The organism is Atribacterota bacterium, assembly GCA_028703475.1.
Lineage (GTDB): Bacteria > Atribacterota > Phoenicimicrobiia > Phoenicimicrobiales > Stramentimicrobiaceae > JAQVMU01.
On sequence record JAQVMU010000007.1, the window covers coordinates 1 to 40,834 of the forward strand.

Sequence of the window (40,834 nt, forward strand, 5' to 3'; positions counted from 1 at the left end):
AAGGTACTTAAAATTTTTTTAATTATTTTACAGATTCAATACCTCTTTTGTTGAAAAAAGTCCCTTCTTTTTATTTAAAATAAAATTAATCGCCTTAACTGCTCCTTCGGCGAATGCATCCCTGCTGTATGCTTTATGAGTCAGTTCCAGTCTTTCACCCAGGGAATTGAAAATGATTGTATGCTCTCCACTTATATTTCCAGCTCTTATGGCATGAATACCGATTTCCCCTTTATTTCTAGCGCCAATATTTCCACAACGTCCATAAATTGCTGATTTATCCAGCTTTACACCTCTTTCATTAGCAATTATTTCAGCAATTTTCATGGCAGTACCACTTGGTGCATCCTTTTTATAGCGATGATGTGTTTCAATAATTTCAATATCATATTCGGCATCCAATACAGCTGCTACTTTTTTTGCTAAATCAAATAATAAATTAACTCCTAATGCCATATTTGGTGAAAACACTATGGGAATATTTTCTGAGGATTCCCTGATATTTTTTACCTGGTTCTCAGATAATCCGGTTGTACCAATCACACAAGCTTTCTTATGTTTTGAACATATTATCAGATTATTCATTGTTGCCTCAGGATTTGTAAAATCTACAACTACATCACATTTTTCAATAATTTTGTCAAGGTTATCTTCAATAATTATTTCAGTTTTACCAATTCCATTTACAATCCCCCAATCCTGACCGATGGCAGGGTGTTTACTTGACTCTATAACCCCAACTAACTCTAGTGTATCATCCTGATAGATGAGTTTAGCTATAAGTGATGCCATTTTACCGCATCCTCCACAAACAATAACATTATTCATCTTTAATCCTCCAATAAATTGAATGATCTTAAATCTTGCTTTAGTTGTTCAAAATTACTGTTTTCCATATCAACCATGGGTAAACGTAAATTTCCTGCCGGCAAACCCATTAACCGGGCAGCTGTTTTAACAGGAATTGGGTTAGTCTCATAGAACATGGCTCGGCTCAAAGGATATATTGTTTTAAAGAACATTTCCCGTGCTTCCTCATAACTGCCTTCCTCAAATTTTCTGACCATTAAAGATACTTCTTTGGGAATAATATTTGCTACAACCGATATTACTCCTTTACCCCCTATGGATAATACCGGGAGCAATATTTTATCATCTCCGGATAATAAAGTGAGTTTGTCACCACACAAATATATAATTTCGGCCATTTGTTCAAGATTACCGCTTGCTTCTTTTACTGCTGTAATATTTTTCAATTCAGCTAAACTGGCCAGGGTAGAAGGCAATAAATTGACACCGGATCGTGATGGTACATTATACACAATTGCCGGAATATCAACCTTTTCAACAATGGTTTTAAAATGCATATAGAGACCTTTTTGTGTAGGTTTATTGTAATAAGGCATAACCAATAAGGCACCGTCGGCTCCCATTTCCCTGGCTGCTGAGGTAAGTTCAATAGCCTCTTCAGTGGAATTAGATCCGGTACCCGCAATTACCGGAACCCTTTGATTAACTGCATTAATGGTTAATTCTATGACTTTTTTATGTTCTTCATGGCTGAGAGTCGGAGATTCTCCGGTAGTTCCGCAGGGAACAATAGCATCAGTCCCGTTTTTTATATGGAACTCAACCAAATCCTTAATTCCCTGTTCATCAATTCTATTATTTTTATCAAATGGTGTTATTAAAGCAACAATTGATCCTCTAAACATTTTAAATATCCTCCTTTTTTATTTGCCTGTTTTGGCATATATTATTTTCTTAATTATTTTTGAGTATTAATTCCAATTTCACCAAGAGTCTGACGAATCAGCTGGTAAACTTTATCCTTATTATTCCAGGAAACAAATATTAATATATCAGTCTTTATTGTAACCATTTCCAAAATATTTATATTATTTTCCGCCAATGGACGTGTTATTTTTTCAATAATACCAGGGGTATCTATAAAATCTCTGCTACTCACTACAATGAGGGCAATATCTTCTTTTGATGTAACAGATTTTAACTTTTCACTCTTTAATACAGAAAGATGTATCAAATCATATGCTTTTTTACTATACTTTTCAGATACATAAATACCGATATATTGAATTCCTATTGCAATACTCTGTATACTAATATTATTTTTCGATAATGGTGTAATTATATCCCTCAATATTCCTGGAGTTTCTAAAATACTATCTCCAACTATGGTCAACAAACAAAGCTTGTCCTGAAAAATATCAACCTTGCTGGAAAAACTGCCTTCAATTTCCGTTCCAGGAGAGTCTAAATCTCCATTTTGAAAATGAATTATCTTTGATCTCATATTTTTATTTTTATATTTTAAAGCCCTGGGGTGTAATACTTTTGCACCGCTTTCAGCCAAAATACCCATCTCTTCTACACTTATTTTTGGCAACATTTCTACTTTTTTGACTAATCTGGGATCTGCCGAAGCAACACCTGATGCATCGGTAACTATAATAACCTCATCTGCTTTAATAAAATCACCTAAGGCAAAAGCTGTAATATCACTTCCGCCCCTGCCTAAACATGTAATAATATTATCTTTCTCACTCCTCCCAAGGAAACCGCAAACCACCGGAACAATTCCTTTTTGTAACAATGGTTCAAGATAAGTCTGACATTGTTCTTTGCTTTGCTTTGATAAAATATCTGCTTCCAGTAAATTCTTGTTATTAGTAATAATAGGAAAATCATCTCCGGAAGGATCAAAAGGGCGTGATTGTATTTCTTGAGCCCTTAATGAAGCAGCTACCAACTGGGCACTCATCCTCTCTCCAAATGATACAAATTGAGCATAATCGTTCATGTCATAACCGGATTTGGTTACTCCTTCCAATAATGATATTAAATTATCAGTAGTGTCTCCCATAGCTGAAACTACTACTAAAACTTCATGACCTTCCTTTACTTTTTTAGCAATTGAATTGGTTGCCTTTTCAATCCGATCTATATCCCTTATACTTGTTCCACCAAACTTAACTACAATTCTAATGATAATCACCTCATTTACTATTTAATAATTTTACAAAATATCATACTGTAATATCAGAAAATAATGCCTTTTTATATCTTTAAATGTTTATGCTGTATAAATGATATTGGCCTTTTCCAATCTACCTATTGCCTCTTTCATCCTGGGCACATCTACGGTTAACGCAATTCTAAAGTATCCTTCTCCGTACTGACCATATCCTACGCCAGGTGTTACGATTATCCCTGTTTTCTCCAAAACCTTATTGGCAAAATCAATAGAACTCATTCCAGCCGGTGTTGGAGCCCAGACATAAAATGTTCCTTTTGGAGCCTCCAGAGACCATCCAAGTTTGTTCAAACCTTCTACAATCACATTTCTTCTTTCAGTATACATGTCTATCATCTGTGGAATATGATCTTGTGGACCTGTTAAGGCAGTTACTCCCGCTTCCTGAATAGCCTTAAAAATACCTGAATCCACATTTGTCTTAATTATTGAAAGGGCAGATATTGCTTCTTGTCCACCTACTGCAAAGCCGATCCTCCACCCGGTCATATTATAAGTTTTTGATAAAGAATGAAATTCCAGAGAAATATCCTTCGCTCCCTCTATTTCCAGGATACTTGGTGATTTGTAACCATCATATGCCAGTTCTGAATATGCAAAATCATGACATATCAGCAGATTATATTTTTTAGCGAAATCAACAACCTCTTTAAAGTAATCCAGACTTGCAACTGCACCGGTTGGATTGTTGGGATAGTTTAGAAATATCAGTTTTGCTTTTTTCGCTATACCTTCATCTATCTTATCTAAATCCGGCAGAAAACCATTCTCTGCCAATAATGGCATATAATATGGCTTGCCATTGGCAAATAATGTTCCTGTCTTGTAAACAGGATATGCCGGATCCGGTATCAAACTTATATCTCCGGGATCAATAAAAGCTAAAAACACATGGGCTATTCCTTCTTTTGACCCGATAAGAGAAATTATTTCCTTATATGGGTCAAGCTTTACCCCAAATCTTTTCAGATACCACTCTGCAGCTGCTGACCTGAATTCTTTAGTTCCTTCATAAGGCGGATAATCATGAGTTTTGGGATCCCGGGCACTTTTTTCCAGCTGGTCAATAATATATGAAGGTGTGGGTTTATCAGGATCTCCGATCCCTAAATTAATTATATCCACACCCCTGGCGATTGCTGCTTCCTTTTTCTTGTCAATTTCTGCAAATAAATATGGTGGCACATTTTTAATTCTTTCTGCAATCTTCATAATATACTTCTCCTTTTTTCAATAATTCCATTTTGTTTTAAACAAATAAATTCTAATTTAATCAATACTGACAGAGCCTTCGAAAACGCTTTCAGCAGGACCTGTCATATAAACATGTCCATCATCTGCCCAGTTGATTTTTAAATCCCCGCCATTCAGGTGAACAATGGCTTTACTATTGACCTTTTTGTTCAAAACTCCTGCTACAACAGCAGCACAGGCACCAGTACCACACGCCATTGTTTCACCTACTCCACGTTCCCAAACTCTAAAATTAATTTCATGGTCATTTAGAATTTCAATAAATTCTACATTGGTTTTCTCGGGAAAGAAGGGATTTATTTCTATTAAAGGCCCAATCTCTCTTACTGGAAACCTTTCAACATCTTCAATAAAAATAACGCAATGAGGATTACCCATTGAAACACAAGTTATCATAAATTTATTATTTTCAACTAATAACTCTTGATTAATTACCTTTTTATCAGGATTTCCTGTTACCGGTATCTCTTTACCAGTCAATCGGGGTTCACCCATATCCACTTTTACACCTTCAATAAAACCGGTTTTCTCATTAAAAATGATTTCAGGGATTATTTCTCCCGCCAGCGTTTCTACTGAGAATATTTTCTTTTCAATTAATTTATTTTCATAAGCGTATTTGGCAAAACACCTGATTCCATTACCACACATCTGGGGTTCACTTCCATCAAAATTAAATATTCTCATCCTTAAATCATATTTTTTTGAAGGAAGTATTAAAATCAGGCCATCTGCTCCAATGCCAAAATGTCTTTGGCAGAGTCTTTTTGCAAGATTATTATAATTAATTCCATCAGGTTCTTTTTCTGAATAGAAATCCATTATTATAAAATCATTTCCAATACCGTGCATTTTAACAAACTCTTTTTTCATAAATATCTCCCTTGACTGTATTCTGTTTCTATTCATATGTAATTAGCATAAACAAATCACATTAACCAATCTGGTATTACATGATTATTAATAACATCCTGATAGGTTTCTCTGTTTACCATTAATCCGTGTTTCCCCTCATTAACCAGAACAACGGGCGGTCTGGGAATACCGTTATAATTATTAGCCATAGAATAATGATAAGCACCTGTAGTAAAGAGAATAATCAAATCCCCGCTTTCAGCCCTGGGTAATTCAATATTTTTTATAAGAATATCACCTGATTCACAAAATTTTCCGGCAATTGTGACAAGTTCAGTTTTGTTTGATTCAAGCCTATCAACTATCAATGCTTCATATTTTGCATCATAAAGACTTGGCCTGGGATTGTCAGCCATACCTCCATCCACTATAAGGTATTTTTTTAAACCGGTTATTTCTTTTATTGCCCCTATCCGGTAAAGAGTAATACCTGCTTCAGCAACTATCGACCTGCCTGGTTCAATCAATATTTTTGGCAATGAAACTTTATACTCATCACATACATCTTTTACCTTATTAATAATACTATTAACAAAAATATTAATAGGAACGGGATTATCATCTCTTGTATACCTGACTCCGAGTCCTCCTCCTAAATTCAGGTTATTTGTTTTTATTTCATACTTGTCTTCAATCTTCTTAATAACATGAATCATTTCAACTATTGCCTGAAGATGATATTTAACATCTAAAAGCTGGGACCCAATATGGCAATGTAACCCTCTGTATACCAGATTATCTCTTTCCATTACCGCTGGAAATATATTTTCTAACTCTGAAATTGGAAAACCAAATTTTGAGTCTACCTGTCCTGTTCTTATTTTTTCATGAGTATGTGTATCAACACCTGGAATAACTCTTATCATAATATGTACTTTTTTATTTAACTCTTTAGCTATATTATTGACTAAACCTAATTCATAGAGATTATCAATCATTATTGTTCCGATATTGTTTTCTAATGCAAACCTTATTTCTTTTTCAGACTTGTTATTCCCATGAAAATATATTCTTTCTGCAGGAAAGTTTGCTGCTAAGGCTGTATAAATTTCACCTCCTGAAGATGCGTCAATACCCATTCCTTCTTCATCTAAAATATTACACAGTGCTTTAACTAAAAATGCTTTACCAGCATATAGTATTTCAAAATCAACATTATTATTTTTAAATGATAAAATATACTCCTGGCAATTCTTTCTAATAATGTTTTCTGAATAAATATAACATGGTGTATCATATTTTTGCGCAATTTCATTTATTCTAACTTTTTCAAACATTAATTCCCTATTCTGATCCAGATCAAATCCTCTTTGCTCTAACTCATTTTTCACAAAAGTATCGGTCATTAAATTCCTCCTTAAAAATAATCAAAAAATAAAAAAAGCAATCAATAAGCGCCAGGCTCATCGATTGCTCTAAAATAATAACAAGCTTTCTTTTTACCCCCCTTTTATCTCTCCTCGATGAGATAGCGCACCATCAGAAACCGGGAGTAGTTTCTGATGACAGTACTATGATTGTTCACCATAGCCCCAGCCTGAAACTTAGAGCATCAGTATTCAGACTTCGGCGAAGACCCCTTTCCTGATAAATCATTGCTGCTCAGCTTATTATCAGTACTGTTGATTCTTCGCGCCTCTACCCCACTTCAGATAAAAAGTGAGGCAATTCAGTATTTGATTGTTATAAACATTTTAACAATATTTTTTGAAATGTCAAATATTCCTGGGTTAGATATCTTTTTTTGTAATAAATATTAAAATTATCTTTTATAAGCATCTTTAAAGCAGAATGATAATATTAATCATATTATCTTGCTTCTTGTTAATTTAATGAGTGTTACTAATTTATGAAATTAACCATTCTAACCCCAATTCAGCCAGTTTCCCTGTAGAAGGGATACCATTCTGGCTATCCCAACCCATCATCTGATAGCGCAGCTTTATTGCTTCTTTAAATTTTTCTTTATCAATGGCTCCTGTTCCATCAAGTATTCCTCCTTTAAAATTCCGAAAAAATACCTCAGGTAAGCTATCTTCTTTCGCAGTTAATCCTTCTCTTATATTAAAAGTCCTGGCCATATTGATTGATCTTTCGCTTAATTTCATTAATTCATACCAGGTAACCTTCCATCCTGTAATAGCTCTGATTAATTCTAATAGTTCCTCAAGAGTACCTACACTTCTTGGCACATAACCAAAATCGCATACACCTAAAATATCAAATAAAGACCATAATAGATCTAATTTTTTAAATAAACCTACTTTCTTAGGGCCAATATCAGTAACTTCAACGGCTTCAAGAATACCCAAACCAGCCGTTTCTTGTAAACCCCAACTTTCTTCATCAGTAAAAAAGGTGTCATGGGCTGCCTTCATATGATCAGCACCATAGTCAGATAAGGCATATTGAAGTCCAACACCTGTTTTAACTCGCGGATCATGCATGGGCACTTCCTGTCCTTTTACCTGATGTACAAATTTTTTTGATTGCTTGCCAATATTTTCAGAAGTTCTTAGACTTCCCCGGGAAAGAAGTTTTCCTATCCCTTCCTGATAAACAATTTTCTCAATCAACTCTAAAACTGCTTTTTTATTTCCGAATTTAAGATTAATTCCACCTGTGTCACTTTTTGTTAATAATCCTTCTTCATAACATTGCATGGCAAAGGCTATAGTCATTCCCATGGAAATTGTATCCACAGCATATTGATTACATAGCTGATTTGCTTTTGCAATGTAATCTAAGTCACTTACTCCACAAAGAGGACCCAAAGAAACCAGACTTTCATACTCAGGGCCACCCAGTTCAGGGTTAATTTTTAAAGAAACATCATTAGAACGGGCTAGTCTTTTACAGGCAATAGGACATGCATAACAAGTACCATTTTTTTCAAATATTTTTTTATGGTATTCTTCTGCAGATATCTTTTCGGATTCCTCAAAATGATTGTCAGACCAATTCCTGGTTGGCAGCCAACCTGCTTTCCTAGCCCCATCTATTACAGCGACTGTGCCTTGTTCTCTAAGGTCTCTGCTTAAGGGATTTTTCATTACTCTTGCAGTAATCTTTTTGGTTATTTCCCTTACTTTTTCGGGAAAATGCTCTTGAATATTGCTGCTTCCTCTCACTACAATTGCTTTTAATTTTTTTGATCCCATAACTGCTCCCAGTCCATTTCTACCATTAAAATGATGCAGTTCATTAACAATATTAGCAAAATATACCAAATTTTCTCCTGCAGGACCAATCTGGGCTATTCTTATTTTACTATCATCACATTCTTCCCTTAATAAATTTTGGGTTTCCAAGGTACCTTTCCCCCATAAATGTTGAGCATTCCTTATTTCTACCTGGCCATCTTTGATAAATAAATATACTGGTTTTTCTGCTATTCCCTTTATTACAACAGCATCAAACCCTGCTTTTTTAAGTTCCGGTCCCCAATAACCACCGGCTTCCGCCTCACCCTGGGCATTTGTTAATGGGGACTTTGCACATACTGTATAACGGTTAATCATTGGCGCCTTTGAACCTACTACTACACTGGTGGCAAAAATCAATATATTCTCAGGAGAAAATACTTCCGTTTTTGGTTTCATTTCTTTTAACATATAATATAGGCCAATACTTCTCCCACCCCAGTATTTTCTATAAAACTTTTCACCAGGATTTTCTATCCAATATTTTTGTTCGCTTAGATTAACATGCAAAATATTGCCACAGTAACCATAAGGCATAAAAAATATCCTTTCTAATTATCCAAAATTTATATTTTATTTTTTATTGTTTTTAGAATCTGTTGTGCTATTTTCTCTGCATCAAAGCCTAATTCCCTGGCAACCTGTTCCCCGGCACCGCTCTCTCCAAAACGACGAATAAAGATCCCCAATGACAAATTCGAAATAACTTCATACCACCCCTGTCCTGTAGTAGCTTCAATAACTACTTTCAATTTATCAGAATTCCCTAAAATATCAGCTTGGTATTCACGACCACTAATGGCAAAGGCTTCTCTGTCAGGTACAGAAATAACACGGCAGAAAATATTCTCCTGTTTTAAAATATTCTTAACCTGCAACGCAGTCTGAACCTCACTTCCGCTTGCTGCAATTGAAATTTCATATTTGTCCTTATTTTCCTTGATTACATAGGCTCCTTTTTTAAATTCATCCATATTAACCGGTACTCCAAGTTTTGGCAAATTCTGCCGGGAAAGAATTAAAGCAGTAGGACCATCTTTTCTTTCTAATATAACTTGCCATGCGGCTTTTACCTCTTCACTATCTGCAGGCCTGATGACTTTAAGGTTGGGAATAATTCTAAGAGATTCTACATGCTCAATTGGCTGGTGAGTAGGGCCATCTTCACCAACATAAACTGAATCGTGAGTAAATATGTATATTACCGGCAAACCCATCATTGCAGCTAACCTGATAGATGGTCTCATGTAATCAGAAAAAACCAAAAAAGTAGAGCAATAAGGTCGAATACCTTTGTGTAAAGACAGACCATTACAAATAGCCCCCATAGCATGTTCTCTAACTCCAAAACGAATATTTCTGGCATTAAAATTACCTTTTTGCAACTCAGGGAGGCCATCCAGATAGGTTTTAGTAGAAGGTGAAAGGTCAGCAGAACCTCCAATCATATAAGGTATTTCTTCCGCTATCTTATTTAGTATTTTTCCTGAAGCACTCCTGGTGGCAATTTTTTCTTCAAAAATAATCTCCGGAAATTTTATATTTTCCGGAACATCAAGATTGATTCCCTTATCCCATTCCTTTCGTTTTTCGGGGAACTGTTGGGACCAGCTTTCAAAAATACCATTCCACTTTTTTCTTTCTTCTGTACATTTCTGTAAGTTTTTATCGAAATATTCTTTTACTTCTCCGCTTACATAAAATGTCTTATCAACTGGTAAGCCAATCTTTCTTTTCAGTCCCTCAATTTCTTCTTTTCCCAATGGTTCCCCATGGGCAATATGGCTATCCTGTTTTGTGGGAGCTCCAAAACCTATATGCGTTTTTGCAATAATCAGTACAGGTTTTTCCTCATTTTCTTTGGCTTTCATTAAAGCCATTCTAAGTTCATCAATATTATGTCCATCAATATCTTCAATAACCTGCCAGTTATAAGCACGATATCGTTCAGCAACTGATTCGGTAAAAGTCACATCGGTTCCACATGCTAATGAAATACAATTTTTATCATAGATTACAATTAATTTTCCAAGTCCAAGGTGTCCAGCCAAAGAAGCAGCTTCAGAGGTAATACCCTCCATCATACATCCATCGCCAGCCAGAACATATGTATAGTGATCAACAATTTTAAATTCTTCTGTATTGAACCTGCTGGACAATATCTTTTCAGCAATTGCCATTCCAACTCCGTTAGCCAATCCCTGCCCAAGTGGCCCGGAAGTAGTTTCAACCCCGGGTGTAATTCCATATTCCGGATGGCCTGGAGTTTTAGAATTAAGCTGTCTGAATTTTTTTATATCCTCTAAGGTTACCTCGTAACCGGATAAATATAATAATGAGTACAATAAAGCCGATCCATGGCCAGCTGACAGAATAAAACGGTCTCTGTCAGTCCAATTCGGTTCTTTTGGATCATATTTAAGAACTTCACCAAATAAAACTGCACCAATTTCAGCACATCCTAATGGCAACCCAGGATGTCCAGAGTTGGCTTTCTCGATCATATCCACTGACAAACCTCGTACAATATTTGCAACATCTTTTAGCATTATTAATGCCTCCCACGTTTTATATTTATTCTATTCAATTTTTAATCTTTTATAATTCTGTCTATCCTATTAAGTATATAATTATTAACTATATTATTCAACAAGTCCCTGCTCGGTACGACTTATTATTTCATCCTGGAGATCTTTGTTAAGGTTGTTAAAGAAATCACTATACCCGGCTACTCTCACAATAAGATTTTGGTAATTCTCCGGGTTAAGCTGAGCAGCCTTTAAGATTTCAGTATCTATCACATTAAACTGTATGTGGTGACCGCCAAGCTTAAAATAAACCTTGATAAGTTGTGCCAGGCTATTCAGTCCTTTTTCTCCTTCAATTATTGAAGGAGAAAACTTTTGATTCAAAAGAGTCCCACCGGTTCTAACATGATCCATTCTGGCAGCCGATATAATAACAGCAGTCGGGCCTTTCTTATCTGCACCTTGGGCAGGGGAAATCCCTTCTGATAATGGTTTATTTGCTTTCCTTCCATCAGGAGTTGCCCCAACAACAGAACCAAAGTAGATATGGCAGGTAGTTGGCAACATATTAATATGATAATAGCCTCCTTTGGTATTTTTACGCCCATCTACTTCCCTAAAAAAGGTATCAAATACATCTTGCATAATACTATCAGCATATTCATCATCATTGCCGTATTTGGGAGAATGATTCTTTAATATATTCCAAATTTCTTTTTCTCCTCTAAAGTTTTGTTTTAAAATTTCCACTAAAGTTCTCATTGTAACACTACTATTATCATAAACATGATGCTTAATTGCAGATAGGCAATCAGTTATAGTCCCAATCCCTACTCCCTGTATATAACTGGTATTATAACGTGCTCCACCGTTATTATAATCCCTGCCTCTTTTAATACAATCATCTATAATTATAGAAAGAAAAGGAGATGGCATAATAGAGGCATATAATTGTTCAATTATATGGTTTCCTTTCACTTTTATATCTACAAAATAATGAAGCTGTTCCTTGAATGCTGAAAACAATTGCTTGAAATTAACAAAGTTTTCAGGGCTTCCCGTATTGATTCCTATTATTTTACCTGTTTGAGGGTCTTTACCATTGTTCAGAGTAATTTCCAGTATCTTGACCAGGTTAAGATAACCAGTTAAAATATATGCTTCTTTTCCAAAAGCCCCGGTTTCTACACAACCACTGGTTCCACCTTCCCTTGCATCAGCAATATCCTTACCTTGTCTGAGCATTTCAGATATCACTACATCTGCATTAAAGACCGAGGGCTGTCCCCAGCCTTTTCTGATTATTTCACAAGCACGTTTTAAAAAGTAGTCTGGATTTTTTTGACTAAACTGGATATTAGTACTTGGCTGCAATAATCTCATCTCATCAATGACATCCAGGATAATGTAGGTAACTTCATTCACAGCATCTTCTCCGGTTGGGGTTAATCCACCATTATTGATATTAGCAAAATCAGTATATGTACCACTTTCTGCCAGGGTAACACCGACTTTTGGGGGAGCCGGCTGATTATTAAATTTAATCCAGAGACACTCTAATAACTCTTTTGCTTTTTCTCTATTCAGGTCACCTGCTTTTAAGTCATTATGGTAAAAAGGATACAAATGCTGGTCTAAATGACCTGGGCTAAAAGAATCCCAGGTATTTAGTTCGCTGATAACTCCAATATGTACAAACCAGTACATCTGTAGTGCCTCATGGAAATTTCTGGGTGCATGCGCCGGAACCTGCCTGCATATATCTGCAATTTTTAACAGTTCCTTTTTTCGAATCTCAGCATGTTCAGTTTTGGCTTTTTCCTCCGCTTTCCTGGCATAACGCTCACCTAATGTTATTATGGCATCACAACAGATAGCCATAGCTTTAAGCTGATTCAATTTTTGAAAAACATGCTCATCATTTTGATAATCAAGATTATTTATCTGTTCTATAATTTCCTGTTTAAAACCCAGAAATCCCTTCTTGTATATCTTACCATCTGCCACAGTATGTCCTGGTGCCCTTTGCTCCATAAATTCAGTAAAAATTCCTGCCTCATAACAATCTTTCCATTCTTTATCCATCATTTCAAAAAGTTGATATCGGATAGATCTTTTTCTCCAAAATGGAATTATTAATTCTTCCTGTATCTTTTTAACATCATCATTTACCGCAAATGAAATCCTTTCTCTGTTGGCAATCATATCTAAATCCTCAATTGTATGACAGCATAATTCAGGATATGTTGGCGTTCCGCAGGCAGAACTCCCCCTTTCACCTACAATTAATTCTCCTTCTTCAATGTTAATGGTCTTCTTTTCTAATATATATTTAAAGGATAAAGCCCTTAAGATAGGAATAGTTACCGTTCCAGAATATTTCTGGTAAGCCTCAGTCAAAAGTCTTGCTCTCTGAATATCAATATATGGTTGGGTAGTCAAGCTTATGTTTCTTAATTTTTCAATTCTGGGGTTCACTTTTTATCCTCCAATAATAGCATAGATATTATTCTGAAAAAATATCTGTTGTAATTTTGTAATATGTTCATTTTTATTTGTGGATATGTTTTTAAGCCTGTTCTTTATCTGCAGTCTGGCAAATTTTTCAATGCCCATCCTGTGAAAAGGCAATAAACTGACTTTTTCTAACCTTAAGGAATTCATTAATTCTGCTATTGCTCTAATATCTTTGCAGGAATCATTAATTTTTGGTATTACAGGTACTCGAATCTCAATATGGCTTGTTTTCTTTGATAACCTTCTCAGATTATCTATTATGAGACTGTTTTGCACCCCGGTATATTTTTTATGAGTTTTTTCATCTATTACCTTAATATCATATAACCATAAATCAACCATATCTGCAATTCTTTCAAAATAAACCCATGGAACATGTCCACATGTATCTATTACAGTACTAATTTCCATTTTTTTGCATTCAGAAAGTAATTGTTCTAAAAAATGAATCTGTACCATTGGCTCTCCACCGGAAAAAGTAACTCCCCCTCCGGATTCCTGGTAAAATATTAAATCCTTTCTGATTTCGGCAATTACCTGCCCCACATTGAATTTACTACCGGATATTTCTCTGGCGATAGCCGGACAAATATTAACACAATACCCGCAAGCCAGGCATTTATTTTTATCAGTATAGGGATATTTGTCTTTTATTGTAATAGCATTCTGGGGACACTGGGAGATACATTGATAACATTGAATACAGTTATTGAAATTAAACAATATTTCAGGTTGATCCAACCAGCTTTCAGGATTATGACACCACCAGCATCTTAATGGACAACCTTTTAAAAAAACGGTCGTACGAATACCAGGCCCATCATGAATGGCAAATCTTTTAATATCAAACACTAATCCACTATTCATATTAAAACTCATCTTACCAATTATACTATAAAATATTGCTTAATAATCCTGTTTAGTTATTTCAACCTGACTTATATCGTCTATTTCGCCCAATCGAACCTTCACGATTTCCCTGTGAGAAGTTGGAACATTTTTACCGACATAATCTGCTCGGATAGGAAATTCACGGTGGCCTCTATCGATTAACACGGCAAGCTGGATGGAGTTAGGTCTACCCAAATCAACAATTGCATCCATTGCTGCCCTTATAGTTCTTCCGGTATAAAGTACATCATCAACTAAAAGTATTTTTTTCTCCCCTATTTGAAAAGGAATCTCGGTTTTCACAACTATTGCATCTGGTTTTTTGTCCTTTAAATCATCCCGGTAAAGTGTAATATCGAGAACCCCCACCTGTATTCTCACCTTTTCTATATTGTATATATGGAGAGCTATTCTTTTAGCTAAATATTCCCCTCTTGTTTTAATTCCAATTATGCCTAAATCCTCTACGCCTTTGTTTTTCTCAATAATTTCATGAGAAATTCTGAGCAATGTCCTATCAATATCCATCTTATTCATTATAATAGATGATTGTTGAGAATATTCCATTTTTAGCTCCTTCAAATTACTATTAAATCCTTTTACAAGACTATTATTGTATTATTGAATATTCGTTAAATTCATGAAAACAATATATGTATTTTATTATATAAAAATAAGTGATTGATTAACAACCTTAATTCCAGGTTTTTTAGAATTAATAAAGAAAATTTATTATTAATTATTTATTTACTATGGAATATTATTATACAGATTGTAGATATCAGGCTTTTAATTATTCTATTCCTGTCTTTTAAAAATGATATGGCAATGTGGCTGTTATTATTATTAACAGGATAAGCAAAATAGTGCTAAATTCATTTCTGTAACTCCTTCCTGATGATCTATTAGTTATAAACAATGCAATAATATTTAAATTTTTTTAAAATAGTGGAAACCTGTTACTCTTTTTATGATCTAAAGTAAAAAAATCCTGGTAGTTATTCTTACCGGTCCGGTTATTGATAAAATCCAGATGTTGCTTTAATACTCATTTTGCCACTTATCCCACTGGATAAGAAAAATTACTCTGCCGCCATTTAAATGCTAATATTCTGTTACTTCCCATGTAAAGTATAGCAAAAGTTGAGGGATTTTTTTTCGGGGAGATTTTAATATTTTTTGTCACTTGGTAATAATATCTTTTAGGATATTTTCACTTATATTTCTATGCTGGCTTATTTTTCCTTTTATTTTGCGATATTCATTAAAATACCCGCTTGAAATAATTTCTCCTGTATTCTTGAAATTCCGATAAATAGCAGCCTATGACATACCTGTTCTATCAGCAATATTTCTTATGGTTAAATTAAAATAATCTTTTTGGTGTATTATTTCTAAGGCAACAGATAGTATTTTGTTCCAGCGTTTTGATGGATTAAGACATTTCTATATTTTATCCTGTTGTTCAAATATAATAATATTAATTAACATTAACTTATATTTCAAAAACAATTGCAAGCTATTTATTTATTCTTGTCAAGTCTTCCAAATATACTTAATTAACTACAGAAAAAGCTTCTTCCAAAACATCCATAGATTCTTCTATTTGTTCATCAGTAATAACCAGGGAAGTTAATATTCTGATAATATTCTTATTAATACCGGCAGTGGGAAGTAATACACCATGCTTTAAGCAGTACTGTACTATTTTTACTGTTTCTTCTGTGGCGGGATTTTTATTTTGGCGGTCTTTTACCAGCTCTAAAGCAGTCATAGCTCCTAATCCCCTGACATCCCCGGCCAAAGGATATTTATTCTGTATAGTATTAAATCGTCTTTTAATCACTTCCCCGATTTCCAAAGCGCGTTTCAGCAAATCTTCCTGTAAAATAACCCGGATGACTTCCTTTGCAACCTGACAGCAAACCGGATTTCCTACATAAGTCCCTCCAATACTGCCTCCGGGCAATTCATCGGTTACTCTCTTACTTGCAATTACTGCAGAAAGAGGTAGTCCTGATGCAAGAGATTTTGCTAAACAGACAATATCCGGTTCAATTTTCCAGTTTTCAATGGCGAAAAATTTTCCCGTTCTTCCCATCCCACACTGTATTTCATCAGTTATCATGAGTATCCCGTACTTATTACACAATTCTCGAATATGCTCTAAAAAGCCTTTTACCGGAATATTAAATCCTCCTTCTCCCTGAATAGGCTCAATAACAATTGCTGCAATTGTTTCCGGATTGACCAGCCCTTTCATGATATTCTCAAATTCTGATATTTCAATAGAATGACGGTAGGAATTTGGATAGGGAAGGCGATATACCTCAGGGGCAAAAGGTCCGAATTTATACTTATAAGGAAAGGCTTTGTGAGTCATCGTCAGGGTAAGCAATGTTCTTCCATGAAAACAGTTTTCAAAGACAATAATTCCCGATCTTCCGGTAAACCCCCTGGCAACCTTTACTGCATTTTCAATTGCTTCGGCACCACTATTAAACAGGGCAACACTCTTTGGTTCACCACCAGGGGCAAGCTGGCTTAGTCTTTGGCATAACATGACAAAAGATTCATATGGCACAGCGGTAAAATCTGTATGAATAAAATGATTGACCTGTTCTTTTATGGCAGAGATGATGGCGGGATGAGAATGACCTAATGCTAAACAACCCCATCCCCCGGTCAAGTCAATAAAAGTATTACCATCTACATCGGTAACCAGTGCTCCTTCTCCGAAATCTATGTATCCCGGAGACAGGGATTCTCCCATTGGCTTAAAAACATATCTTTCTCTTATTACAGCAAGCTCTCTTGATTTCGGTCCAGGTATGTCAGTCTTTATAGAGATGAATTTTTTCATTTTTGCATCTCCTTTAATTATATTTATTTTTGTAACCTTATCCCGAATTCAGATTAGAACTTGTATTGTATTTTAACTACCTAATGTTGCAACCATTACGGCTTTGATAGTATGCAACCTGTTTTCAGCTTCATCAAAAACAACAGAATGTTTACTGCGAAATACTTCGTCAGTTACCTCCATCGATTCTAATCCATATTTTTCAAAAACTTCTTTACCAATAGCAGTATTGGTATCATGGAAAGAAGGCAGACAATGCATAAATATAACATCCGGATTATGAGTATTATTTATCATGTCCATATTAACCTGGTAATCTCTCAACAATTTTATTCTATCAGCCATCTGGCTTTCTTCTCCCATGGATACCCAAACATCAGTATATATAGCATCAGCTCCTTCAACCCCTGTTGTGATATTATCAGTAACCTTAATTCTGGCTCCTGATTGTTCTGCTCTTTTATCTGCATCTTTGACTAATCCCTTGTCCGGATAAAGGGTCTCAGGTGCAACGACTCTAAACTCCATTCCCATAATTGAAGAAGCCATAAGCAGGGAATTCGCCATATTATTTCTTCCATCCCCGACATAAACCAGAACAGTATTCTCTAAAGGTTTTTTCACATTTTCCATTACAGTCATCAGATCAGCTAAAACTTGAGTAGGATGATAAAGGTCCGTCAAACCATTCCATATTACCCCACCTGAATATTTTGCCAGAGTCTCCACTGATTCCTGCCTAAAACCACGAAACTCAATTCCGTCATAATAACGTCCAAGCACCCTGGCAGTATCTTCCATTGATTCTTTTTTACCCATTTGCGACCCTGTTGGCCCAAGGTAAGTAATATTAGCCCCCTGGTCAAAAGCAGCTACCTCAAATGCACATCTGGTTCTGGTAGAATCTTTTTCAAATATCAAGGCAATATTCTTTCCTTTTAATCTTTGTCTTTCTGTCCCGGCATATTTTGCTTTCTTTAACTCTATTGCCAAATCCAACAAAAACAGGATTTCTTTTTTTGAAAAATCTTTCAATGTAATTAAGTTGCGGTTTCTTAAATTAACTGGCATAATTATCCTCTTTCTTTTATCGGCCTCTTATTAGTCAGGGAAATGAATTAAAACTATATTAGTTACTATTTACCTCTATTTACTTAAAGAATAAAACAAATAATAAACAAAGTCAATCTGGCTAATACCTTTTTTATGTGGTAAAAAAATGATCATATCTGAAATAATATTTAAAACTGATGAACAAAAATGCCACTTCTTATTTTCGGCTCAAACCATGTTGATTTTGGGGGCATAATTTTTCCTTCATCGGAAACCTGCAGTACTTCTTTAATAGAAGTTGGAAAAATAGTAAAGGCAATATCTGCTCCCTGGTCTATCTTTTGTGATAATTGCTTCAAAGAATCTGTACCACCAATAAATTCAATATTTTTATTTTTTTGAGGATCATCAATACCTAAAAGTGGTCCTAAAACATAATCCTGTAGTATAGAAACATCCAAATCATCAATTATAGTTCGATCTATCTTATTTTCTTTATTTAATTTGAAAAATAACTTATACCATTGGCCTTTCAAATTCATACCAAACTCATGTTTTTTGCCAGGCAAAAATGGTTTATTCATAGAAATGTTCTTCACTTGAAAAATTTCTTTTAATTTATCCAAAAATAAATTGGCAGAAAATCCTGTTAATTTTTTTATCAACCGATGGTACCCTAAAATCTGAATTTGATCATGTGGTAATAGCACAGCTGGAAAATAAGAGTATTCTCCTTTTTTTAAAGCTGGTATTTCTTCTTTTTCTTTTCTTAGCCTTTTTGCGACCTCTGCTGCCGCAGCAGCACGGTGATGTCCATCGGCAATATACACAAATGGTATTTCTTTAAAAGCATTCTTTAATGATTTAATTGTATCTTCTTTATCAATTTTCCAGCATTTGTTTTTTACCTCATCTTCTTCGGAGATAAAATCATAAATTTTATTTTCAACTGTCATTGAATTTTGCAGAATTTCACCTACCCGAAAATTACTCTTATAAACTGTGAAGACACATCCAGTATGGGCTCGTACATTATAGATATGTTCAACTCTTCCCTGCCAGGCTCTTAACCTGATTTTTTCATGTTGTTTTATTATTCCTTTTTCATAATCATCTACCGTAAGACATGCTACAATTCCGGTTCTACAATAAAAACCATTAATTTGCTGATAAATATAAAAACAAGGTTTTGAATCTGTTTTCATTACTCCCTGTTCTATCATATTTGTTAAATTCCTGGCAGCTATCTCTGTAGCATTTCTTTGAGATAATACTTCTTCCCCGGATACAAGTGCTTCCGGTTTTATTACTCTTAAAAAAGAACAAGGATTTCTCTTAATTATTTCAACAGCTTTTTCACGACTCACAACATCATAAGGAGGAGAATTAACAAGGGATACCTTTTCCCCTACAGGCCTTAATGCTTTAAAAGGACTTATTTCAACCATTAAACTTCCTTCCTGGAAAACTCTTTATCATTCTTATACTCTTCAATTATACTCAAAATTTGTTGTCCTATCCGATACTGTGCTTCTTTAGTAGATCCACCAACATGAGGGGTTACAGAAATTTTTTCGTGCTGTATCAATTCAAAATTATCGCACGGTTCATGAATATAAACATCAACACCTGCTCCTGCAATTCCTCCGTTATCCAGGGCTTTCAACAGTGCCTTTTCGTTTACCAGATTACCCCGGGCAGTATTAATTAAAAAAGCGCTTTTTTTCATCTTTTTCAGTTCCGGTTCATCAATTAGATAATTTCCATTATCACTGGCAGGAACATGCAATGAAATAAAATCTGATTTTTCCAAAACTTCCGATAGGGTTGCAAACTTCCAATCCGGATTACTGTTAATAGGTCCCATAATATCAGTATATGTTATCCTCATACCCAGCACGCTGGCTTTTTGGGCTAAAAGCTGTCCTATTCTTCCCATTCCTACTATCCCTAAAATTTTTCCACTTAGTTCGATACCTTCACAGAGTTTTTTTGCCCATTTTCTCTCCCGCATGGTTAAGTTTGCAGGCACCATTCTTCTGGCCAGTGTAAACATATGGGCAAGTACCAGTTCGGCTACTGCTGAGCTACTCGCTTCAGGAGTATTTAAAGCTGTTATCCCTCTCTTTTTGGCATAAGCTACATCTATATTATCCATACCGACGCCTGCTCTTATAATAAGTTTGAGCACTCCGGTATCAGCTGCAGCATCAATAACCTCCCTGGTTACTTTTGTTGCTGAGCGTATGATTAGAATCTCGTTTTCCCTCACTTCCTTTAATAATGTATCCGGTTTATCAGGATTATCCCTGACAATAAAATTTCTTTCCTTTAACTCCTCAATTAAACCCGGGTCAACTTTATCTTTTATGAGGATTGTAATCATCTTTTATACCTCCTTTTTCAGGATTTCATCAATAACAGCCAATAGTTCTTCTATTTCTTCAATAGTGATGTCACCCATGTGAGCAATCCTGAATGTTTTCTCTTTTAACTTTCCATAGCCATTTGAGATGGCAAAACCCTTCATTCCTAAGATTTGATTAAGTTGCTGTACACTGATTCCCCGAGTATTTTCTATACATGTAACTGTATTGGAAGCATACTCTTCCTCAGGGAACAGTTTAAAATTATCATTAGCCCATTTTCTTACTATATTTGCCATCGCCATGTGCCTTTTAAACCGGTTTTCCATCCCTTCCTCAAAGATTAAATCTAACTGGTAATCCAAAGCAAACATATGAGAAAGAGAGGGAGTAGAAGGATACTGGTAATCCTTTTTTTTCATATATTCATATAGTTTTAATAAATCAAAATACATACCCCGGTATTTAACTTCTCTTGCCGCACTTATGGCTTTTTCGGAAATAGAGCATAAAGAAAGCCCTGGAGGTAATCCTAAACATTTTTGGCTTGAAGAAATACAAATATCAATACCCAGCTCATCTACCGGAATTGAAACTCCCCCTAAAGAGCTGACTGTATCAACACAGAATACTATCCCAGGATACTTTCGCATAACATCTGCTATTTCATTGATTGGATTCATTACCCCGGTAGATGTTTCATTATGAGTAATAGTAACAAGGTCGTATTCCCCACTTTTAATTACCTCATCTACCATAGCCCCTCTGGTCGGCTGGCCATATTCAACTTTAAAACAGTCTGCTTTAACTTGATTGGCTAAAGCCATTTCATACCATCTTTCACCAAAAGAACCACATGAAAAGACTGCCGCTTTCTTTCTGGTACAGGAACGGATAGCACCTTCCATCAATCCACTTCCTGATGATGTAGAAAGAAGTATTTCGCTGTCCGTAAACATCAGCTTTTGTAATTTCCGGCTAATTGACCGTTGTAAATCAGATGCTTCTTTGCCCCGATGGCCAATAAGAGGAGTAGACATCTTCTTTAATACAATGTCTTTTACTTCTGTAGGTCCTGGAATAAATAACTTTATCTGCATATATTTTACCATCCTTGTTTTTTCTTCTACTAATAAAAAACCCCAGTAGTTTATTATAAACTACTGGGGACGATGTTCTCTTCGCGGTGCCACCCCAATTTAGCTTAATTTGTCAAAACAACAAATAAAAATAAGCAATAAATCTGAGCCCTTCTTTTATATAACGCTTTCAGCGGTTTGAGGTAATCAGGTTTCCTTTATCTCAAACTATATTCAGATGGATTTCAGTCAATTCCCTGCTGATTTTTCACCTGTTTTCAGCTCTCTGAAAAAAAATTATGACTTACTGTTCTGAATTTCTGTCTTTTTATTTATTATTGAATTAATAATTGCCTAATAAAATAGCACTTTAGAGATATATTGTCAACTAAAAATATAAACATTGTGAATTAAAAATTAAAAGTGCACACTTTTTTAAATGATTCCAACTTTAAACTATTAATATAATTAATGTTTAAAACAACGATGTCCTGTGAAAACCATAATCATGCCCAGATTATTTACAGCTTTAATAACCTCATCATCCCTCTTGGAACCCCCGGGTTGAATTATTGCCCTGATGCCTGCCTTTCCTGCTTCTTCAATTCCGTCTGAAAAAGGGAAAAAAGCGTCAGAAGCTAAATAACTCCCACTAGCCAGTTTCCCTGCCTTTTGTACGGCAATTTTGACTGAATCTACTCTGCTCATCTGCCCTGCTCCCACACCAACTAATTGTTTATTAATTGACAGAACTATTGCATTTGATTTTACATGTTTTACAATTTTCCATCCTAATAGTAGTTCTTTTAACTCTTCCGGAACAGGTTTTTTTTCTGAAACAATTGTTAAATCATTTTCTGTAATGTTTTTTAAATCCCTATCCTGTAATAAAAAACCACCGGATACCTTCTTTATATCCTTCACATATCTGTCCTGAATACGTAGATCTCCAACCTGTAATAGCCGTCGATTCTTTTTGACTTTCAATATTTTCAGTGATTCCTGGCTATAAAAAGGAGCTACAATGGCTTCCACAAATGGTGTTTTATCTATCAATATGGCTAATTTTTCTTCCACTCTGCGATTAATACCTATAATACTTCCATAAGCAGATAGTGGGTCACCCTCATATGCTTTCTGATAGGCTTCTTCAATAGTATCCGCTGTAGCCAGTCCGCAGGGATTGGTATGTTTGATAAAAGTAACGGTGGGCTCATCAAAATCCTTTACAATTGCCATAGCTGCTTCCAAATCAACCAGATTATTGAAAGAAAGTTCCTTTCCGCTCAATAATTGGGCATTACCCAAATTTGCCTCTTCTACTATACTTTCACTATAAAAAGCGGCTTTTTGATGAGGGTTTTCTCCATACCTTAAATCTTCAGATTTTTTCCCGCCTAAAACCAGGTATTCAGGAAATGTACTTTCATTTGGCAGTATCTTCCTGGGCAAATATTTTGCAATCAAACTATCATAATAAGCGGTATGTTGAAATACTTTTACCGCCAGTTTTTCACGGGTGGATAAAGAAGTATTTCCATCAAAGCTTTCAAGTTCTTCCAAAATAACCTTATAGTCATCCGGGTCTACTGCAACTGTGACATCCTGATAATTTTTTGCTGATGCCCTTAACAATGAAGGTCCCCCGATATCAATATTTTCTATGGCATCTTCCAGAGAAACATCTTCTTTAAGTATAGTTTTTTCAAAGGGGTATAGATTGACAATAACTATCTGAATAGGGCTTATCTTCTGCTCCTGTAATTGTCTCTGATGTTCCGGATTATTGCTTTGGGCTAATAAACCGCCAAAAATAACCGGGTGTAAAGTTTTTACCCTGCCATCTAAAATTTCTGGAAATCCGGTCAAATCTGAGATTAATGTCACATTTATTCCTGATTCCTTTAATTTTTTTGCTGTTCCACCAGTAGAAATTATTTCATAACCTGCTTTGTTTAATCCTTTAGCTAATTTAACAATTCCTGTCTTATCAGAAACACTAATAATTGCTCTTTTTTGTTTTTCCACTTTTAATTCCCCTTTTTTTATTAATTACTATATGTTTTAAAAAATCTCCAGAAACTATAATCCCTTTTTCCCAATATCCTTTCGATAATACTTATTCTCAAATTCTATCTGTTCCAGGCCATCATAAGCGCTCTTGATAGCCTCGGATAAATTATCTGCCCATGAAGTAACACCTAAAACTCTTCCACCGGCAGTAATAATTTTTTGATCATCTTTTTTAGTCCCTGCATGAAACACTATAATATCATCCCTATCTGCTAATTTCTCTAAACCATGAATAGTTTTACCTTTTTCATATTCTCCGGGATATCCTGCAGAAGCCAAAACAACACAAGCCGAGGCTTGATCAATCCATTCAATATGAACCTTATCTAAATTCCCATTGATTACCGCCTGAATTATCTGAATTAAATCAGTTTTCAAAGAAGGAAGGATTACCTGTGTTTCCGGATCACCAAAACGGGCATTAAATTCCAACACTTTTGGACCATCAGAAGTAAGAATCAGACCTGCATACAAGACTCCTTTAAAAATTCTTCCTTCCTGAGCCATACCACTAATAGCGGGTTTAAATACATGTTCGAGAACCCATTTGCGGGTATCCTCTTCAAAAAATGCAACCGGTGAATAGGCTCCCATTCCACCGGTATTTGGCCCTTTGTCTCCTTCATTCAGCTTTTTATGATCCTGGGATGTAATCATGGGGACAATATTTATACCATCACTAAAAACCAGCATTGATACCTCTTCCCCGGCTAAATATTCTTCAATTATGATTTTATTGCCTGCCTGTCCATACTTTCTTTCCTTCATAATATGCGTTATTGCCTCTTCTGCCTGATTGAAGTTCTCAACAATAAAAACTCCCTTACCTGCGGCTAAACCATCTGCTTTTATTGCTAAAGGAAATGATTGTTTTTTTGAGTGAAAAATCGCTTTTTTATCATCATCAAAAACCTTGTACTTAGCAGTAGGAATAGAGTATTTATTCATAAGATACTTGGCAAAGACTTTACTGGATTCTATTTCAGCCGCTTCTCTGGTTGGACCAAAAATTGGATAACCATGTTCCTGAAACAGGTTAACAATCCCCAAAGACAAGGGTATTTCTGGTCCAACTATAGTCAAATCTATTTTTTTGTCATGAACGATTTTCAATAACCCTATAAAATCTTCTACCTCCACATTTATACATTCTGCAAGAGAATCTATGCCTGCATTACCCGGAGCACAATAAATCTTATCTACTTGCGGACTTTTAGCTAATTTCCAGATAATTGCATGCTCCCGTCCACCATTGCCAATAACTAATACTTTCAAAGCAATACCTCACATATTATTTTTTTATTAATTGAATTTGATTTAAGCCATACTCTCATATTTTACCTATAAACATTTAATCATGCAAATTATTACTAAACCACTCTACAGTCTTTTTCAGACCCTCCTCTATATTGTATTCAGCTTTCCAATCAAGATATTCTCTTGCCTTTTGACAATTGAGAATATTTTTCCTTAAGTCCCCGGACCTGGGAGGTCCATATTCAGGTTCCGCGGTAAATCCTATTATTTTTTTTAGATGGTAAAATAACTTGTTTACTGATATCCCCTGGCCTGTTCCAATATTAAAAGAATTAAAACCAGGTATAATAATTTGTTTTTTTAACTCTGCCCCTGTTGTTTTCTGGAATTTCTTTATAGATGATAAACAGGCATTGGCAACATCTTCTACATAGACATAATCTCTTATATACTCACCATCTCCATTTATAACAGGTACTCTATTGTTTAACATTTTTTGAATAAAAATAGCAATTACACCGGCTTCACCGTAAGGATCCTGTCTCGGCCCGTAAACATTTCCATAACGGAGAGCAATATAATTTAATCCATAATAACTCTGGTAAAATTTTAAATAATACTCTGAAGTCATTTTTGCAATACCATAGGGTGAACTGGGAGAAAATTGAACATTTTCATATATTGGTAATTTTTCCGGTTCACCATATACTGTCCCTCCACTTGAAGCAAATACAATTCCCTTTAACTTATTTTTTTCGGCACTTTCCAGGATATTAAGTAATCCAATAATATTATTCTGCGCGTCCTCTTTAGGGTTTCTAACAGAATAAGAAACGCTAATCTGTGCAGCAAGATGACAGGCATAATCCGGTTTTTCAAGATCAATTATTCTGCTTATTTCGTTCCCTGTGATATCAACAAAATAATTTTTTGCCTTTTTATTTACATTTTTTTCCTTACCACTGGATAAATTATCAATAACAATCACTTTATAATTATTTTCCAGCAATAAGTCTACTAAATGTGAACCAATGAAACCGGCACCGCCTGTGACAAGAATTGTTTCTTTTTTGGAACTATTCATGATAATCCTTTCTTATTTAACAAAACCCCATATTTTTTATTGACTTTCATATTTATGGATAAAAGAATATTATAAGAATTTATTTTAAAGAAAATTTTAACACGCACATCCACACCATAGTATTATACTAAAAAACTTCATAACTTAAATAACGCAGCAAACTGTTAAGTGACCCGGTCGGATAAAGAAATAGGTTATCGGGAATTTTAATTCGTTCTTCAAAGATAGCACCTGCTTTTTTTAATTCCTGGGCAGTTTTTTCATTTTTAAACATTTGGACCAAAATTTGCTCTTTTGCAAATAATAATGCACTGTGTTGAATTGAACGGGGCTTGTTTTTGGTATATCCTAAATAGCTGAAAAAAAGAGAATTTGGATTTGTTGTATGTCTTTGTTTTGAGATAACCGTAATTATATGAGGACGCATTTCATCTTTAGCGGAATCGATATTCGGTAATCTTTTTAGACGATGATGGTAATCTATATAAGTATGGGAACTGTCTATAATTTCAATATTAACATCCAGTTCCTGTTTACAGCTTTTTACTAAAAACTGATTTATATCAACTCCTTCTTCTAATTTTCCACCAAAGGCAGCAAAAGAAGCCTTTCTCTTATTATCCTGGTTTATCCATTCTTTTGTATCTTTCAAGCCAAAAACAAATTGATTTTCAAATTTTAAAAAAACTGAAACATAAATATCAAAATGACCTTCTACTTGTGATATTTTTTCAACAAAATCATTGATCCAGGTTCTATTCAATCGAATATCTCCTTTCTCTTTTTTTATTATAATAAACTATGAGAGATAGGCATTTGAAACATATTGCAATACCATCCGATGTGTATTAAAAAAAGATGCATTAATAGCAATGCAATGTCTCATGATATTATTCCACCTTTCTCTCTCATGATAATATGCCGGTATAATTTTCGTCTCTAACTTCTGGTACAGGGAATCGGCTTCCTCCTGATCAATACTCTCATAATCAGCCGCTGAACCGATAGACCATCCGGTTATTCCTTCAATATATCCTTCTACCCACCATCCATCCAGGATACTGAAACTAGGTACCCCATTATGTGCTGCTTTCATTCCTGAAGTACCTGATGCTTCTTTTGGTTTTCTGGGTGTATTTAGCCATAAATCTACTCCACCGGTTAAAAGCTTTCCTAAGTCCATGTCATAGTTTTCTAAATAAATAATTTTTATATGTTTACTTGTTTTGTTGGACTCAGATATAATATTTTGTATCAATTCCTTACCTGAATAATCCTTCGGATGTGCCTTACCGGCAAAAACAAGCTGTATTTCTCCCTTTTCTCTTGCAATGTTGAATAATCTATCAGGGTTATGAAAAATTAAATTAGCCCGTTTATAAGCAGTGGCACGTCTCGCAAAACCAATTGTAAAAATATCTTCTTTAAAATCAGAATGATGTGTTTTATTAATATAATCAATCAGATCTTTTTTTGCCTTCTGATGAGCATCCCATACCTCATTATTTGGAATATTAAGTGCATACCTTAAACTAAATGGGTCTAACTTCCAACCAGGCATATACTGGTCAAAAAGGTCAGAAAAATATTTATTTGTCCAGGTGGCAGAGTGAATACCATTGGTAATAGAATCAATGTGATATCCCGGGAACATTTCCCTTGAAACCATTCCATGTCTTTTTGCTACACCGTTAATGTAATGGCTAAGATTTAATGCCAGCTGAGTCATATTTAACCTTTCTGATCCACCAAGATCTCTTAGCATATTAAACGGAATTGGTTCTCCAAGAACCTGCTTCACCAAATCATAGGAAAATTTATCCATTCCTGCGGGAACCGGTGTATGTGTAGTAAAAACACATTTGTTCTTTACAATATCAAGATTACTTTGATTTGATACAATATCTACATGGTTATTGAGTAGCTCTAATACCAATAAGCTGGCATGGCCTTCGTTCATATGGTACCTGGCAATATCAGTATATCCTAATTTCTTTAGCATTCTGACTCCACCGATACCTAATATGATTTCCTGTGCTAAACGATATTTATCATCCCCGCCATATAGATAGTAAGAAAGACTCCGGTCATAATCAGTATTTTCAGGAATATCTGTATCCAAAAAATAAACCGGAACAGAGTCCCCATCCAAACCTCTTACCATATACATCCAGGATTGTATATTAACAACCCTGTGTTCAATCTCCACCTGGGCTTGAACCGGTAGCTTAATCAGATAATCTTCCGGATTCCATTCTTCCGGTAATTCCTGCTGGTATCCGTTCTCATCAATTCTTTGCTTGAGATAACCTTTCTTATAAAGTAAGGTTATACCAATCATTGGAACCCCCAGATCAGCTGCTGAACGGATTGTATCACCTGCCAGTACACCCAATCCACCACTATATGTCGGTATTTTCTGGTCAACACATATCTCCATAGAAAAATAGGCGATTTTGTTTTCTTTTTTAATACATTTATCCTGTTCGAGGATAAAACTTTTTTTTGCTTCCATTATGTCTCCCTATTTAAATAGGATAATTTTCGTTAAATTTTTTTCCTATTAAATTTTTTTTAAACTCAGGCAGTTTTATTTGATTGTATCATATTTGGTCAATTGATTTGAAGCAATTTTCTGTATATTACTCTATATCAAAATTTTTATAATTTTTTTATAATCTTTTTATGGCTTGTTAAAAATATTGATATATAATACTAAGTATGACAATCCAAAAACGATTATGGATTTCAAATTTAATACTGATTATCATCACAATAATATTAATAATTGGGGTTAGCCTGATTATTACTGAACATTTTCAGAATTTTATCGGTTTACCATCCCCTGATAACCATATGAGTCCACTGAATCGTGCCTATTATAGAGCCGAGAATACCCTGATTAATGTTATTGAAACAGAGCCTGAACGTTTTCTGGAACAGAATTATTTGCAACAAATCGATGATTTTATCAACTCTTTGAATATTGGCTTGATTGTACAAAAAGAAAATGAATTCGTTTATTTTTCTACTTTCATAAACTCGCTTGGACTTAAGAAAGAAGATATGTCTCTCAATAATTACCGAATAGAGCCAAAATCTGATAATTTGACTCAGATTTCAGATAATTTATTTATGAAAGCAATCCCATTTTATTTCAATGATCAATCTCAGGGAAAAATATTTTTAGTCTACGATTCCAGTTCTGCGTCTCAGGAATTAAATCAATTTAAAAAGTCAGTTATCTATACATTGATTTTATTTTTAATCATTATTATAAGTATAAATAGTCTAATCACCTACTTTCTATCTAAACAGATTGTCAACCCTTTAATTCGGTTAAAAAATGCTGCTCAGCAAATCAGAAAAGGTAATTATAATTTTCATCTTAAGTCTCCCTCTAAAGATGAGATCGGTGATCTTTTTCAAAGTTTCGAAGAGGCCAGGAAACAACTTAAAAAGTCAGAAGAAACAAAAAATAAATATGAAAAAAACAGGAATGAATTGATTACCAATATTTCTCATGACTTAAAAACTCCAATTACTACAATTAAAGGTTATGTAGAAGGTATCATTGATGGTATTCCAAAATCTAAAGAAAAACAGGATAAATATTTACAGACTATCCATCAGAATGCAATTCACATGGAGTCTTTAATAGAAGATTTATTTTTACTCTCAAAATTTGATTTGGATCAATCTCTCTATCAATTTGAAAACATTAATATAAAGGATTATCTGGCTGATTCTTATGAAGAATTGCGTTTTGAGCTTGAAGAAAAAGGAATTAGTCTTGAATTTGAAGCGAATTATAATGAATTGAATCCTGTCAAGGCTGACCGACAACAATTAAAAAGAGTAATTCTTAATATCATTAATAATGCAATAAATTTCAAAAAAGAAACCGACTCAGTAATCAAATTGATATTAACTGAAACAGATGAGGAAGCTAAAATAGAGATTTATGACAATGGGAAAGGTGTTTCCAAAGAAACGTTAGAAAAAATATTTGACCGTTTTTATAAGGCAGATAAGTCACGTTCGAACAGGGCGTCAGGTACCGGGCTTGGTTTACATATTGCCCGAAAAATTATAGCTGATCATGGTGGTCGGATTTGGGCACAAAGTAAAAACGGATCTGGTACGAGTATCTTTTTTACCCTAAAAAAGATAAAACAGAATTTAGAAAACTGAACCCGAAATAAAGGAAATAACAATGAAAAAAATTCTAATTATTGAAGATCAACAAAGCATTGCCGAACTTGAAAAAGACTACCTGGAAATCAATCAATTTCAGGTAGAGATCAGCAATAATGGTTTAACAGGACTTCAAAAAGTTTTCAGCAAAAATTATGACCTTGTACTACTCGATTTAATGTTACCCGATATTGATGGTTTTGAGGTATGTAAAAAAATCAGGGGGAAAACAAATATTCCCATATTGATAATTTCTGCCAGGGGAGAAGATATTGACAAGATACGTGGTCTGGGTTTAGGAGCTGATGACTATATAAGCAAGCCTTTTAGCCCTAATGAGCTTGTAGCCAGGGTTAAAGCCCATCTGGATCGTTTCGACAGACTTACCGGCAGAAATAAAAATATACGGAATGAGATTCACATAAAAAACCTTTCAATAAACCAGGCTTCACGCAGAGTATTTCTGGACAATCAGGAAATTATTCTAACTACCAAAGAATTTGAAATATTAAATTTTTTAGCATCCCACCCTAATATTGTTTTTAGCAAAGAACAGTTGTATGACCATGTATGGGGTGATAATTCTTACGGAGATATTGCAACCATTGCAGTATATATAAAAAAAATCAGGGATAAAATAGAAAAGGATCCACAAAACCCACGTTTCATAGATACATTGTGGGGCTCCGGTTACCGTTTCAATGCTTGAACTCCCTATTGATTTATACTTCTTTTATTTTTTTTGTAATTTAATGCTTTCTTAAAAATAGAATAATAAAGATTATTTTATTGACATATTGTTAATTTTTGTTATTATAATATATTTAGCTATCTAATTATTTAGGAATTTTTATGGAAATAAATCATACAGGTAAAAATCTGCCAAGGCTTATCATGCAAATTGGTCATCACCTTAAAATGCGCATGGATGAGAATCTTAGCAAAAACAATCTTACCATTTCACAATTTAGAGTATTGGCTTATTTATGGGAACATGAAAATCATAAAATTAATCAAAAACAGATACATGAATTCCTGGAAATCAAGCCTTCTTCCATGACTAAATTGATTACACTATTAGAAACAAAGAATTTAATCAAAAAAGAACCAGATACAGAAGATGCCAGAAATACAACTATTGTACTTACTAAAAAAGGTATGAAAATTAAACAAATCTGCATCAAAAATATTAAAGAAACAGAAAAATATTTACTGAATGATTTTTCTCAAAAAGAAATTGAAACACTGGTGCTTTTATTATTGAAAATTAAAGAAAAAATTAAGTATTAGCTTATATTGTTTTTTACTACTTTTATATTAGTGAAAGCATTACTTATAGAGGAGCAAGTTAATGGACGAAAAAAGATTAATAATTCTAAGAGATGAAAAACCCTTCCAGGCAATTTTGAGCCTGGCTATTCCTACAATGATGGGGATGATAGTACAAATTTTTTATAATCTGACAGACACCTTTTTTGTTGGCAAACTAAACGACCCCTATCAGGTAGCTGCCGTTTCTGTAGCTTTTCCAATATTTATGATGTTAATGTCAATCAGTGGAATGTTTGGTTTTGGAGCTTCCTCATATGTCTCCAGGTTATTAGGTGAAAAAGACTATGAAATGGCAAAAAATACCAGCGCTACAGCCTTCTATACATGCATTTTTGCAGGAATTGCAGTTACTATTTTAGGTTTATTTTTTATATCACCTATTCTACGACTAATTGGAGTAACCCAGGAAACGTTTAGCCATGCAAATCAATATCTTACCATTATCTTTATGGGAAGTATTATTATTATGAGCAATTTTTCTTTAGGATTATTGCTGCGTTCAGAAGGAGCTGCCAAAATAGCAATGTTTGGAATGTTTATCGGTACAGGTATAAACATAGTACTCGACCCAATCTTTATACTATTGCTTGGTTATGGAGTAAAAGGAGCGGCAATTGCTACTCTAATAGGTCAATTAAGTGGATTAATATTTTATCTTAACTTTTACCTTAAACAAAAAAGCTTAATATCGATAAATTGGAAATACTTTTCTCCTAAAAAGGAAATATATCTGGAAATCTTCAGAGTTGGTGTTCCTGCATCAATAAATCATATGATGATGAGTATAGCTCAGACTTTAGGGAATTATGTTGCTGCCGGTTATAATGACATGGTAGTAGCAGCATTCGGAATAAATCATCGACTTTTCTCTATGGCGATTATGCTTCTAATTGGACTATCTGAGGGAACACAACCCCTAATTGGATATAGTTATGGAGCAAAAAAAATTAAAAGGCTCAATCAAATCATTAAAACAGGGGAATTAATGGCAACAGCTATTTCTGTTTTCTTCTTAGTCTTTTTCTATTTATTTGCCGGTGAAATGATTCGAATTTTTATTAATAACGAGCAAGTAATCGACTATGGCATTAAGATTATGAGGGCGTTGATTATTGCATTGCCTTTTGCCGGAATTCAATTCATTATCAGGGTTAGTTTCCAGGCTCTGGGCAAGGGGAAACCTGCTTTGATTTTAGCCCTTGCCAGACAGGGATTATTCTACATACCTTTATTATTTACATTAAATAGTTTTTTCGGGTTTTCAGGTTTTATTTTTGCCCAGCCAATTGCTAATATTTTAACTTTTTTGTTGGCAATTATTCTCTTTAGACAGATTAAGCTTCAAATCAATGATGAATACCAGGAGGCATTTAGTGAAAATACTTCTTCTCAATTAGAAGTCGAGGAATCTTACTCAAAAATATAATTAACTTTTATGTTTCTATTTTCTATATTTTATAATAAATATCTTTCTAATAATTCAATATTTTTGAAATATGAGAAGCCCTTGGCCTGCTATTAAGACAGGACAAGGGCTTCGAAATTAATATTCATAAAGATACTATTTAAGGCCAGATACCTCTGAACTTCATTGCCTGGGCAACTTTGCTTACAGCACATATATAAGCAGCAGTGCGGTTATCAATACTCTCTTTTTGGGCAATACTTAAAACTTCATTAAAAGCTTTTTCCATCTTATTTCTTAATCTTCGGGTTACCTTTTCTTTTCCCCAAAAATAACCATTTAAATTCTGCACCCATTCAAAATAGGAAACTACCACACCACCTGCATTTGCTAAAATATCAGGAATAACAAATATTTCTTTTTCTTTTAACACTAAATCTGCCTCTGGTGTCGTAGGTCCGTTTGCTGCTTCAGCAATTATTTTTGCTTTTATATCCCGGGCATTATTATTATTGATTACTTCTTCAAGCGCTGCCGGAACAAGTATGTCACAGTCTATTGTTAATAGATCCTCATTAGATATTTTTTCTGTTCCATTCCTGCTAAAATCACTTACTGTTCCTGTTTCCTGCTTATGTTGCTGTAATTCAACAGGATCAAGTCCTTTAATATTATAAATTCCTCCCTTTGAATCACTAACAGCAATAACTTTCAATCCATTCGCATGAAGAAATTTTCCAATATAGGAGCCTGCATTACCAAATCCCTGAATAGCTACTGTTGCAGTTTCAGGATTAATACCTAAATATTCTAATGACATCATAATAGTCTGAACTACGCCTGATGCAGTTGCCTCTACTCTACCCTCTGATCCCCATAAATCAATTGGCTTACCGGTAATACTTGCAAAGGCTGCTTCTCCATTTAACATATTATATGTATCTGCATACCACCCCATTACTGTCGGATTAGTGTAAACATCCGGTGCAGGTATATCTTTATGAGGACCAATGATAGATGATATTTCATAAATATACCTTCTGGATAACCTTTCCAGTTCCCCTTCTGACATCTCTTTGGGATTACAGATAATACCACCTTTTCCACCACCATAAGGCAATCCAACTACCGCACATTTCCAGGTCATCCAGGCTGCCAATGCCTTTACTTCGTCAAAGCAGACATCAGGATGATAACGTACTCCTCCTTTTGCCGGCCCCCTGGCTGTATTATATTGTGCGCGAAAGCCGGTAAAAACATCAACCTTGCCATTGTCCATCTTAACAGGTATAGATACAGTTAATACCTTCTCTGTTTTACGTAACTGGTTTTTTATATTTTCATCTAAATCCATCTTTTCAAAAGCTTTTTCCAGTTGTAAATTAGCTACATCCAGTGCACTACTCTTTTTTCCCATTAATATCTCCTTTCTTTTATTAATTCTTGGTCTTTTTGTATTTCTTCTCCTTTTGCTTCTCATTCTTATAAAACAGCTATTAAAAAATATATACAAAAAGCCTGAGAAATAAATCCTTTTACAGAACCTATCTCTCAGGCTTTTATCCTAAAAGTGTAGCAATTAATTATTTTGCTTGTACCGCTCGGTCCAGGCTCAAAATATCGCTTAATATTGACGGAACCCTAGGTACACTTCTGCTTTAACATGTTAATGCTTTATCAAATTATTTAGTTATAGAGTATATAGAATAACTGGAATTCTGTCAATATTTATTCTATTTTTTTATTCTATTACAAATTTTTTTTCAGCTGATAAGACATCATTGATAAAAATTGTTGCCTTCCATTCACCCGGAAGATTTGCAGCATTATGATCTGAAATTGTAATCCAATACCATGTTCGATAATTTCTATAGTTACCGGATTCCATCTCTATTTTACCAATATGGTAAATTTTACCTTCCGGATCTGTCCATTCCCATGATATAACAAAGGGAACATCTGAATTATAGTTAAAACTTACCCAGCAAACAACCTTTTCATCCCATAAATAGAAGGTGTCTGTTTCCAATAGTGGTTCATTTTCCTCGACATCCTTGCTAAAAACAATTTTATTTACATATGGAAATTCCTGATCTACTTCTGCTGCTTGAAGCAACAAGGGCATACACAATCCAATTGTGAAAATCAAGAATATAAACAACTTAAATGTCTTTTTATCTTTCATTTTCAAATATTACCTCCATTTTATAATTTATTTTTATTGTATAACGAATTAATTTTTAATTCAAACTACCATTATTATTCTTATTGTTGTGTTTTCCCCTTTAACTTCTAAGATATTTAACTCGTCGAACCTCTTGTCCTTTCGTCTTTTCCTATCAGAACAGTATTAATAAAAAATATTTTTGACAATCTAACTTTTATTTAGTAAAATTTGTGGAAATTTAATATTTTAAAATAAAGAGAAATAATTAAGTAAAGGTTAAACTAAAGAGAGTCGGGTATGGTGTAATCCGATAGTTTAATTATACTGAAAATCACTTCTTTTTAATCTATTTATACTGTATGTAGTATTAGAAGTACAGTCGCTTATATTTGCGTTATAATAATGAAGGATAAAGAAAACAAGTTTTCTTTATTGAATTAGGGTGGTAACACGGAAACCTTCGTCCCTATTTTTATAATTATTAAAATAGAGATGAAGGTTTTTTGTTTTTGAGAGACAGTATAAATATGTTAGTAACCCATAATTTTTGAGTTAATTAAGTAATTTAAAAGATATAAAGGAGGGATTAGTAGTGAGACTCAGTGGAACAGAAATAGTGGTCGAATGTCTAAAAAAAGAAAAAGTAGAGGTTGTTTTTGGAATTCCCGGTGGTGCTATTATGCCCCTTTATGACACCATATACAAAAAACAATACTTTCGGCATATACTGACCAAACACGAGCAAGGCGCTGCTCATGCAGCAGATGGTTATGCCAGGGCAACTGGTAAAGTTGGCGTATGCTTTGCCACTTCAGGACCAGGTGCTACTAATTTAGTTACCGGTCTTGCTAATGCTTATTTAGATTCTATTCCAGTTGTTGCCTTCACTGGACAGGTTATTTCTCCCTTAATTGGCACAGACGCATTCCAGGAAGTTGATATTACCGGGATTACCTTGCCGATTACAAAAAATAATTACCTGGTTATGGATGTAAAAAACCTTGCATCAACGATTAAAGAGGCATTTTATCTGGCAAGGACAGGTAGACCCGGCCCGGTTTTAATAGATTTGCCAAAGGATGTTCAAAACGCTAAAACAGAATTTAATTATCCGGAAAAAAGCAGGTATTCAGGTTATCATCCTACATTAAAAGGGAATTTAAACCAAATCAAAAAAGCAGCAAAAGCAATACAGGAATCCAAAAAGCCTGTTATTTATGCCGGAGGTGGAATTATAGCTTCCAATGCAGCAAAAGAACTAAAAAATTTTGTTGATAAAACAAATATTCCTGTAACTACTACCTTAACAGGATTGGGGTCTTTTCCTGAAAACAATCCCCTGTCCCTGGGAATGCTGGGAATGCATGGCCTGGCAAGTGCTAATATTGCAATTAATGAGTCTGATTTGATTGTCGCTCTCGGAACAAGATTTGATGATAGAGTCACAGGAAATATTAAACGCTTTTGCCCTAAGGCAAAATACATTCATGTGGATATCGACCCGGCAGAAATAAGTAAAAATATAAAAATAAATATTCCAATTGTAGGTGATGTCAAATATGTTCTTTCTAAAATGAATGAATTGATAGAACCTAAAAAAGAAATAGAATGGCTTACAGAAATTGCCGAAATAAAGCAAAAAAATCAACTAGAATATAAAAGAGATAACATCCTCAGGCCACAGTATATTATTGAAAAATTAAATGAAATAACCGGAGGTGAGGCAATTATAGTCACAGATGTAGGCCAACACCAGATGTGGGCAGCCCAATACTACCAATACCTCCACCCAAGAAGTTTTATTACCTCCGGAGGATTAGGCACTATGGGATTTGGCTTGCCTGCTGCAATAGGTGCCCAAATTGGCTGTCCCAAAAAAAAGGTAATTTGCATATCCGGCGACGGGGGGTTTCAGATGAATTCCCAGGAATTGGTTACTGCTGTAAATAATAACTTACCTATTGTTACAATCATTATGAATAATGGTTATCTGGGAATGGTTCGTCAGTGGCAGGAACTGTTCTTTCAAAAAAGGTATTCTTCTACAAACCTGGAGGGAAGTCCCGATTTTTCTAAACTCGTTGAGGTTTATGGTGGAAAAGGTATCAGAGTCACATCCAAAGATGCCTTTGATTCAGCTCTTAAAATTGCATTATCAAGTAAACAGTTTATGTTATTAGATTGCTTGATACCACCTGAAGAAAATGTATTTCCAATGGTATCACCGGGAGAAGCAATCAATAAAATGTTAGGAGTTAATCAGTCATGAAACATACTATTGCTATTTTAGTTAAAGATACGCCTGGTGTCTTGGCACGAGTGTCAAGTCTTTTCAACAGAAGAATGTTTAATATAGAAAGTATCGCTGCCGGTCATTCTGAAAAAAAGGGGATTACCAGAATCACTATTGTTACACAAGGAGATGAAAATATTCTTGAGCAGATAACCAAACAACTTAATAAACTAATTGATGTAATAAGAGTCAGGGACTTGCCAAAAGAAACGTCAGTTGAAAGAGAATTGGCCTTAATCAAAGTTAGCACAAAATCTATAAACCAAAGAACCGAAATCATGCAATTAATAGAAGCATTCCGTGGGCATATTGTAGATATTGACAAACAAGCCCTTACTATAGAAATTACCGGCACCGAAGAAAAAATCAATGCTAAACTCAAATTACTTGAGTCTTTTGGTATTTTGGAAATATCCCGAACCGGTAAAATTGCCCTATCAAGAGGAGATACCAAAATACTAAAATGATTCTTTGTAAATATTTTTTGATTTGTAAAATAATATAAATAAATGGAGGAATTTATAATGGCAACAATTTACTATGATAAGGACGCTCAAAAGAAATTTTTAGAAAACAGAACAGTAGCTGTTATTGGATACGGAAGTCAGGGAAGAGGACAATCTTTAAACCTGAAAGACAGTGGTGTTGATGTTATTGTTGGGATAAGAAAAGGCGGTTCATCCTGGGAAAAGGCACAAAAAGATGGGCTAAAAGTTGCAACAATTGAGGAAGCAGTAAAACAAGCTGATATTGTCCAGATGTTATTACCCGATGAAGTGCAGCCACAAGTTTTTTGTGCATGTAATATATTTGAAAACCTAAAAGAAGGAAATGTTTTGATGTTTTCTCATGGTTTTAATATTCATTTTAAACAAATTATCCCCCCAAAAAATGTAGATGTAATTATGGTAGCCCCAAAAAGCCCGGGTTCAATTTTAAGAAAAACATATACTCAAGGAAAAGGTGTACCTAATTTAATTGCAATTTTCCAGGATTACTCAGGCAACGCCAAAGATATAGCCCTTGCCTATTCTCAGGCAATTGGCGGAACAAGGGCAGGTGTAATCGAAACAACTTTCCAGGAAGAAACCGAAACAGACCTCTTTGGAGAACAGGCTGTCCTATGTGGTGGTGTTACTGCTATGATTCAAGCAGGATTTGACACATTGGTTGAAGCAGGATATCAACCGGAAGTAGCTTATTTTGAATGTCTTAATGAACTAAAATTGATTGTTGACCTGATTTATGCAGGTGGAATTACCCGTATGCGTGATGATGTAAGCAATACTGCCGAATATGGTGATTTAAAATCAGGCAAGAGAATTATTACTGAAGAAACAAGAAAAGAAATGAAAAAAATATTAAGTGAAATACAGGATGGTACTTTTGCCAAGGAATGGTTATTAGAAAATCAGGTTGGCAGACCATTCTTTAATGCTATGCGTGATAAAGAATCAAATCTGCTGATTGAAAAAGTGGGAAAAGAAATCAGATCAATGATTCCATGGATTGATGAGGATTAGCATTTAATAGGAAAACTGCCTCTATTTTAAGATTACAGATATTGGTATAGAGGCAGTTTCTTATTTCCATTTATTACTATTTAATTAATGCATCCTCAATTGATTTCAAAATTGCTTTAGTATGAACCGTTGCCCCTGATACGACATCAATTTGCAATGACTGCTCCTCTTCTACCTTTTTAAAAACTTCTTCCCCTATGGCCTTCAAACCGGACATATCTGATGCTTGAATCATTTTAATATCAACAATTTTATGATCTTTTACAGTAACTTCCAGCTTATTCTTCCAGCGACCGCCGTTAAACTCTCCCTGATAAGTTCCATCTTCAATACTCAGTAAATCCACCTCATTAATTACCATTTTGCGGTATTTACTTAAACCCTGATTAAAATAAATAAAAATTGCAATCATTATAATTAGTATTACAGCACCAACATATAGCAGTATCCTTAACATTTTATTTTTTACCCTCCTAAACATTTTAAAATCTCCATTTTCTATATAATTATATTTTAAAAATCGAAAAACCTTTTTCGATTAAATGAAATTTTTTAACTAAACTACTTGAAAGATATATTCTATTATCAGTAACAATTATTACTTCAACTTCACTCAGGCTCTTAATTATTCCAATCCCCTTTTCCAAACCAATAGTGAATATTGTTGTGGATAAAACATCTGATAGCATGGAATCCGGGTGTATAACAGTAACACTTCTTAATCCTCCCCTTGCAGGATATCCGGTATAAGGACTTAATATATGGTGATAAACTATATTGTTTTTTTGAAAATATCGTTCATAATCACCGGAGGTTACTGCTGAAGTGTCTGATAAAAAAACTACTCCTAAAGATTTGCCTCTCTCGCGATTGGGGTTTTGTATTCCAACTACCCAGGGTTGTCTTTCAAGGTTAGTACCTAACAAGCTTACATTTCCTCCTAAATTGATTAGTCCTGAGGTAAATCCCATCTTTCTAAATAACTCAATTACCTGATTGGCAGCATAACCCTTGGCTATGCCTCCCAAATCTATTTTTTGCCCTTCTCTCTTTAATTTTACTTTTTTATTTTTTTTATTAATCAATATATCTTTATAATTAACCAGCTTGAGTGCTTCTTCAACAAGATAGTGAGGAGGAATATTTTTCACCTTTGTATAATGATTCCAAACAGCAGTAAGAACCCCAGTGGTAATATCAAAAAAACCTTTTGTGAAACGGGCATATCTCTTTGATTCCGAAACTACAAAATATAATTCTGTATTTACCGACACCCATGATTTACCAGCCTTACAATTGACTTTACTTATCTGACTTGAAGGATTATGGAAATTCATGATTTCTTCTATGTTGTCGATGAGCTGAATAACTTTTTTGGTTATCTTTCTGCCTTCTGAATCTGAAGTATTTACTTTTATATCAATAGTTGTTCCCATAGCCTGATACGAATGTGTGTATGTATATTCAGAATTATCTGCTGCTTTTTGCCAAAAATTCATAGAATTATTGGCATTAATAAGTTTATTATTTAACATATTTTTATCTTTTACCTTTATAATAAACTATGGAAAATATTTTTGAAATAAGTATAACATATACTTATATATCATAGATAAAAAATATTTTCGGCTACTTGTTTATTCAATAAATAAGATTTAAATGATTTATTTAGATTGTTCTCTTTAATTCCAGGGAATATTTTGACTTAATGTAAATATAACTTATAATAAAATAAGGTTGTAACTACATTTAATTATTATTTCAGCCCAAAGAAAGGTC

32 protein-coding genes and 1 riboswitch are annotated in these 40,834 nt (G+C 34.3%); of the genes, 7 read left to right on the top strand and 25 right to left on the bottom strand.

Going from position 1 to position 40,834, the window contains the following annotated elements; translation table 11 throughout:
• Positions 1-27: 27 nt before the first annotated feature.
• From dapB to glgP, 21 genes are all read right to left on the bottom strand, one after another.
• Positions 28-828: a 4-hydroxy-tetrahydrodipicolinate reductase gene (gene dapB, locus PHQ99_01750; protein MDD4288304.1), complete on the bottom strand. Its 801-nt coding sequence runs from the start codon at positions 826-828 to the stop codon at positions 28-30.
• A gap of 2 nt (positions 829-830) precedes the next feature.
• Complete coding sequence (dapA, locus tag PHQ99_01755; protein MDD4288305.1) at positions 831-1,715, bottom strand: 4-hydroxy-tetrahydrodipicolinate synthase; 885 nt, start codon at positions 1,713-1,715, stop codon at positions 831-833.
• A 53-nt stretch (positions 1,716-1,768) separates the two neighbouring features.
• On the bottom strand, positions 1,769-3,016 hold the full coding sequence (locus PHQ99_01760; GenBank protein MDD4288306.1) for an aspartate kinase: 1,248 nt from the start codon (positions 3,014-3,016) through the stop codon (positions 1,769-1,771).
• A 78-nt stretch (positions 3,017-3,094) separates the two neighbouring features.
• On the bottom strand, positions 3,095-4,267 hold the full coding sequence (locus PHQ99_01765) for an LL-diaminopimelate aminotransferase (protein ID MDD4288307.1): 1,173 nt from the start codon (positions 4,265-4,267) through the stop codon (positions 3,095-3,097).
• A 57-nt stretch (positions 4,268-4,324) separates the two neighbouring features.
• Entirely contained in the window at positions 4,325-5,182 is an 858-nt protein-coding gene (dapF, locus tag PHQ99_01770) for a diaminopimelate epimerase (GenBank protein MDD4288308.1), read from the bottom strand.
• Between the two features lie 56 nt (positions 5,183-5,238).
• Positions 5,239-6,570 (bottom strand): diaminopimelate decarboxylase, encoded by a 1,332-nt coding sequence (gene lysA / locus PHQ99_01775; GenBank protein MDD4288309.1) that lies wholly within the window; start codon positions 6,568-6,570, stop codon positions 5,239-5,241.
• A 115-nt stretch (positions 6,571-6,685) separates the two neighbouring features.
• Positions 6,686-6,873: riboswitch (Lysine riboswitch) on the bottom strand.
• Positions 6,874-7,071: 198 nt separating this feature from the next.
• Positions 7,072-8,964 (bottom strand): aldehyde ferredoxin oxidoreductase family protein, encoded by a 1,893-nt coding sequence (locus PHQ99_01780; protein MDD4288310.1) that lies wholly within the window; start codon positions 8,962-8,964, stop codon positions 7,072-7,074.
• A gap of 29 nt (positions 8,965-8,993) precedes the next feature.
• Positions 8,994-10,976: a transketolase gene (gene tkt, locus PHQ99_01785; GenBank protein MDD4288311.1), complete on the bottom strand. Its 1,983-nt coding sequence runs from the start codon at positions 10,974-10,976 to the stop codon at positions 8,994-8,996.
• Positions 10,977-11,069: 93 nt separating this feature from the next.
• Positions 11,070-13,433, bottom strand: a complete 2,364-nt coding sequence (locus tag PHQ99_01790) for a glycyl radical protein (protein ID MDD4288312.1) — start codon at positions 13,431-13,433, stop codon at positions 11,070-11,072.
• A 3-nt stretch (positions 13,434-13,436) separates the two neighbouring features.
• Positions 13,437-14,339 carry a glycyl-radical enzyme activating protein gene (locus PHQ99_01795; GenBank protein ID MDD4288313.1) on the bottom strand — a complete coding sequence of 301 codons (903 nt, stop codon included), beginning with the start codon at positions 14,337-14,339 and terminating at the stop codon, positions 13,437-13,439.
• A gap of 39 nt (positions 14,340-14,378) precedes the next feature.
• Positions 14,379-14,930, bottom strand: a complete 552-nt coding sequence (gene pyrR / locus PHQ99_01800) for a bifunctional pyr operon transcriptional regulator/uracil phosphoribosyltransferase PyrR (protein ID MDD4288314.1) — start codon at positions 14,928-14,930, stop codon at positions 14,379-14,381.
• 988 nt (positions 14,931-15,918) lie between these two features.
• Entirely contained in the window at positions 15,919-17,226 is a 1,308-nt protein-coding gene (locus PHQ99_01805) for an aspartate aminotransferase family protein (GenBank protein ID MDD4288315.1), read from the bottom strand.
• A 72-nt stretch (positions 17,227-17,298) separates the two neighbouring features.
• On the bottom strand, positions 17,299-18,297 hold the full coding sequence (gene argF, locus PHQ99_01810) for an ornithine carbamoyltransferase (GenBank protein ID MDD4288316.1): 999 nt from the start codon (positions 18,295-18,297) through the stop codon (positions 17,299-17,301).
• A gap of 170 nt (positions 18,298-18,467) precedes the next feature.
• On the bottom strand, positions 18,468-19,727 hold the full coding sequence (locus PHQ99_01815; GenBank protein ID MDD4288317.1) for a DUF1015 family protein: 1,260 nt from the start codon (positions 19,725-19,727) through the stop codon (positions 18,468-18,470).
• A complete protein-coding gene (locus tag PHQ99_01820; protein MDD4288318.1) occupies positions 19,727-20,665 on the bottom strand; it encodes a D-2-hydroxyacid dehydrogenase in 939 nt (312 codons plus the stop codon). Before PHQ99_01820 ends, PHQ99_01815 begins: the two co-directional genes overlap by 1 nt.
• 3 nt (positions 20,666-20,668) lie before the next feature.
• On the bottom strand, positions 20,669-21,745 hold the full coding sequence (locus PHQ99_01825) for an alanine--glyoxylate aminotransferase family protein (GenBank protein ID MDD4288319.1): 1,077 nt from the start codon (positions 21,743-21,745) through the stop codon (positions 20,669-20,671).
• Between the two features lie 447 nt (positions 21,746-22,192).
• Positions 22,193-23,752: a bifunctional phosphoribosylaminoimidazolecarboxamide formyltransferase/IMP cyclohydrolase gene (purH, locus tag PHQ99_01830; GenBank protein MDD4288320.1), complete on the bottom strand. Its 1,560-nt coding sequence runs from the start codon at positions 23,750-23,752 to the stop codon at positions 22,193-22,195.
• 54 nt (positions 23,753-23,806) lie between these two features.
• Entirely contained in the window at positions 23,807-25,072 is a 1,266-nt protein-coding gene (purD, locus tag PHQ99_01835; GenBank protein MDD4288321.1) for a phosphoribosylamine--glycine ligase, read from the bottom strand.
• Positions 25,073-25,148: 76 nt separating this feature from the next.
• A complete protein-coding gene (locus PHQ99_01840) occupies positions 25,149-26,138 on the bottom strand; it encodes an NAD-dependent epimerase/dehydratase family protein (protein MDD4288322.1) in 990 nt (329 codons plus the stop codon).
• A gap of 127 nt (positions 26,139-26,265) precedes the next feature.
• Positions 26,266-26,901 (bottom strand): hypothetical protein, encoded by a 636-nt coding sequence (locus PHQ99_01845; GenBank protein MDD4288323.1) that lies wholly within the window; start codon positions 26,899-26,901, stop codon positions 26,266-26,268.
• A gap of 36 nt (positions 26,902-26,937) precedes the next feature.
• Positions 26,938-28,653: an alpha-glucan family phosphorylase gene (gene glgP, locus PHQ99_01850; protein MDD4288324.1), complete on the bottom strand. Its 1,716-nt coding sequence runs from the start codon at positions 28,651-28,653 to the stop codon at positions 26,938-26,940.
• A 206-nt stretch (positions 28,654-28,859) separates the two neighbouring features.
• Between glgP and PHQ99_01855 the strand changes: the two genes are divergently transcribed.
• From PHQ99_01855 to PHQ99_01870, 4 genes are all read left to right on the top strand, one after another.
• Positions 28,860-30,332: a HAMP domain-containing sensor histidine kinase gene (locus tag PHQ99_01855; GenBank protein MDD4288325.1), complete on the top strand. Its 1,473-nt coding sequence runs from the start codon at positions 28,860-28,862 to the stop codon at positions 30,330-30,332.
• 22 nt (positions 30,333-30,354) lie between these two features.
• The gene (locus tag PHQ99_01860) at positions 30,355-31,044 is read left to right on the top strand and encodes a response regulator transcription factor (protein ID MDD4288326.1); all 690 of its coding nucleotides are present in this window, start codon (positions 30,355-30,357) and stop codon (positions 31,042-31,044) included.
• A gap of 143 nt (positions 31,045-31,187) precedes the next feature.
• Positions 31,188-31,625 carry a MarR family transcriptional regulator gene (locus tag PHQ99_01865; GenBank protein ID MDD4288327.1) on the top strand — a complete coding sequence of 146 codons (438 nt, stop codon included), beginning with the start codon at positions 31,188-31,190 and terminating at the stop codon, positions 31,623-31,625.
• Between the two features lie 61 nt (positions 31,626-31,686).
• Positions 31,687-33,093, top strand: a complete 1,407-nt coding sequence (locus tag PHQ99_01870) for an MATE family efflux transporter (GenBank protein ID MDD4288328.1) — start codon at positions 31,687-31,689, stop codon at positions 33,091-33,093.
• A 139-nt stretch (positions 33,094-33,232) separates the two neighbouring features.
• Here PHQ99_01870 and PHQ99_01875 read toward each other — a convergent pair whose 3' ends face one another.
• Both PHQ99_01875 and PHQ99_01880 read right to left on the bottom strand, forming a co-directional pair.
• On the bottom strand, positions 33,233-34,489 hold the full coding sequence (locus tag PHQ99_01875; protein MDD4288329.1) for a Glu/Leu/Phe/Val dehydrogenase: 1,257 nt from the start codon (positions 34,487-34,489) through the stop codon (positions 33,233-33,235).
• A 324-nt stretch (positions 34,490-34,813) separates the two neighbouring features.
• A complete protein-coding gene (locus tag PHQ99_01880) occupies positions 34,814-35,257 on the bottom strand; it encodes a hypothetical protein (GenBank protein MDD4288330.1) in 444 nt (147 codons plus the stop codon).
• 574 nt (positions 35,258-35,831) lie between these two features.
• Between PHQ99_01880 and ilvB the strand changes: the two genes are divergently transcribed.
• The 3 genes from ilvB to ilvC are packed head-to-tail and all read left to right on the top strand — an operon-like array spanning position 35,832 to position 39,055.
• Positions 35,832-37,508 carry a biosynthetic-type acetolactate synthase large subunit gene (ilvB, locus tag PHQ99_01885; protein ID MDD4288331.1) on the top strand — a complete coding sequence of 559 codons (1,677 nt, stop codon included), beginning with the start codon at positions 35,832-35,834 and terminating at the stop codon, positions 37,506-37,508.
• Positions 37,505-37,999: an acetolactate synthase small subunit gene (ilvN, locus tag PHQ99_01890; protein ID MDD4288332.1), complete on the top strand. Its 495-nt coding sequence runs from the start codon at positions 37,505-37,507 to the stop codon at positions 37,997-37,999. The genes ilvB and ilvN overlap by 4 nt, the downstream gene beginning before the upstream one ends.
• 57 nt (positions 38,000-38,056) lie before the next feature.
• Positions 38,057-39,055 carry a ketol-acid reductoisomerase gene (ilvC, locus tag PHQ99_01895; GenBank protein ID MDD4288333.1) on the top strand — a complete coding sequence of 333 codons (999 nt, stop codon included), beginning with the start codon at positions 38,057-38,059 and terminating at the stop codon, positions 39,053-39,055.
• A gap of 76 nt (positions 39,056-39,131) precedes the next feature.
• On the opposite strand, the gene PHQ99_01900 is transcribed toward ilvC, so the two are convergent.
• Positions 39,132-39,512 carry an FMN-binding protein gene (locus PHQ99_01900; protein ID MDD4288334.1) on the bottom strand — a complete coding sequence of 127 codons (381 nt, stop codon included), beginning with the start codon at positions 39,510-39,512 and terminating at the stop codon, positions 39,132-39,134.
• 49 nt (positions 39,513-39,561) lie between these two features.
• Positions 39,562-40,590 carry an FAD:protein FMN transferase gene (locus PHQ99_01905; GenBank protein MDD4288335.1) on the bottom strand — a complete coding sequence of 343 codons (1,029 nt, stop codon included), beginning with the start codon at positions 40,588-40,590 and terminating at the stop codon, positions 39,562-39,564.
• Positions 40,591-40,834 lie beyond the last annotated feature (244 nt).

Excerpts from the sequence above, each read along its gene's own strand:
- PHQ99_01765 (MDD4288307.1), bottom strand. The coding sequence starts at position 4,267 with ATGAAGATTGCAGAAAGAATTAAAAATGTGCCACCATATTTATTTGCA.
- PHQ99_01860 (MDD4288326.1), top strand. The coding sequence starts at position 30,355 with ATGAAAAAAATTCTAATTATTGAAGATCAACAAAGCATTGCCGAACTT.
- lysA (MDD4288309.1), bottom strand. The coding sequence starts at position 6,570 with ATGACCGATACTTTTGTGAAAAATGAGTTAGAGCAAAGAGGATTTGAT.
- PHQ99_01805 (MDD4288315.1), bottom strand. The coding sequence starts at position 17,226 with ATGAAAAAATTCATCTCTATAAAGACTGACATACCTGGACCGAAATCA.
- tkt (MDD4288311.1), bottom strand. The coding sequence starts at position 10,976 with ATGCTAAAAGATGTTGCAAATATTGTACGAGGTTTGTCAGTGGATATG.
- PHQ99_01815 (MDD4288317.1), bottom strand. The coding sequence starts at position 19,727 with ATGGTTGAAATAAGTCCTTTTAAAGCATTAAGGCCTGTAGGGGAAAAG.
- dapB (MDD4288304.1), bottom strand. The coding sequence starts at position 828 with ATGAATAATGTTATTGTTTGTGGAGGATGCGGTAAAATGGCATCACTT.
- dapF (MDD4288308.1), bottom strand. The coding sequence starts at position 5,182 with ATGAAAAAAGAGTTTGTTAAAATGCACGGTATTGGAAATGATTTTATA.
- PHQ99_01865 (MDD4288327.1), top strand. The coding sequence starts at position 31,188 with ATGGAAATAAATCATACAGGTAAAAATCTGCCAAGGCTTATCATGCAA.
- pyrR (MDD4288314.1), bottom strand. The coding sequence starts at position 14,930 with ATGGAATATTCTCAACAATCATCTATTATAATGAATAAGATGGATATT.
- argF (MDD4288316.1), bottom strand. The coding sequence starts at position 18,297 with ATGCCAGTTAATTTAAGAAACCGCAACTTAATTACATTGAAAGATTTT.
- dapA (MDD4288305.1), bottom strand. The coding sequence starts at position 1,715 with ATGTTTAGAGGATCAATTGTTGCTTTAATAACACCATTTGATAAAAAT.
- ilvN (MDD4288332.1), top strand. The coding sequence starts at position 37,505 with ATGAAACATACTATTGCTATTTTAGTTAAAGATACGCCTGGTGTCTTG.
- glgP (MDD4288324.1), bottom strand. The coding sequence starts at position 28,653 with ATGGAAGCAAAAAAAAGTTTTATCCTCGAACAGGATAAATGTATTAAA.
- PHQ99_01900 (MDD4288334.1), bottom strand. The coding sequence starts at position 39,512 with ATGTTAAGGATACTGCTATATGTTGGTGCTGTAATACTAATTATAATG.
- PHQ99_01875 (MDD4288329.1), bottom strand. The coding sequence starts at position 34,489 with ATGGGAAAAAAGAGTAGTGCACTGGATGTAGCTAATTTACAACTGGAA.
- PHQ99_01825 (MDD4288319.1), bottom strand. The coding sequence starts at position 21,745 with ATGCAGATAAAGTTATTTATTCCAGGACCTACAGAAGTAAAAGACATT.
- PHQ99_01820 (MDD4288318.1), bottom strand. The coding sequence starts at position 20,665 with ATGATTACAATCCTCATAAAAGATAAAGTTGACCCGGGTTTAATTGAG.
- PHQ99_01880 (MDD4288330.1), bottom strand. The coding sequence starts at position 35,257 with ATGAAAGATAAAAAGACATTTAAGTTGTTTATATTCTTGATTTTCACA.
- PHQ99_01840 (MDD4288322.1), bottom strand. The coding sequence starts at position 26,138 with ATGAATAGTTCCAAAAAAGAAACAATTCTTGTCACAGGCGGTGCCGGT.
- PHQ99_01855 (MDD4288325.1), top strand. The coding sequence starts at position 28,860 with ATGACAATCCAAAAACGATTATGGATTTCAAATTTAATACTGATTATC.
- PHQ99_01795 (MDD4288313.1), bottom strand. The coding sequence starts at position 14,339 with ATGAATAGTGGATTAGTGTTTGATATTAAAAGATTTGCCATTCATGAT.
- PHQ99_01870 (MDD4288328.1), top strand. The coding sequence starts at position 31,687 with ATGGACGAAAAAAGATTAATAATTCTAAGAGATGAAAAACCCTTCCAG.
- PHQ99_01780 (MDD4288310.1), bottom strand. The coding sequence starts at position 8,964 with ATGCCTTATGGTTACTGTGGCAATATTTTGCATGTTAATCTAAGCGAA.
- ilvC (MDD4288333.1), top strand. The coding sequence starts at position 38,057 with ATGGCAACAATTTACTATGATAAGGACGCTCAAAAGAAATTTTTAGAA.
- PHQ99_01905 (MDD4288335.1), bottom strand. The coding sequence starts at position 40,590 with ATGTTAAATAATAAACTTATTAATGCCAATAATTCTATGAATTTTTGG.